The sequence below is a fragment of the Pseudonocardia sp. HH130629-09 genome (assembly GCF_001294645.1).
Lineage (GTDB): Bacteria > Actinomycetota > Actinomycetes > Mycobacteriales > Pseudonocardiaceae > Pseudonocardia.
This window is the reverse complement of record NZ_CP011868.1, coordinates 282,505-339,545: the sequence shown is the minus strand read 5'-3', so window position 1 is coordinate 339,545 and position 57,041 is coordinate 282,505. Positions and strand designations below refer to the sequence as shown.

Sequence of the window (57,041 nt, the reverse complement as noted above, 5' to 3'; positions counted from 1 at the left end):
GGCCGGGCCGATCCCGCGCCCCTCCGCCCGGACCTCGACCCGCCGGGACCGCAGCCGCCCCGTCCCGCGGCCGACGCCCTCCCAGCGCGGACGGGTGCAGTGCAGCCGCAGGTCGGCCCCCGGCCACCCGCCGAGCGCCAGCGGCACCGCGCCCCGCTGCCGGGTCCGCGCGGCGAGCCGCTGCCGGTCCCCGGCCCGCAGCCCGGCCCGCTCCGGCCCGGCCACGACCACGAGGTCCAGCCCGTCCAGCAGCGCCGCGGTCACCCCGACCAGGTCCGCGCCGGGGTCGGGGACCAGCGCCAGCCGGTCCAGCCGCACGCCCGCCTCCGCCGCGGCCGTCGCGCCGAGTCCGGGGCGGCCGACCACACCCGCCCACGCGCCCTCCGCGGACGCGGCGGCCAGCAGCGCGAACAGCAGCGACCCCGCACCGGATCCCCCGCCCACCGCCACGGTGGATCCCCGCCGCAGGCCCCCACCGGGCAGCAGACCGGCCAGCGGCCCCGGCACCGGCAGCAGGTCCGCCTCGCTCACCGGACGCGGCTCGACCGTCCCGACCCTGCGGGCCGGGGCCTCCGGCTCCGGGCAGGGCCCCGCGGGCACCGGCCGGGACCGCTCCAGGCCCGCCCGGGTCTCCGTCCGGTGCAGGACGTGCCGGGCCCGGGCGAGCCGCTCGGCGGCGGAACCTGCCGAGGACCCCGGCCCCCCGGCCGGGCCCCGCGCCCCGGGCAGCGGCTCCCGCCCGCCCCCGGGAGCACGGGACCCGGTTCCGACCACCGGCCCGGACCCCTCCGGACCGGTGTCGGCCCCGACGTCGGCGCCGGCTCCCCCACCGGCACCGCCGATCACCCGGCCGACCGCCGCCGCTCCCCCGACGACGACCGGCCCCTCGCCCGCACCGACGCGCACCGCAGTACCTCCCCGCCACACACCGCGCCACGGCCGAACGGCCGCGACCTCGCCCGGCGCGCCGCGGGGAAGGCGAAGCGTGCTCGAACTGACGTTCGAAGCATAGGGCCCGTGCCGCCGCTCCGCATCCCCCGGGTGGGGGTGGTGACGACGACGGGAGGACCGTCGCACGCACCCCTGACATTCTCGGCCGGAAGACCCTCCGAGCTGCTCCGAACGCCGACGGCCCGGGACCGCGCGAGGCGGTCCCGGGCCGTCGGGTGGGGCAGTGGGTCAGCAGTGGGTCAGTGGGCGAAGTGCCGTGTCCCGGTCAGGTACATCGGCACGCCCGCCTTGGCGCAGGCCGCGACGACCTCCTCGTCCCGGACCGAGCCGCCGGGCTGCACGACGGCGGCGACACCGGCGTCGAGCAGCACCTCCAGCCCGTCGGGGAAGGGGAAGAACGCGTCGGAGGCGGCAACCGCGCCGCGGGCCCGGTCCCCGGCCCGGGTCACGGCGAGCTTCGCCGCGTCGACCCGGTTGACCTGGCCCATGCCGACGCCGACCGCGGCGCCGTCGTGGGCGAGCAGGATGGCGTTGGACTTCACCGCGCGGCAGGCGCGCCAGGCGAACGCGAGGTCGTCGAGCACCTCGGGGGCCACGGCGTCGCCGGTGACGAGCTTCCAGGCGGCCGGGTCGTCGCCGTCGGCGTCGACGAGGTCGCGCTGCTGCACCAGCAGCCCGCCGGAGATCGGGCGCAGCTCGGTGCCGGTGCGGGCGGCGCCGTCGGGGATGCGGAGCACGCGGACGTTCTTCTTGCGCGCCAGCACCTCCAGCGCGCCGTCGGCGTAGCCGGGGGCCACGACGACCTCGGTGAAGATCTCGGCGACCTGTTCGGCCATCGCGACCGAGACCTCGCCGTTGACCGCGATGACCCCACCGAACGCCGACACCGGGTCGGTGGCGTGCGCCTTGCGGTGGGCCTCGGCGACGTCGGCGCCGACCGCGATCCCGCACGGGTTGGCGTGCTTGATCACCGCGACCGTCGGACGGTCGCCGTGGTCGTGCGCGGCGCGCCAGGCGGCGTCGGCGTCGACGTAGTTGTTGTAGGACATCTCCTTGCCGTGCAGCTGCTCGGCGCCGGCGAGGCCGGAGCCGGTGCCGTCGGTGTAGAGCGCGGCCGACTGGTGCGGGTTCTCGCCGTAACGCAGCGGGCGCTCGCGGGTCCAGGTGGCGCCGACCCACTCGGCTGAGGCCTCGTCGTCGCCGGTGGGGAACTGCTCGCCCATCCAGGTCGCGACCGAGACGTCGTAGGCGGCGGTGTGCCGGTAGGCGTCGGCGGCGAGCCTGCGGCGGTCCTCCACGACGAAACCGCCCGCGCCGACCTGCTCGAGCACCCAGGCGTAGCGCGACGGGTCGACGACGACCGCGACGCTCTCGTGGTTCTTCGCCGAGGCCCGCACCATCGCCGGGCCGCCGATGTCGATCTGCTCGACGGCCTCGTCGCGGCTCGCGCCGGACGCGACGGTCTCGCGGAACGGGTAGAGGTTCGACACCAGCAGGTCGAACGGCGCGATGTTCAGCTGCTCGAGCTGGGCGAGGTGCTCGGGCTTGCGGGTGTCGGCGAGCAGCCCGGCGTGCACCCGCGGGTGCAGGGTCTTGACCCGGCCGTCGAGGCACTCGGGGAACCCGGTGATCTCCTCGACGGGGGTGACCGGGACGCCGGCGTCGGCGATCCGCTGGGCGGTGGAGCCGGTCGAGACGATCTCCACCCCGGCGGCGTGCAGCCCGGTGGCCAGGTCGAGGAGACCGGCCTTGTCGTAGACGCTGATCAGGGCCCGGCGTACCGGCCTGCGCTCACTCACTGTTCACCTCGTGGGGTTGGGCGGCGGTGGCGAACCGTCGCACGGTCGCGACCAGCAGCCGTCGTTCCTCGGTCTTGATGCGCTCGTGCAGGGAGGTCTCGTCGTCGCCCGGGAGCACGGGGACCTCCGCCTGTGCGAGCACCGGTCCGGTGTCGAGCCCGGCGTCGACCTCGTGCACGGTCGCGCCGGTGACGGGCACCCCGGCGGCCAGCGCGTCCCGGACGGCGTGCGCGCCCGGGAACGCCGGCAGCAGAGCCGGGTGCGTGTTCAGCATCGGGCATCCGAGCGCGTCCAGGAAGGCCGGGGAGACGAGCTTCATGAACCCCGCCCCGACGACGAGGCCCGGCCAGTGCGCGCGGACGGCCGCGGCGAGCGCGGTGTTCCAGGCGTCGCGGCCGGCGTGGTCGGCGACCCGTTCGACGAAGGTGGGGACGCCGGCGGCACGGGCCCGGTCGAGCCCGGCGGCACCCGGGCGGTCGGCCCCGACGGCGACGACGGCGAACCCGGCGTCCGCGGTGTCGAGCAGTGCCTGCAGCAGGGTCCCGCTCCCGGAGACGAGGACGACGACCCGCAGCGCCTCGTGCCGCTCCTGCGCGCCCACCGTGTCCCTTCCTCGCCGGTCCAGGCCGCTCCACGGCCCCTGGCCAGGGTAGACGCGCCCTCCGACGGCGACGGTGCCCGGTGCGGTGGCCCGGGTCACCCGGCCCCGGTCGTGGGTCGAGTCGGGTCAGTCGGCCCTGTCGGCCCTGTGGTCCCTGTCGGCCACGTGGTCGCCGCGGTCGCGGTCCCGTTCGCTGGCGCCCTCGTCCGCGGCGCCGCGGCGGGAGGCCGTGCGCCCGGCTCCGTCGGGCTCCTCGTCGGAGACGGCGTGGCGGTGGGGGTGGACGTCGCCGTGCTCTCCGTCGTCGTCCCACGTGGCGTCGGCCCGGCGGACGGGTGCCCCGGCGGTGCGACGGCGCTCGACCAGCTCCGCCACCGTCGGGGTGCGACGGCGGTCCCGGGCGGCCCGGGCCCGGTCGACCGCGGTACGCGGCCGGTCGGTGCCGCCCATCGGGACGTGCCGGGCGAGCTCGGTCCCCGCGCAGGTCAGCACGGCCGGGATCCCGACCAGCAGCAACGCGCAGCCGAGGACCGCCCACGGGTGGAACGACACCGGGTCGTAGGGCCCGCCCGCGAGCGCTCCCCCGGCGAGCGCCGCCGGGACCGCCGCCCCGACCGCGACGACCACCGCCGCCGTCGCCGGGGCCGCGACCCGCTCCACGACCGGCGCGTCCTCCCCCAGCGCCCGGCGGCAGGCGATCCCGCCGAGCACCCCCGCGACGACGGGCAGCAGCACGACCAGCACCGCGGCCGTCGGGACGGTGGTGACGGGCAGGACCGCCACGGGCGGGAACGGCGGCAGCGGCCCCGGCTCGGCGTCGAACGGACCCGACCGGGCGATGCCGACCGACACCCCCGCGCCCAGCGCCCAGGACAGCGCCCCGACCAGGGCGTTCGGCAGGTACCCCACGCTCAGCACCAGCACCCCGAAGCCCGCCCAGGCCCCGGGGGCGATGCGCTCGGCGGTGTCGGCGACGTCCGAGGCGCTCGCGAGCAGCGCCACGGTCAGGACGAGGGCGGCGACCAGCAGCAGCCCGGCGGCCGCGACCCGGGCCCCGGCGAGCGCCGCGCCGGGCCATCCCGACAGCACCCGCTGCCACGCGGCCGGGGCCCCGCACGCGTGGACGACGCCGATCCCGGCGGCCGTCCCGGCCACCAGCCCGGCCCCCATCATCGAGGCCCAGGGCGCGGTCACGGCCATGTCCCGCGGCAGCAACGCCCCGGCCAGCACGGCGACCGCGGCGGCGGCCCCGACCTGGGAGGCGACGACGGCGCCGGCGTCGTGCCGGACCCGCCCGCCCAGCCGGAGCACCGCCCACCGCGAGCAGAAGGCGACCAGCGCGACGACCACCAGCGTCGGCAGCAGCGGCAACACCCCGAACGGGCGCCCGTCCACGGCGACCGGGATGAGGTGCGCGGCCAGCCACAGCGGGACGGCGGTGGCGAGTGCCCCGTCCGCGGTGACCTCGACGCCGCCGGTGCCGGTCAGCAGCGCCGCCACCGGTACGAGCATCGTGTACCCGGCGAGGACGGCACCCATCGTGGCCACGAGGAGGATCCGCAGCCGGTCCAGCCCGGTGCCGGTCCCGGTGCCGCGCGTCGGGGTCCGGACGGGGCGGCGGTGCCCCCGCTCCCGCTCCGCGACGGCGGTCGCGCGCCCACCGCGGGACCGCTCGGGTGCGGGCCCGGTGGACCGGGCCCGGGAGGCCGGGCGACCGCGGGCGGGACGGGGCGGGGTGGTGCTCACCGGGTCAGCGTCGCAGCGAACCCGGTTCGGGAGGGGCAGGCACGCCGTGACGTGCCGGGGCCCACGGTCCCGGCAGGTCAGGCGGAGCCGTCACCGCCGGGCCGGAAGGTGCGGGTGGCCTCGGCGTCACCGGTGGCCGGGGCCCAGGGATTCTCGGTCTGCTCGCCGGCGGCCGGGGTGGAGCCGGGGATCGCGGAAGGGCGGGTGACGCCCGTGTCCTCGCCCACCTGGTCCGCGCCCGCCGTGTGGGGGGTGGTCGCGGGCGGGGCCTGCTCGGATCCCGGTGTGCCGGTCACCGCGGCGGCGCGATCGCCGTAGGACACACCGGAGAAGGCGCCGCCCCCGCCGGACGGCGTGTACGGTGCCGCGTCGGCCTGCGGGCTGCGTCCGCCGCCGACCGCGTGCCGGTCCGCGTCGTCGCCGGTCCGGTCCTGCACCCCGGGCGCCTCGGGCGCTCCGTGGGCACCGGGCTGGCCCGGGTATTGCCCGACGGCGGGCTGCGACACCGCGGGCACCGCGCCGGAGGCGCCGTAGGGGGCGGCGCCGTACTGACCCGATCCGTACTGACCGGCGCCGTACTGGCCGGCCCCCTGCTGCGCGGCGCCGTGCTGTTCTGTGCCGTGCTGGCCCCCACCGTGCTGCCCTGTGCCGTGCTGCCCTGTGCCGTGCTGGCCCCCACCGGGCTGCCCTGCGCCGTACTGCACCCCACCGGGCTGCCCTGCGCCGTACTGCACCCCACCGGGCTGCCCCGAGGCGTACGGAGCGGCACCGGACGGGGCCCCGTAGGGACTCGCGCCGTACTGGCCCGGGGCGTAGGGGGCCGCCGCGTAGCGCGCAGCACCGGAGGCCGCGCCGTACGGCGCCGCGGCTCCCGGCTGGCCCACGCCGTAGGACTGCTGCGGCATCCAGGGCGCCTGCTGGCCCGGCGGGACCTGGCCGGGGCCCCAGCCGGGCTGCCCGACGTGCGACGGGCGCTGTACCCGGGGGGCGGGAGCGGCGACCACGCCGGACAGGAGCAGCTGAGCGTAGAGCAGTGCGGCGGCGGCGAGCAGGGCGACCACGAACACGACCCAGCCCAGCGTGCCGCCGATCGCCGCGGTGCCGGTACCGGCCAGGACCAGCAGCATCGTCAGCGCACCCGTCGTCGACAGGACCACGCCCGCGACCAGGGTGCGGCCAGTGCCGGGCAGCAGGGTGAGCGCACCCGCGACACCACCGGCGACGACCATCGCGACCGGGAACAGCCCGGTGGTGACGTCGAAGAAGGTCAGGACCAGCGCCAGCAGGGCCAGCACGGCCCCCGCCAGCACGGCGATCCGCACCGTCGGAGCAGGCGGGGCCTGCTCGGGAGCCGGGGCGGCCCCTGGCTCGTTGCTCGACATGACGACCACTCCCGTGTGACGGACGGACTCGCTGCACCGCACGCTAGCCGATGCCCCCGACACGATCGGGTGAGGCGCACGGGTGCACACAGCACGACGCGCGGGCACCGGGAGGAGTTCCCGGGGCCCGCGCGTCGGACGTGCACGGAGAGCGCTCCGATCAGGCGGAGAGGATCTCCTTCATCAGGGCGGCGGTCTCGGACGGCGTCTTGCCGACCTTCACGCCGGCGGCCTCGAGGGCCTCCTTCTTCGCCTGCGCGGTGCCGGCCGAGCCGGACACGATCGCGCCGGCGTGGCCCATCGTCTTGCCCTCGGGGGCGGTGAAGCCCGCGACGTAGCCGACGACCGGCTTGGTGACGTTGGCCTTGATGAAGTCCGCGGCGCGCTCCTCGGCGTCGCCACCGATCTCACCGATCATCACGATGGCCTCGGTCTCGGGGTCCGCCTCGAACGCCTCGAGGGCGTCGATGTGGGTGGTGCCGATGACCGGGTCGCCGCCGATGCCGATGGCGGTGGAGAAGCCGAACTCACGCAGCTCGTACATCATCTGGTAGGTCAGCGTGCCGGACTTCGACACCAGGCCGATCTTGCCGGGGCCGGCGATGTTCGCCGGGATGATGCCCGCGTTGGACTTGCCGGGCGAGATGATGCCGGGGCAGTTCGGGCCGATGATCCGGGTCTTGTTGCCCGTGGCGACCGCGTGCGCCCAGAAGTACGCCGAGTCGTGCACCGGGATGCCCTCGGTGATGACGACCGCGAGCGGGATCTCGGCGTCGATGGCCTCGATGACCGCGTCCTTGGCGAACTTCGGCGGGACGAAGATGACCGACACGTCGGCGCCGGTCTCCTTGATCGCCTCCTCGACCGTGCCGTACACGGTGACGTCCTTGCCGCCGACCGTGTGCGTGGTGCCGGCCTTGCGCGCGTTCACGCCGCCGACGATGTTCGTCCCGGCGGCCAGCATCTTGGTGGCGTGCTTGGTGCCCTCGCCACCGGTGATGCCCTGGACGATGACCTTGCTGTTCTCGTTGAGGAAGATCGACATGTCTCAGGCTCCAGCGTTCGCGAGCTCGGCGGCCTTGGCGGCCGCGTCGTCCATCGTGCCCACCACGGTGACGAGCGGGTGGTTCGCGTCGGCGAGGATCTGACGACCCTCCTCGACGTTGTTGCCGTCCAGGCGGACGACCAGCGGCTTGGTGGCCTCGTCGCCCAGGATCTTGAGGGCCTCGACGATGCCGTTGGCCACCGCGTCGCACGCGGTGATGCCGCCGAAGACGTTGACGAAGACGCTCTTGACCTCGTCGTCGCCCAGGATGACGTCCAGCCCGTCGGCCATGACCTGCGCCGAGGCGCCGCCGCCGATGTCGAGGAAGTTGGCGGGCTTGACCCCGCCGTGCGCCTCGCCGGCGTAGGCGACGACGTCGAGGGTGCTCATGACGAGCCCCGCGCCGTTGCCGATGATGCCGACCTGGCCGCCGTCGAGCTTGACGTAGTTGAGGCCCTTGGCCTTGGCCTTCGCCTCGAGCGGGTTCTCGGTGCGCTCGTCGACCAGCTCGGCGTGCGCCGGGTGCCGGAAGTCGGCGTTGGCGTCGAGGGTGACCTTGCCGTCGAGGGCGATCACCTTGTCCTGCGGGTCGCGGACCAGCGGGTTGACCTCGACCAGCGTCGCGTCCTCGGAGACGAAGGTCTCCCAGAGCTTCACGATGACGTTCGCGGCCTCGTCGGCGACGGCGGCCGGGATCTTGCCCGCGGCGACGATCTCGTCGGCCTTGGCCTTGTCGACGCCGGCGATCGGGTCGATCGCGATCCGGGCCAGCGCGTCCGGCCGCTCGACGGCCAGCTGCTCGATCTCCATGCCGCCCTCGGCCGAGCACATGGCCAGGAAGGTGCGGTTGGACCGGTCCAGCAGGAAGGAGAAGTAGTACTCCTCGGCGATGTCACTGGCCTCGGTGACCAGGACCTGGTGCACGGTGTGGCCCTTGATGTCGAGGCCCAGGATGGCCTCGGCCTTCTCCTTGGCCTCGTCGGCGTTCTGCGCCAGCTTCACACCGCCGGCCTTGCCCCGACCACCGGTCTTGACCTGCGCCTTGACCACGACGGCGGTGCCCAGCTCGGCCGCCGCGGCCGCCGCGTCGGCGACGTTGTCCACGGTCCGGCCCGGCAGCACCGGGACTCCGTGCGCGGCGAAGAGGTCCTTCGCCTGGTACTCGTAGAGGTCCACTCGGCTCTCCCGCTCCACTTCGCTCTCGCCGCGACCGGCGCGTCCCCGGCTCGTTCTCCGGGCGCGCCCCGCACAGGTGGCGGGCGGCAGCGGTCGCGGACGTCGGTGATGCTGCGTCGGGGAGCCTAGCCACGCCGCGCGCACCGGTCCTGACCTGGGCCGGTGACCGCTGTCACCCTGTCGGCGCAGTGCTCGATTCAGATGGACCGTCCGAGTGATCGGGACCACGGATCGTTCCGCGAGACAGCGGAATCCTGTGACCTGCCTTACCTTTCGAGTATGGCGACGTCGCTACCCGGAGGCGCTCGCCTGCACGCGATCGCCGACGGGGCGCTGTCGACAGTGACGGCCGCGACGTCCGATCTCGCGCAGGCGGCGGGCTACGCCGCGCGGACCTTCACCTCGCGTACGGGCTGGCGCTGGAGGGCGCCTGGCTGGCCGCCCACCTCGCGTTGTACCCGATCGGGCTGGCCGAGGAGACCGTCCGCCCGCAGGGCCACTGGCGAACCGACAGCCTGCCGCCGGTCAAGCGGAGCCTGGTCGTCGCCGACCCCGCCGCGGCCGGGACGCCGATCCTGCTGGTGCACGGGATCATGGACAACCGCTCGGTGTTCACCGTGATCGCCCACGAGCTGCGCCGGCGCGGCTTCGGCGTCGTGCACGCCATCAACTACAGCCTGCTCACCGACGATGTCCGCACCGCGGCGCACGAGCTGCGCGGCCACGTCGAACGACTGCGCGAGGCCACCGGGTCGGACCGGGTGCACGTCGTCGGGCACTCCCTCGGCGGCGTGATCGCCCGCTACTACGTGCAGCGGATGGGGGGGCGACGCCGTCGTCGACACCCTGGCGACGCTCGGCAGCCCGCACGCGGGCAGCAACCTGGCCCGGCTCGCGCCGCTCCCGCTGTGCCGCCAGCTCCGCCCCGGCTCGCCGATCCTGCGTGAGCTGGACGAACCGGCCCCCGGCTGCCGGACCCGGTTCCTGGTGGTCTGGTCACGGATGGACGAGATCATCGTCCCGCAGCGGAACTCCCGGCTGCGCCACCCCGACCTCGACGTCACCGAGCTGGAGCTCGACGACGTCGGCCACCTCGCCCTGCCGGTGGACCGGCGCACCGTGCACTTCGTGGCGAGCACGCTGGCCCGCGGCGAGGCGGAGCGCCGCGAGCACGACCGGGTGCGCGACCGGAGGCTGCGCGGGTCGCTGCGGCTGGTCGGACGGCACGCGGCGCAAGGCGCCTGAGGGACCGGTCCGCGCGGGGGAACGGGGCTCCTCCGTTCGCCGTCGCGTCGATGACCGCCCGACCGGTCGCCGATGATCCACGACCGTCCGCAACCGCGCGATGGCCCGCCGTTGCCGCTCGGCGAGGCCCGGGTTACCGTCGCGTTGTCCACGTCACGGACCGGTCACGGTGATCGGTGTCGCCCCGAACGACACCATCCCCCCGACGGAGCCCCCACTCCGACGATCACCGCCGAACGGCCCGCGGCGCCCTTGACCACCAGAAGGGCAGTCTTGTCGCGCCACCGCTCCCCCAGCGGCGCCACGCGACCGGAGGCCCGGCCCGGCACGCTCCCCCCCGTGCCGCCGGCCGGTCACCGGCTCCCGGCGCTCTCGGCTCCCCCGCCGGTGGTCTCGCGCACCCGGGCGACCGTCGCCGCGGCGGCCGGTGGTGCGCTGGTCGCGGCCGGTCAGACGGTCGCCGGGGCCCTCGGGGTGCCCGGCTGGGGCGGTGAGGCCTCGGTCGAGGAGTCCTACGCCCGGCTCGCCGCGTCGGCGATGCTGCCGGTGTCCGGCGACACCCGCCCGGCCGACACGACCGCCCCGCTGGACACCTCCGCGATCGGCGGGGAGCAGCTCAGCGCGCAGGCCGCGTCGCTGCCCGACCTGGACGCCACCTCGAAGGTCGACGTCGCCAACCTGACGAAGGCCGCCCGGATGGGCCGCGAGGCCGCCAAGCTGGAGCGGGCCGTGACGACCGCGATGTCGCACGGCGCCCCGAAAGCCGTGTTGTACGACGGCGAGGCCTTCGTCCTGCCGACGGCGGGCCGGTTCACCTCCGGCTTCGGCGCCCGCTGGGGCGTGCAGCACAAGGGCATCGACCTCGCCGCCCCGATCGGCACCCCGATCTTCGCCCTCACCGACGGCGTCGTGGAGAAGTCCGGCCCCGCCAGCGGCTTCGGGATGTGGGTGGTGCTCAAGCACCCCGACGGCACCGGCACCGTCTACGGCCACATCAACCGGTCGTTCGTGCAGGAGGGCCAGCAGGTCAAGGCCGGCGACGAGATCGCCGAGGTCGGCAACCGCGGCCAGTCCACCGGCCCGCACCTGCACCTCGAGGTGTGGGAGCCGGACGGCACCAAGATCGACCCACTGCCGTGGCTGGCCGCGCGCGGCCTCGACGTCACCGCCGCGACGGGCTCGCGCGACGCCTGATCGCCGGGCCCCCTCCCCCCGACCCGCCCGGACGGGTCAGAATGGCCGGGTGGGGGACGAGGCGGGGTACCGGGTGGGGGACGACGAGCGGCGGGCGGTGGACGCCCGGCTGCAGCGCGCGCACAGCGAGGGACGGCTGTCCCTGCCCGAGTACGAGGAGCGCTCGGCCACGGCCTGGGCGGCCCGCACCCGCGCCGACCTGGAGCCGTTGACCCGCGACCTCCCGGCCGACACCGCCGGGACGCCCACCGCCGCCGTCGAACGGGCGCCGACCGGGGCCCTCCGGGCACCGGCCGGGGAGTTCGCCGCGGCCGCCGGGCGACGCGCCGGCGGGATCCTCGCCGCGGTCGCGGTGGCCGTCGCCGCGGTCTGGGGGCTGGCGCAGGTCGCGCCGATCACCGAGGGACTGACCGTGTTCGGGTCCCGCACCGTCGGGGCCGAGGCCGGCGACCGGGTGGGCGGGGTGACGCTGTTCGGCTCGACGACGGTCCTCGTGCCCGAGGGGACGCGGGCGGACGTCTCCGGGTTCACCGTGTTCGGCTCGACCGAGTGCCCGACGGCGTGCGCCGCGCCCGGCGACCGGACGGTGGACGTGCACGTCGTCGGGGCGTTCGGGTCGGTGAAGGTGCTGACCCCGGCCGAGGCCGCGGTGCAGGACCGCGACGACGACTGAGGTCTACAGCTTCTGCATCGGGACGCCACCGATCAGCATCAGCCGGACCGTCCCGCCCGAGCCGAAGTCGATCGTCACCGTCGCGCGCGGGCCGATGCCGTCGGCCGCGACGACCGTGCCCAGGCCGTACTTGTCGTGGTTGACCCGATCCCCGACGTCGAGGTTCAGCGTCTGGTTGTTCAGTGACCGCTCCGGGACCCTCCAGCTCCCGCGGTCGGTCGCCTGCGGACGCTTCCCGAACCCGAACCGCCCGACCGGCGCCGACGGGCGCTGCGCGGCGAGCTGCTCCTCGCTGCGCCGCCAGTCGAGCAGCGACGGGGGCACCTCGTCGAGGAAGCGCGATGCCGGGTTGGTGCTGGGCTGCCCGAACGCGGACCGCACGATCGCCCGGGACAGGTAGAGCCGCTTCTCCGCGCGGGTGATCCCGACGTAGGCCAGCCGGCGCTCCTCGGCGAGTTCCTTGGGATCACCGAGGGTGCGCAGGTGCGGGAAGATCCCGTCCTCCCAGCCGGTCAGGAAGACCACCGGGAACTCCAGTCCCTTCGCCGTGTGCAGGGTCATCATCGTGACCACGCCGGAGTCGTCGTCGGGGATGGAGTCCGCGTCCGCGACGAGTGCGACCCGCTCCAGGAACGCGGCCAGCGAGCCGGGCTCCGGGACACCGTCGGGGGTGTCGTCGTAGGTGCCGGCCTCGCCCTCGGGTGCCGCGCCGTCGGGTGCCGCGCCGTCGGGTGCCGCGCCGGACCCGATCGCGCCCCCTCTGTCCGACGCGAGGTCGGCGACCGCGGCGTCCCCCGCGAACTCCCGCGCCACCGTGACGAGCTCGGCCAGGTTGTCCATCCGGGTGCCGTCCTGGGGGTCCTCCGAAGCCTGCAGCTCCTCCAGGTAACCGGTCCGCGCGTAGACGGCCTCGAGCACCTCGGCGGTGTCGTCGCCGCGGTCGACGAGCTCGCGCAGCTCGTCGAGCATGCGCACGAACCCGGCGATGTTCTTCTGCGAGCGGGTCGCCAGCGCGGGGAGCCGCTGCGGCTCCTCGGCGGCGGTGCGCAGCGCGCGGGCGAACGAGGTGCGCTCGCGCTCGGCGTACTCGGCGACGACCGCCTCGGCCCGGTCCCCGATGCCGCGCTTGGGCACGTTGAGGATCCGGCGCAGGCTGACCGTGTCCTCTGGGTTGGACAGCACCCGCAGGTAGGCCAGCGCGTCGCGGATCTCGCGGCGCTCGTAGAACCGCACCCCGCCGACGACCTTGTAGGGCAGCCCGACCCGCAGGAACACGTCCTCGAAGACACGGGACTGGTTGTTGGTCCTATAGAACACCGCGATGTCGGAGTTGCGGTACTCGCCGGTGTCGACGAGCCGGTCGATCTCCCGGGCGACGAACGACGCCTCGTCGTGCTCGTTGTCCGCGACGTAGCCGACGACGCGCTCACCGTCGCCCGAGTCCGACCACAGCCGCTTGTCCCGGCGCTCCGGGTTGCGGGCGATCACCGCGTTCGCCGCGGACAGGATGGTCTGGGTGGAGCGGTAGTTCTGCTCCAGCAGGATGGTCCGCGCGTCCGGGAAGTCCTGCTCGAACTCGATGATGTTGCGGATGTTCGCGCCGCGGAAGGCGTAGATCGACTGGTCGGAGTCCCCGACGACGCACAGCTCGCCGGGCCGCCCGTTCGCCGTCGCCGGGGCGACGAGCTGGCGGACCAGCTCGTACTGCGCGTGGTTGGTGTCCTGGTACTCGTCGACCATCACGTGCCGGAAGCGGCGCCGGTAGTACTCGGCGACGGCCGGCAGGCGGTCCAGCAGCGAGACCGTCTCCATGATCAGGTCGTCGAAGTCGAAGGCGTTCGCCTGGCGCAGCCGCGACTGGTAGACGCCGTAGACCTCGGCGATGCGCCGCTCGTGGTCGGTGGCGGCGCGCTCGGCGGCCTCGTCCGGCGAGACCAGCTCGTTCTTCAGGTTGGAGATCTGGGCAGCCAGGGCCCGCGGGGCGAACTTCTTCGGGTCCAGCTCCAGGTCACGCCCGACGATGCCGACGAGGCGACGGGTGTCGTCGGCGTCGTAGACGGAGAAGGCGCTGCGCACGCCGAGGTGCTTGGCCTCGCGGCGCAGGATCCGCACGCACATGGAGTGGAAGGTGGACACCCACATCGGCCCGGACCGGCGCCCGACGAGGGCATCGACGCGCTCCTTCATCTCGGCCGCGGCCTTGTTGGTGAAGGTGATCGCCATGATCTCGCCGGGATGCACGCCGCGCTCGGCGAGCAGCCAGCCGATCCGGTGGGTGAGCACCCGGGTCTTGCCCGACCCCGCGCCGGCGACGATCAGCAGCGGCGAACCCGCATGGGTCACGGCCTCCCGCTGGCGGTCGTTGAGGCCTTCCAGCAGGCGACGGCCCTGGGCCGTCGTCGGCTCGGCAGCGGCGGAAGGGCCCGTCCCGGGGAGTTCGAACAGCGCACTCATCGTGTCGAACACGGTACGCCGGGGGTCCGACACACCCCGCTCCGGCGTCGCCGGTCCCCAGGAAGCACGGCGCCCCGGTGCGCCGGGTGGTCTACACTCGCCGCGTGGCACACGACGGGCGATTTCGCTACGGGTACCGGACCCCGGTTCCCGCTGCGCCGCCCGTCTGAGCCCAGACGCCACCCGCACGCCCCGGAGTCCGACGGACCCGGGGCGTCCGTACGTCCTCGGTCCCGACGACCCGTGACCGAGACGAGGAGACCACGACCGTGACCGATCCCGCAGCCCCGCAGCCCCGCTCCGGCACGAGCACCGAGGTGCGCACCGGAGCCGACCCCGAGATCGAGCAGCTGCGCCGGGAGATCGACCGGCTCGACGCCGAGATCCTCGACGCGATCCTGCGCCGCACCGAGGTCTCGAAGCGCATCGGCGCCGCCCGCATGGCCGCGGGCGGACCGCGGATCGTCTACAGCCGGGAGATGGCGGTGCTCGACCGGTTCGCCGACCTCGGACCCGAGGGGCGCGAGCTGGCGATGATGCTGCTGTGGCTGGGCCGTGGACGCCTCGGCGGCCGCTGACCTCCTGGTGCGACACCCGGTCGCGTCCGGCGACCGGGTAGAGGTGACGACCGCTCGGCGATTCACGCACAGTGCACAGCGCGACACGCCGGCGAGCGCCCCACCTGGGGTTCAGGTCAGGTGACCCTTGCGCAGGGGTTGCCTTGCGAGGCAACGAGCAGGCCGAGCGGTCGGATACGGCCGATGAACGGGAACCACTCGAAAGGGTTACTTGCGACGAGCGGAGGGTGATCACTTGGGAATCAAGGGCTCCTTCCGGTACATCTTCCCAGGTCGAAATGACCCGAAGGAGGACGTGCGGCCGTGACCGACACACCTGCCGGAGCCCCGCTCCCCGGCGCCACCGGCGCCACCGGGCCCCGCGACGTGGTGAGCGTCGCCGAGCTACTGGCGCGCCACTCGCGCGCTTCCCACGCCTCTTCCGACGGAGCGGGCCCGCTCACCGGGCCCGTCCTGTCCGTCGGCGACCTGCTGCGCCGCGAAGGGCGTCCCCCGGTGGCCGAGGGTGCCTCCGCCGACGCCGCCTCGGCTGGTGACATCGCCGCCGCGGGCACCCCGGGCGGCTGGCCGGACATCGACCTCCCGCAGCCCCGCGCCGCGGCCGTCGCCGACGGCTGGACCGGCCGTCAGGTGTCCGGGCGCCGGCGCGCCGGTGTGGTCGCCGGAGCGCTGCTCGCCGCGGGCTCCGTGCTCGGCGCCGCCCTTTACAACGGCGTCGGCACCGAGAACTCCGACGCGCGCGCCGCCGCCGACGGCCTGTTCCCCGGCTTCGGCCTGCCCACCGCGGGCACCCCGGACACGCTGCCCGCCCAGTACCTCCCGGCGAACGTGGCGCTGAGCTCGCCGCTGCCGGACGCCCCCGCCCCCGGTGCCACCGACTGGATGGCCGTCGCCTTCGGCCGGCAGCAGCCGGTGCAGGCGGCCGCGGCCGGCCGTACCCCGGGCACCGCAGCCGGTCCCGCCGCCGCGGTCCCCGCGCCCCGCACACCCTCGACCGGCAACCCGGGCACCGGGTCCCCGGCGTCGCCGACGGTGCCGGGGCCGCGCGGTGCCGGCGGCACGAGCTCGCCGCTCGCGCCGATCGTCGCGCCGATCAACAACCCCGACCGGGCCCCCGCCGGCAACCTGCTCGGGCCCGTGACGGGCACCCCGCCGTCGCGCGGCGGGACCAGCACCGGCCCGCTCCAGGACGTCACCGAGAACGTCCGCCCGGTCGGCAACACCGTCGGCGGCGTCGTCGCCCCGGTCGCGCAGGCCGCGGCACCGGTCGGCAGGGCCGTCGGCGGTGCCGTGTCCCCGGTCACCGAGGCCGTCCGCCCGGTGACGGACGCGGTCAAGCCGGTCACCCGGCCCCTCACCGACACCCTCGAACCGGTGACGACGCCGGTGCTCGGCGCGCTGTCGCCGGTCACCGAGCCCGTGCTCGACAGCACCAAGCCGCTCACCGGGCCGATCCTGAAGGCCGCCGAGCCGGTCACCGGGCTCCTCGACACCTCGGCCAAGAAGCCCGACACCGGTTCCTCGTCCGAGGGGGCCACCCAGCCGCTGCAGGCCGTCACGAAGCCCGTGGGGCAGGCGGTCAGCACTGTGACCGAGCCGGTCGGGAGCGCCCTGTCCGGCGTGACCGAGCCGGTCGGCGGGGTGCTCGGCGGTGTCACGAAGGGCGCCGGCGGGCTGCTGGGCGGCTGACGCCCTCCCACCACGACGGCCCCGGCCCCGGCCCCCGCACACGCGGGGGCCGGGGCCGGGGCCGTACGCCGTTCCGGTGCCGATGCTCCTTCCGGCTCGCTCCGGTCGCTGCGCGACCTATACGAGCCTCCTGTCGGAAGCCCAGCGGGACAGCTCGTGCCGGTTCGACGTCTGGGTCTTGCGCAGCACGCTCGACACGTGGGTCTCCACCGTCTTCACGGAGATGAACAGCTCCTTCGCGATCTCCTTGTAGGCGTAGCCGCGGGCCAGCAGCCGCAGCACGTCCCGCTCCCGCTTGGTCAGCTGGTCGACCTCCGGGTCCACCGGCGGTGCCGCGCCCGGGCGGTCGGAGAACGCGTCCAGCACGAACCCGGCCAGACGTGGCGAGAACACCGCGTCGCCGGCCCGCACGCGCCGCACGGCGTCGGCGAGGTCCCGGCCCGAGATCGTCTTGGTCACGTAGCCACGGGCTCCGGACCGGATCACCGAGATCACGTCCTCGGCGGCGTCGGACACCGACAGCGCCAGGAACACCGACTCAGTGCCCGCCGCGCGCGCCCGACGCAGGATCTCCGCACCCCCGCCGCCCGGCATGTGCACGTCGAGCAGCACCACGTCCGGCGCGAGGTGCCCGACGCCGGCCACCGCCTCGTCGACGGAGCCCGCCTCGCCGACCACCTCCAGCACCGGACTGCGCCCGTCGCCGCGGTCCAGCTCGGCGCGCACGCCGGAGCGGAACAACGCGTGGTCGTCGACCAGGTAGACCCGGATACCGGAGTCGTCCGGACCGGCCGGGGTGTCCTGCAGGTCGTCGGCGGTGGTCATGCCGTCTCCTTCTCCCTCAGCGGCATCGACAGCCGCACCTCCGTGCCCTCGCCGGCCCCGGTGCGGATCCGGACCGTACCGCCGTGGCGGCGCATCCGGGCGTGCACCGAGTCCGCGAGGCCGTGCCGGTCGTCGGAGACCTCGTCCGGATCGAAACCGGTGCCGCGGTCGCGCACGAACACCTCCGCGGCGCCCGGGCCCTCGGCCGAGGCGGGCTCGACCTCCACGTAGACGTCGACCTCGGACGTCCCCGAGTGCTTCGCCGCGTTCACCATCGCCTCACGCGCCGCCAGCACCAGGGCACGCAGGTCGTCGTCGAGCTCGGAGTCGCCGACCAGCACCGGGCCGACGGTCACCGCGTAGGTGTCCTCGACCTCCCCCGCGACGCGCGTGATCGCCACCGACAGCAGCGTCTCCGCCGCGTCCGGGCTGCCGCTGCCGCCGCGGGCGCGCCCACCGGGCCCGTAGAGCCAGGCACGCAGCTCCCGTTCCTGGCCACGGGCCAGCCGCTGCACATCGCGCGGGTCGCCGGACTGCCGCTGGATCAGCGCCAGGGTCTGCAGCACCGAGTCGTGCAGGTGCGCGGCGATCTCGGCGCGCTCGGCGGCGACCGCGCGAGCCCGCCGCTCCTCACCGAGGTCGCGCACCAGCCGCACCCACCAGGGGACGGTGAGGACCGCGACGCCGAGCAGTGTCGCCAGCGCCGCGAGGATCCCGAACCGCACCTGGCCCAGGTCCAGGTTCCCGAGCAGGAACACCGCCAGCCCGGTCAGGACCAGCGCGGCGCCGAGCAGGGTGCGGGCCAGCGCCGCACGGCCGGCCCCGACACGGCTGCGGGCGTCGCGCGCCCACTGCCGTCGCTGCGCCTCGTCGGCCTCCCGCCACACGACGGCCGCGCCGACCGTCGCCAGTCCCAACGGGCCGGCGATCCAGCCGAGCACCGCCGAGCCCGAGGTCACCGCGACCAGCGACAACCCCAGACCCAGCGTCAGCAACCCGGCGGCCTGCAGCCGTTCGGACCGGGTCAGGGTCCGCTCGACGACGTCGGCCTCCTGCCGTAGGAACACCCACAGCAGGCCGTAGGCCAGCACGCCCGCCCAGCCCAGCAGGCTCAGTGCGACGAAGGCCGCCCGGATCCACCGGACGTCGACGCCGAGGTGGTCGGCCACCCCGCCCGCGACGCCGCCGACCATCCGCCCGGAGCGGCGCCGGGCCAGCGGGACGCGCGCTCCGGGGCTCGGCGGCACCGGGCCGCCCGGCCGCGGGGACGCGGGCGCCGCGCCCTCGGAGACCAGCACCGTCGGCGCATCCGCCGACGACCGTGCATCCACAGAGGGCTCCACAGAGGGCCGTACGTCCGCCGACGACGCTGCGGCGCCGGTCGAGGGATCCGAGCTGTTCACGGCACCATCGTCACACGGCCCCCGCCGGATCACCTCCGGATCTCAGACCGGGGTCGTCTCGGGGTTGTCCCCGAGACGCCGGGGCCCGCCCGGACGGCAGGCTCGACGCCATGAACGAGACGCAGCTGCCCGGGAGCGACCGACCACCCTCGGCCGCAACGACGGCCCGGAACACCCTGCGCGACATGTGGGACTCCCGGCCCCTGCGTCCGCGCGACGACCGCAAGCTCGCCGGGGTCTCCGCCGCGATCGCGCGCCGCTACGAGATCGACCCGACGCTGGTCCGGGTGGGGTTCGTCGTCGCGGCGATCGTCGGCCCCGGGATCCCGCTCTACCTGGCGGGCTGCGCGGTCCTGCCGGACGCCGGGCCGCCCGGCAGCCCCGTCCCGCCGCGCAACGGACCGTCCTCCGCGCTGTCGGTGGCGCTGCTGGTCATGGCCGCGCTGCTGGCCGTCCCGCTGGTGCTGTCCAGCGACCGGGTGATCCCCGCCGCCGTCACCATCGCACTGCTCGTCACGCTGCACGTGACCCGGGGGAACCGGCCCGGGGCCCGGGAGGCCGCCGCGGCGCCCACACCCGTGGTGCCGTGGGTCGCGGACCCGCACGCCCCCACCGTCGCGCAGGCTGCACCACCGGCCTGGGATCCGCTCGGCGTTGCCCCGTTCGCCTGGGACCTGCCCGAACCGGGCCCGGAGCCGGGTCCGCCGCCGGCCCCCCGGTCGTCGCTGACGCCGATCACGCTGGCCGTGTCGCTGGTCGTCGCCGGGATGGTCGGCGGGCTCGCCCTGGCCGCACCGGGGGCGGTGCCGGCCTCGGCCGTCCCGGGGGCCGCGCTCGCCGTCGTCGGGATCGGGCTGGTCGTCGGTGCGCTGCGACGCGCCGGACGCTGGCTGGTGCCCTTCTCGGTGCTGCTCGCGCTCGTCACCGCGGCCACCATCCCGCTCAACGACGCCGTCGGCCCCGACGGATGGGCCGTGCGCGGTGGCATCGGGGAGACCGTCGAGGCCCCGACGACCGCGGCCGCGCTCGCCCCGGAGTACCGGCGGGGCACCGGCGCCGTCGAGCTCGACCTGACCCGCCTCGACCTCACCGCGACGCCCGGCGCGACCGGGCCCGTCCGCACCCGGGCGGAGGTCGGCGCGGGTGCGGTGCAGGTCCGGGTCCCGCGTGACGCCGACCTGCTCGTCCGCAGCTCGGTCGGCACCGGCGACCTGACCGTCGACGGACAGACGCGCACCGGGCAGAACGTGGACCTGACCGTGAACGACCCCGGCCCGGACGGACCCGGTGGCCGGGTGCTGGAGCTCGACCTGCGGGCCGAGCTGGGAACCGTGGAGGTCACCCGTGGATAGCCCGCTCGTCCGTCCCACCGACCCGTTCGCCCTCGTCGCCGGGATCCTGTCGCTGCTGGTCGCCGTGTGCGGGGTCCTCGGGATCGCCCCCTGGGAGGTCGTCGACCTGCGCTGGATGCTCGCCGGGACCGCGGTTGTGGTGGGGATCGCATTCCTGATGGCGAGCGTGCGTAACTCCCGGGCCACATCGGACGACTAAAGGGTCATCACGGGAGCCGGCGGGCTGGGGAGCGCCGCCGGACCCGTTGCCGCCCGCGTGGCAGCGGCGTCCGACGGGGTCGGACACCGCACAGGCCCGGGCTGGCCGGGGCGGGGCCGAGACATCGGCCCCGCCCCTGTTACGTCGGGCCCCGGCTCACTCCCACTCGATGGTGCCCGGGGGCTTGCTCGTCACGTCGACGACCACCCGGTTGACCTCGGACACCTCGTTCGTGATCCGGGTCGAGATCCGCTCGACGACGTCGTAGGGCAGCCGGGTCCAGTCCGCGGTCATCGCGTCCTCGCTGGACACCGGGCGCAGGACGATCGGGTGGCCGTACGTGCGGCCGTCGCCCTGCACGCCGACGCTGCGGACGTCGGCCAGCAGCACCACCGGGCACTGCCAGATCTCGCGGTCCAGCCCGGCGGCGGTCAGCTCCTCGCGGGCGATCGCGTCCGCGGCGCGCAGGGTCTCCAGCCGGTCGCGGGTGACCTCGCCGATGATGCGGATGCCCAGGCCGGGGCCGGGGAACGGCTGGCGTCCGACGATGACCTCGGGCAGCCCCAGCTCGGCGCCGACCATCCGGACCTCGTCCTTGAACAGCGCGCGGAGCGGCTCGACGAGCTCGAACTCGATGTCATCGGGCAGCCCGCCGACGTTGTGGTGGCTCTTGATGACCGCGGTGCCGTCACCGCCGCCGGACTCCACGACGTCCGGGTACAGCGTCCCCTGCACGAGGAACCCGACGTGGTGGTCGGCGACGACCTCCGCCGTGGCCGCCTCGAAGACCCGGATGAACTCCCGGCCGATGATCTTGCGCTTCTGCTCGGGCTCGGTGACCCCGGCGAGCGCGTCGAGGAACCGGTCGGCGGCGTCGGCGACGTGCAGGGTCGCGCCGGTGGCGGCGACGAAGTCCTTCTCGACCTGCTCGCGCTCGCCCGACCGCATCAGTCCGTGGTCGACGAACACGCAGGTCAGCCGGTCACCGATGGCGCGCTGGACGAGAGCGGCGGCGACCGCGGAGTCGACCCCGCCGGACAGCCCGCAGATCGCGCGACCGTCGCCGACCTGGGCGCGGATCGCCTCCACGGTGTCGTCGATGATCGACGCCGTCGTCCAGGACGAGCGGATGCCCGCGACGTCGTGCAGGAACCGGCGGAGCACCTCCTGGCCGTGCGGGGAGTGGCCGACCTCCGGGTGGTACTGCACGCCGGCGAGGCGCCGCTCGGCGTCCTCGAACGCGGCGACCGCGACCCGGTCGGTGGAGGCGGTGACGGTGAAGCCCGCCGGCGCCGCGGTCACCGAGTCCCCGTGGCTCATCCACACCGGGTGCGTGCGCGGCAGGCCGTCGTGCAGCGTGCCGGGGGTGCCGGTGAGCGCGACCTCGGTGCGGCCGTACTCGCGGGTGCCGTCGTGAGCGACCTCGCCGCCCAGCGCGCGGGCCATCGCCTGGAAGCCGTAGCACATGCCGAACACCGGGATGCCCGCCTCGAACAGCGCCGGGTCGACCGCGGGGGCGCCCTCGGCGTACACGCTCGCGGGTCCCCCGGAGAGGATCACCGCGGCGGGCTCGCGGGCCACGATCTCGGCGACGGGCAGGGAGGCGGGCACGATCTCGGAGTAGACGTCCGCCTCGCGGACACGACGGGCGATGAGCTGCGCGTACTGGGCGCCGTAGTCCACGACGAGGACGGTCGGGGTCTGCACACGACCAGGGTAAACGGGCGACGCAGGTCACCCGCCGTCCGTACCGCCCCGGCACCGTCTCGTCGATCCTGATGATCCCCGCCCGGCCGCAGGCGTGCGGCGTAACGACGAGGCCCGGTTGCTCCGATGGGGGGATGACGGCACCGTACGACCTGGAGGCACGCCCCGATGGCCACCACCCCGACCGGCCACACCACCGGCACCGGCGATACCCCCGCCGACCCGGCCGTCGACGGCACCACCACCGTCGTGCCGCTCGTCCCCGCCCAGCGCTCCGCGCCGGAGCAGGAGGCCCGTCCGGCCGCAGCGCCCACCGCGGCCTCCATCACGGCCCCCACGCTGGCCCCCGTCGACGAACCCGTGGCCGCGGAGCCGGCCCGGGAGACCGCGGTACCGGTCGTCCCCCGGGCCCGCGCGTTCCGGGCCCGGGTCCTGCCGGTATTCCTCTGCGCCGCCGCCACCGGCACCGCGGCGATCGCCGCCGCAGGGCTGATCATGACCCCGTCGGCGACCTCGCCGCTGCCCACCCCGCAGACCGTGACCGCGTCCGGCGCGACGGTGCCGCAGGGCCCACCGCTGCCGCAGACCGTCGCCGCGTCGCTGGTCGGGTCCGCAGCCGGGACCGGCCTGTGGGCCGGGGACCCGGTCGTCGCGATGACGGCGTGGCGCGACAACGGCGGCCTCACCCACCTCACCGCGATCGGCGACGGCTTCACCCGGGTCGCCGACGCCGCGGGCCGTCAGGACGCGATGGCGCTCGCCGTCGCCTGCGGACGGCTGCGGACCGCCGTCGACGCCGCGCGGGCCTACGACGCCGTGCCCGACGCCGCCGCCCAGACGTCCTGGGCCGCGCTGCTCGACCACGGCGCCGCCGCCGCCACCGCGGGGACCTCCGGGGCGCTCGCGCTGGACCCGTCCCAGCTGTCGGTGTTCACCACGCAGGCGAACCTGGTGCGCGACGACCTGACCGCCGTCACCGACCGGGTCCGCTCCGTCCTGGCGGGCTGACCCTCACTCCTCGTGCCGCCCGCGCGACCGCAGCGGCGGCGGCACCGACCCGAGCAGCGCCCGCAGGTCCGCCGCGCTGGCCGCGCGTCGCGCGAGGTCGACCGCGACCGTCGGCGCGATGTCGCGCAGCCGGCCGAGCAGGGCCGGGTCGGGTCGGGTCGGTCGTACCGGCCCCCGGCGGTCCCGGTGACGATCGCGTCCGGGCGCAGCGCCCGCACCGCCTCCGGATCCGGGCTGCGGTCCTCGCCGACCGGGTCGACGCCGTCGAGCGTCCCCGCGCAGCCGACCAGCTGCGCGCCCAGCTCCAGCAGCAGCTCCCCCACCCGGGGATCGGTCGCGACCACCCGCACAACCGGCCCGCGCAGCGGCACCGGGGTCCCGGGGTCCCGGTCGCGTCGACGAAGGCACGTCCGCCGCCCATGGCGGCTCCGGCGGTGGGGCGGCTCATCGGCGGGCCCCTCCCGGGATGACGACGGCGTCACCGCCGAACCTACCGCGGCGAAACCCGTTCGACCGCCGTCACCAGAGGCGCCTAGCCTCGTCCGCCGTGACCAGCCCGACCGAGACCCGGATCCGCCGCGCCCTCACCAACTGTTCCAAGGGGGAGGCGACGCGGCTGGTCCTGCCCGCGTGGGTCCGCGACCTGGACCCGGACCGGCTCGACGACGTCCGCGGCTGGCGTGATCCGAAGGCCCCCGACCGCGGGGTACTGCTCGTCCCGACCGACGACGGCCCGGCCGGTGTCGTCCTGCGCGCCGCGACCGGCGGCGCCCGGTCCGCCGCGATGTGCGCGCTGTGCCGGACCACGCACTCCGTCGGCGGGGTCGCGCTGTTCGCCGCGCCGCGCACCGGCGCGAAGGGCCGCCAGGGCGACACCGTCGGCACCTACATCTGCACCGACCTGGCCTGCGCCGAGCACGTCCGCGTCGAGACGGCGACGGCCGTACTCAAGCCCGCCCCCGGCACGACCGTCGACGAGCGGCGGGCCGGGCTGCGGGAACGGGCCGCGGAGTTCGTCGCCGCCGTCACCGCCGCGGGATGAGATCCGGTCAGGCGACAACCCAGCTCGTGGGCCAGGGTCACGGCCTGGACCGCTCAGGTCCGCAGGTTCAGCCCGACCCGCTGGAACTCCTTGAGGTCGGAGTAGCCGGTCTTCGCCATCGCCCGCCGCAGCGCGCCGAACAGGTTCGTGGTCCCGTACGGGCTGTCGGTCGGGCCGAACAGCACCTGCTCCAGCGTCCGCCCGGAGCGGGCGAGCCCGGTGACCTCCGAACGCGGCAGCGACGGGTGCGCCGCCGACGAGGTCCAGTACAGCCCGTCGGCCGGGGCCTCGGCGGCCTCGGCGAGCTGCTCGCCGAGCATGACCGCGTCGGCACCGCAGGCCACCGCGCGGGCGATGTCACCGGAGGTGCCGATGCCGCCGTCGGCGATCACGTGGACGTACCGGCCGCCGGTCTCGTCGAGGTAGTCGCGGCGCGCGGCCGCCGCGTCGACGATCGCGGTCGCCATCGGGACGCCCACGCCCAGCACCTCGTCGGTGGTGGTGGAGGTGGACTGCCCGTAGCCGACGATCACGCCGGCCGCGCCGGTGCGCATCAGGTGCAGTGCTGTGCGGTAGTCCCCCACCCCGCCGGCGACGACCGGGACGTCCAGGTCGGCGATGAAGTCCTTCAGGTTGAGCGGCTCACCGTCGGAGACGTGCTCGGCGGAGACGATCGTGCCCTGCACGATCAGGACCTCGACGCCGGCGGCGAGCAGTGCCGGGGTGAGCTCGCGGGCCCGCTGCGGGCTGACCCGCGCGGCCACCGTGTGCGATCCCTCGCGCAGCGGGCGCAGCGCCTCAGTGATGAGGTCCTGCTGGATGGGGGCCTGGTGCAGCTCCTGCAGCAGGGCGACCGCGGAGTCCGGCTCGTCGCCGGTGGCCGCCGCGACGATGCGCTCCAGGGCGCCCTTCGGGTCGGCGTGCCGGGCCCACAGACCCTCCGCGTTCAGCACCCCCAGACCGCCGAGCTCACTGATCCGCACCGCCGAGTCCGGCGACACCACCGCGTCGGTGGGGTGGGTCAGCAGCGGGATGTCGAAGCGGTAGGCGTCGAGCTGCCAGGCCGTCGAGACGGCCTTCGAGCTGCGGGTCCGCCGCGACGGGACGATCTCGATCTGGTCGAGGTCGTAGGCACGACGGGCCTCCCGGCCCATCCCGATCTCCACGAGGTCACGCACGGGCACCACCCTAAGCGGCGCTGCTCAGAGCGGTGCTGGGGCCCCCGTGACTACCGGGCGGCGTAGTTCGGGGCCTCGACGGTCATCGTGATGTCGTGCGGGTGGCTCTCCTTGAGACCGGCCGCGGTGATCCGCACCAGGCGCGCCTGCTGCAGGTCCGGGATGGTCTGCGCTCCGACGTAGCCCATGCCCGAGCGCAGCCCGCCGCCGAGCTGGTGCACGACCGAGGACAGCGGCCCGCGGAACGGGATCCGGCCCTCGATGCCCTCGGGAACGAGCTTGTCCTCGCTGAGCACGTCGTCCTGGGCGTAGCGGTCCTTGGAGTACGACCGGCCCGCCGCGCCGGCGCGGCCCTGCATGGCTCCCAGCGAGCCCATGCCGCGGTAGGTCTTGAACTGCTTGCCGCCGACGAGCACGACCTCGCCGGGCGACTCCGCGGTGCCGGCCAGCAGCGAGCCCAGCATGACCGTCGACGCGCCCGCCGCGATCGCCTTGGCGACGTCGCCGGAGTACTGGATGCCGCCGTCGCCGATCACCGGGACGCCGGCCGGGGCGCACGCCCGGGTGGCCTCGTAGATCGCGGTGATCTGCGGGGCCCCGACCCCGGCGACGACCCGGGTGGTGCAGATCGAGCCCGGCCCGACGCCGACCTTCACCGCGTCCGCGCCCGCCTCGACGAGCGCCTTGGCGCCGTCGAAGGTGGCGACGTTGCCGCCGACGACGTCGACGTGGTCGCCGACCTCGGCGCGCAGCTTCGCGACGGTCTCCAGCACCCGACGGGAGTGACCGTGCGCGGTGTCGACCATCAGGACGTCCACACCGGCCCCGACGAGCTGCATCGAGCGGGCGTAGGCGTCGTCGCCGACCCCGACCGCGGCGGCGACGACGAGCCGCCCGTCCGGGTCCTTGGTCGCCAGCGGGTACTGCTCGGTCTTGTTGAAGTCCTTGATCGTGATGAGGCCGCGCAGCATGTCGTCGCCGTCGACGATCGGCAGCTTCTCCAGCTTGTGCCGGCGCAGCAGGCCCAGTGCCGCCTCCGCGGTCACGCCGACCTTGGCCGTCACCAGGGGCGCGCGGGTCATGACCTCCGACACGGGCCGATCGGTGTCGACCTCGTAGCGCATGTCGCGGTTGGTGATGATGCCGACCAGGTGGCCGGTCTCGTCGGTCACCGGAACGCCGGAGATCCGGAACTTGGCGCACAGCGCGTCGACGTCGGCCAGGGTCGCGTCCGGGCTGCAGGTCACCGGATCGGTGACCATGCCGGCCTCGGACCGCTTCACCACCTCGACCTGCGCCGCCTGCGCGTCCGGGGAGAGGTTGCGGTGCAACACCCCGAGACCACCGGCGCGGGCCATCGCGATCGCCATCCGGGACTCGGTGACCGTGTCCATCGGGGACGACACCAGCGGCACCTGGACCCGCACCCGGCGGGTCACCTGGCTGGAGGTGTCGGCCGAGCTGGGGATCACGTCCGACTCGGCGGGCAGCAGCAGTACGTCGTCGAAGGTCAGCCCGAGCATCGCGAACTTGTCCGGCAGGCCGCCCATCTCGCTCGTCATCTCTCCGGGGCTCCTCTTGCGGTCGAAGCAGTGTTGTCGAGGCGGTGCGGTCGACGCTGACGGCGGGCTCCCGCCGCAGGCCGCCATCGTACGTCCACCACCCCGGGGTGGGCCGGGCCCCGACCCCCCGCACCGGTACCGTGTACACCGTGTCACCAGAGGCGCTGCCACCGGACCCGTTCGCCGGAGACCCGGATGATCCTGCGCTGTCGATGCAGGCCTACGACGACCGTGGTGACGGCGCGTGGCCGGGTTCCGGCGACCCGGAGGTACCCCCGTTGAACGAGACCGACCGCGGCGAGATCCTCGCCGACCTGGCGGACCTGGCCGTCTACCAGGCACTGCTGGCGGGCCGCGGCGTCCGCGGGATCGTCGTCGACTGCGCCGACTGCGGCGAGCAGCACTTCCACGAGTGGAACCTGCTGCGCGCGAGCCTGCAGCAGCTCCTCGACGAGGGCCGGATGCGGCCGCACGAGCCGGCCTACGACCCGGACCCGGCGCACTACGTCACGTGGGAGTACTGCCGCGGGTACGCCGACGCGACCCTCGCCGACTGAGCCCGGCGCGACCCCCACCAGACACGAAGGGCCCCGGAGGAGATCCTCCGGGGCCCTTCGCCGTGCTCCGTGCCGTACCGCGTCGGTTCGGCGTCAGTTCGGCCTGCTGCTCACCGCGCCGGTCGTCGTCGACGACGGCGGGGTGGTGTCGTCCGCCGGGTCGCTCTGTCCCTCCCCGGCCGCGGTGGGCCGGGTCGTGGGCGAGGTCGTCGGGGTCGTCGGGTCCGCCTGGCCCTCCGTCGTCGGCGAGGTCTCCGACGGCGACGGCGCCGGGGTGGGTGCCGTCTCCCCCGGCCCGCTCAGCACCGACGGGTCGGTGGTGCCCTCCGGCGAGGTCGGACCACCCGGGGTGGTCGTCCCCTCCGACGGCGGCGGGGACGGCGTCGGGGTGTCCTCGTCGCCCTCGGTGACCGGAGGCGGCGGGGCAGGGGTCCCGTCGCGCAGCGGCGACCGTGGGTCGGTCGGTGTGCCCGGCGGGGTCTCGGCGACCTTCTGCCTCAGGAAGCGGTTCTGCTGCTCGAAGTCGTCACGCACGTCCGGTGCGGTGCGGTCGACCAGCGGGCCGAGCGCGGCGAGCTCCTGCTGCGCACCGACGGTGTCCCCGGCGGCGAGCTTGGCGTTGACCCGCTCGATGCCCTCGCGCAGCGTGGCCGCCGCCTGCACCTGCTCGGCGCGCTCGCTGTAGAGCACCCGGGAGACCCCCCACAGGGCGTCGCCCGGCTGGGCCTCGTGCGCGCTGATCGACACGACGGCCAGCGCACACGCCGCGACCGCCGCGGCGGCGGCGAGCGGGCGCAGGAAGGAGACCTTCCGCGACGGCTTCGCCGGCTGCAGGATCTGCACGGCCTCGTCGGTGTCGACGAGCTGCGGGATCGGGTCCCGGTCGACCCCGTCCTTCCACGACGAGAGCATCGCGGCCAGGTGGTCGTCGACGTCGTAGCCGCGCCGGCCGGGCCCGGACACGCCGAGCCCGGAGGACAGGGCGTTGATCAGCTCGTCGTCGGCCTGGAGCTCGACGAGGTCGACCGGGCCCTCGTCCTCGATGTCGTCGAAGGCGTCCCAGTCGTCGCCGCCGGCGGCGTGCCGCCGCACGACCGGCTGCGGGACGGTGTGCGCGTCGAACCGCAGCGGGTGACCCCGGTGACCGAGCGGGTGGGAGTGGCCGTTGGTACGGGGCGGGCGCGGCTCGCCGAAGCGGCCACGCGTCACCGGCGCGGGCGGACGCTCCCAGCCCTCACCGGGCGGGGGGGAGCCCGGACCGTGCGGACCCTGGTCACGCATCCCGGACCACCTGCTCACTCATCATCTTCCTCAGCCGGGCCAGCGCCCGGTGCTGGGCGACGCGGACGGCGCCCGGAGTGGAGCCGACAGCCGCCGCGGTCTCCTCCGCGGACAGTCCCACGACCACGCGCAACACGATGATCTCCCGATGCTTCTCCGGAAGGATCTCCAGGAGCTTGGACATCTCCTGCGACAGTTCCACCTGCAGGGCCCGGGACTCGGGGCCGTCGGAGGACTCCATGCGGTCCGGCACGTCGGCCATCGGTTCGGAGCGGTTCCGGGACGCAGCCCGGTGCGCGTCGATGACCTTGTGGGACGCGATGCCGTAGACGAAGGCGAGGAACGGGCGCCCTTGCACCCGGTACCCCGGCAACGCCGTGAGCACGGCCACGCAGACCTCCTGGGCGACGTCGTCCGCCGAGACGGACCCTCGGTCGGTCCCGAGGCGGGCGCGGCAGTAGCGCACGACGAGGGGCCGAATCATGGCGAGAACGCGCTCGACCGCGGACCGGTCGCCGGCCATGGCGGCTTCGATCCACTCGTCGGGAACGTCTCTTGATTCACTCATCGTGGGGAACCGCCCAGGCGTTACGAGCATCCAGCAGTGTCATCCGATCGTGGAAGCAACCCGCGTTCGCGCAGCTGAGATCGGCTCGGATCCACCGTATCCGAGCGGGACTCGCCGACGGGAGTCGCTCCATGCCAGATCAGACGATCGTGCACAGTTCCGGGTTGCGCGGGACCCCTCCGCAACACGTCCACGGGGCGACCACGGTCGGCAAGCGGTTCGTCACCCACCGCAGGATGCGGTCACCGGAAGAAGTGAAGATCGTCCGCGCCCGATCACCGGCGGTGGACCGCCCGGCGCTGGTCGCGTCCGGTTCGGCGCGGGATCCGGACGGTCGTCGTCGAGGTCGCGGGCCTGCGGTGACGCGTGTTATCCCAGGGACGTGGGGGACACCGGGTGACAGTTCCCGGCGTCCCGTCGACTGCTCGCCGAGCGAGGGCCGATCGGAGGACGCCGCTACGACGTCCGGCGGATCCATCGTCGACCTCGGCCGGGGCCGACCGCGTGCCCGGCGGGGACCGGCACGCGCCGGCGTGGGTCGGTCAGGTGCCCGGCGGGCGTCCCGGTCGTGCGCCCCGGCGGGGTCCGGTCGCGGGGAGCACGACCGGCGTCCCGTCGGCGGGGCGGCGGACCGGCCGAGGCCGGTCGGTGCGGACGAACCGGGCGCGATGTCCGGGTGCGGGCCGCGAGGTCGGCAGCGGCTCGTGTGCGTGGGGTCCGGACACGGGTGGTCCGGGGCGTGGAGCCGGACCGCGGGGGTCGGTCCGGCTCACGATGCCCACCCGCGCGCGGGTGGGGTGGAGCGGCCGGTTCGGGGTCGGTCGCTCGGCGGTGCGGGGTCGTGCCGTTCCGGGTGGGGACCCGGTCAGGACACCAGGCCGCGTCGGAAGCCGTGGGCCACGGCCTGCGCGCGGTCACGGACGCCGAGCTTGCGGAACAGCCGGCGTGCGTGGGTCTTCACGGTGTCCTCGGACAGGTAGAGCTCGCGGCCGATCTGGCCGTTGCTCTTGCCCTGGCTCATCCCGCGCAGCACCTGGAGCTCGCGCTCGGTGAGCTGGACCCCCGGGTCGGTGGGGACGCGCGGGGTCGGCACCGAGGTGCTGGCCAGGGTGTGTGCCAGCGCGGCGACCAGCTCGGGACGCGAGGCGTCCCAGCGCAGGTAACCGCGCGCCCCACCGGCGATGGCGGCGGCGATGCTGCCGGCGTCGTCCGGGGCTCCGAAGACGATGACGTTGGCCTGCGGGTGGGCGGCCACCAGTCGGCGGGTGGCCTCCACCCCGGTGGGCACAGCACGCTGCGTCCCGACCAGGACGACGTCGACGGACTGGCGGGCGTAGCGGGCGAGGAGTTCGTCCCCGTGGGCGACGCAGTCGATGCGTTGGACCCCCGGGACCGCGGACATGACGCGAGTCAGTCCCTCGCGGACGCTGCGACGATCGTCGCAGATGAGTACCGTCGTCACGACGATTCCTTCCTGCAGCTTCCTGCAGCCGGGTGATTCTTCACCCTCCGAATCGGCGGGTGACACTCTCACCTTGACACGGTCGGGGCGATTCTGTGCCCTCCGTTCGGCGCGCTGATCCACGTGCCTCAGCGTCATGTGGGTGAAGCGTCGCCGAATGGAGTAGTCCATACGGTACATCGTCCGGGCCGGAGTTCGGGCACTACTCCCGCAGCAGGTCCCGCCCGCTACGGTCACTTCGCGTATAGAGGACGCTCACCGTGTGCAACACCGCATGTCGGCGACCCTCCGCATCCGCTCGGCGACTGCGCGTATCGACTGGTGACGCTCCGGCGTGTCGCGCTGCGGCGACCGGTCCGGAACCGGCGTCCGGCGTCGCCCAATCGGCCCCCGCCCGCCCGCGGTGCGGCCCGACGGGTACGGCATCCGGGCCAACCCCGGCCGGCTCCGATGCCCCGTCCGGCCCTGGCCCCGCGAGGTCGGCCCGGGCGAGCAGCGCGGGGCGGTGCAGCGGGAGCAACCCGTGTGCGAGCGCGTCCGCGGCCACCGCGTCCAGCGCCGCGACGACGCCCGCCCTGTCCCGCCCCGCCACCCCGGCGGCGACCGCCCGGACCAGACGGCTCTTGAGCACGTGCCGTGCGGACCCGAGCGCCAGCGCCCCGGCCAGTGCCTCGTCGGCGGCGGCGAGCGCCGCGGTCGGGTCCCCCGCGACCAGCGCGGTCTCCGCCCGCACCCATCCGTACCGGGCCCGGGTGCGGTGCCCCTGCGGGCCGCACCACGGTCCGGCCCGGCGCAGCAGCGCGGCGGCGGTCGCGACGTCGAGACGACCGAGCGCGTCGGCGGCGAGACCGGTCAGCGCGTCGGCGACGGCAGCGGCGCGGTCGAGGCCCCACGGCCCGGGGTCGCGCGGAGCCCCCGCGTCCGGCAGCACCAGTCGCAGCGCGGCGCCGTCGAGCGCGGCCGCGGCTCGGTGCCCGCCGAGCTGCCGCAGGTGGGAGGCCCGGGTGACGGTCGCGTGTGCCCGCGGCACCACCCCGGCCACCGGGTCACGGCGCACCCCGTCGAGCAGCGCGGCCGCGGCCGCGTAGTGCCCGGAGCCGCCCCGGGCGACCGCGGCCGCCCACCGCAGCTCCGGTGCCCCGTCCGGGAGCGCCGCCCCGGCCACCTCCCGGCCCGTCGCCGCCCCGGTGAGCAGGGCCCGGATCCCGGCCGACGGCGCTCGGCCTGCACCACCCTGTCGGACGTGCACCATCGTTCACCTCGAATCAGGTTTGCGGCCGCCGTGGCCAGGGAATCTGAGCGTCGTCAGGTTCGATAGCGAAGGCAGGTGACGAACATGGCGGACATCCGGAGGCTTCCCGGCCCGGTCGCCGACATCTACGACTGGCAGATGGAGGGAGCCTGCCGGGGGATGGACAGCGCGTTCTTCTTCCATCCCGAGGGTGAGCGCGGTCCCGCCAGGGCCCGTCGCGAGACCCGAGCGAAGCAGGTCTGCTCCGAATGCCCCGTGGTGCAGCAGTGCCGCGAGCACGCACTCAAGGTGCACGAGCCCTACGGCATCTGGGGCGGCCTGTCGGAGTCCGAGCGGGACGCGATCATCCGCGGTCCGCGCCGCACGCTCAAGGTCGCCGCCGAGGCGGCCGTCCAGTCGGTGGACGTTCCCGTCCACACCGCCTGAGAGCCCCGACCGACGGGGGCTCCCATCTCCCGACGGACGGCACATCCACTTCCTGCCCCGCAACGCACAACGGCGGGCGACCCTCGGGTCGCCCGCCGTCGTCGTGCTCGGGGTGGCACTGAGCCAGGGCTCAGTGCCCGTGACCGTGCCCGTGGCCACCGGCCGGGGCCGGGTCGGCCTCCTCCGGCTTGTCCACCACGGCGCTCTCGGTGGTCAGCACCATGCGCGCGATGGACGCGGCGTTCTCCACGGCCGACCGGGCCACCTTGACCGGGTCGATGACGCCGTCGGCGAGCAGGTCCCCGAAGGTGCGGGACGCCGAGTTGTACCCGGTCCCCCAGCCGCCCTCGGCCACCTTCGAGACCACGATCGCGCCCTCGTCGCCACCGTTCTCGGCGATCCAGAACAGCGGGGCCGACAGGGCCTTGCGGACGATCGCGACACCGGTCGCGGCGTCCCCGGTCAGGCCCAGGCCGCCGTCGAGCTCGGCCGCGGCGTGCACCAGCGCCGAACCGCCGCCGGGCACGATGCCCTCCTCGACCGCCGCACGGGTCGCCGCGACGGCGTCCTCGATGCGGTGCTTGCGCTCCTTGAGCGCGGTCTCGGTGGCGGCACCGGCCTTGATGACCGCGACGCCGCCGGAGAGCTTGGCCAGGCGCTCCTGGAGCTTCTCCTTGTCCCAGTCGGAGTCGGACTCCTCGATCTCGCGCTTGAGCTGCGCGACACGGCCCTCGACGTCGGCCTTGGCGCCGGCGCCCTCGACGATCGTGGTGGCGTCCTTGGTGACGACGACGCGGCGGGCGCGACCCAGCAGCTCGAGCCCGGCCTCGTTCAGCTTCAGGCCGACCTCGGGGTTGATGACCTGACCGCCGGTGGCGACCGCGAGGTCGTCCATGAACGCCTTGCGGCGGTCACCGAAGAACGGCGACTTGACCGCGGCGACCTTGACGGTCTTGCGGATCGAGTTGACGACCAGCGTGGACAGGGCCTCGCCCTCGACGTCCTCGGCGATGATCAGCAGCGGCTTGCCCTCGCCGAGCACCTTCTCCAGCAGCGGGAGCAGGTCCTGGATGGAGCTGATCTTGTCGCGGTGCAGCAGGATGTACGGGTCGTCGAGCGCCGCCTCCATGGACTCGGAGTCGGTGACGAAGTACGGCGACAGGTAGCCCTTGTCGAACTGCAGGCCCTCGGTGATCTCCAGCTCGGTGGAGAGCGTGGAGCCCTCCTCGACGGTGATCACGCCGTCCTTGCCGACGGTGTTGATCGCCTGGGCGATCAGGTCGCCGATCTCCTGCTCGCGCGAGGCGATGGCGCCGACCTGCGCGATGTGGCTCTTGGCGTCGACCGGGGTGGCCTTGGACAGCAGCACCTCGGAGACCTTCGCCGACGCGGCGGCGATGCCCTGGCCGAGGGCGAACGGCGCGGCACCGGCGGCCACGTTGCGCAGGCCCTCCTTCACCAGGGCCTGGGCCAGCACGGTGGCGGTGGTGGTGCCGTCACCGGCGACGTCGTTGGTCTTGGTCGCGACGGTCTTCGCCAGCTGGGCGCCGAGGTTCTCGAACGGGTCCTCGAGGTCGACCTCACGGGCGATGGTCACACCGTCGTTGGTGACGGTCGGACCGCCGAACTTCTTGTCGATGACGACGTGGCGGCCACGCGGGCCGAGCGTCACCTTGACGGCATCGGCGAGCTGGTTCACGCCACGCTCGAGCGCGCGACGGGTGTCCTCGTCGAAGCTGATCTGCTTCGCCATGTCTTGTTCTCGCTACCTCTCGGAGTTTCGCTCTGGTTCTCGGGGGAGAAACGCGACCGCCCCGGTGCGGACCACCGTGGGGTGGACCACCCGGGGCGGTACGTCAGGCGATGGCTCGCGTCAGTTGACGACGGCCAGCACGTCGCGCGCGGAGAGGATCAGGTACTCCTCGCCGTTGTACTTGACCTCGGTGCCGCCGTACTTCGAGTAGATGACGACGTCGCCGACGGCCACGTCGAGCGGGACGCGGTTGCCGTTGTCGTCCACGCGGCCCGGGCCGACGGCCAGGACCTTGCCCTCCTGGGGCTTCTCCTTGGCGGTGTCCGGGATGACGATGCCGGAGGCGGTGGTGGTCTCCGCCTCGCTGGCCTGGACGACGAGCTTGTCCTCGAGCGGCTTGATGTTCGCCACGACGATGACCTCCCCTTCCTGGGGTGAATCCGGTGTCACGGGCTCTCTAGCGGTGTCAGCAGCGCGCACGTGACGACTCCCGCCCCGCCGTCGCGGGTGTCGGGGCGGAGGTCGTCCGCCGCGCGCATTGGCACTCTATCCATGAGAGTGCCAGAAGCCGAGCGGGGGCTCAACCGCACCGTTCGGGAGTGTCCGGAGCTCCCGGTCGTCGCCCGTTGTTCACGTCCTCGTCGCCGGGCCGCCGGGTGTCACTCGATCGGGAACGTTGCACTGCACATCGTGGTCACCTCCCGCCGTTCGCTGCTGCGCGCCGGACTCACCGCCGCCGCCGTCACCGCCGCCGCACCCCTGCTGCCCGGTCCCGCAGCCGCGGCGCCCGGGCCCGCCCCGGCCCGGCCGCCCGGCGACCCGTTCGGTCTCGGCGTCGCCTCCGGGGAACCCGACGCGACCTCGGTCGTGCTGTGGACCCGGCTCGCCACCGACCCCCTCGCCGACGACGGCCTGGGCGGTGTCGGGAACCGCGCCACCGACGTCGAGTGGGAGATCGCCGACGACGAGCGCTTCACCCGCGTCGTGCGTCGCGGCCGGGTCCGCACCGGGCCGGAGGCGGGCCACAGCCTGCACGTCGAGGTGCCGGGCCTGCGCCCGGGCCGCGACTACCACTACCGCTTCCGCGTGGGCCGCACCGTCTCCGACGCGGGCCGCACCCGCACCGCACCCCCGCCGGCGTCGATGACGCCGGTGCACATGGCCTTCACCTCCTGCTCCCAGTTCGAGCACGGCTGGTTCACCGCGTACCGGCGGATGGCCGAGGAGCGCCCGGACGTCCTGCTGCACCTGGGCGACTACATCTACGAGTACCCGGCGAAGGACTACGTCGCGCCCGGCGGGAACGTGCGCGACCACGCCGGCCCGGAGACGACGACGCTGGCCGGCTACCGGCAGCGCCTGGCCCAGTACCACGCCGACGCCGACCTGCAGGCCGCCCACGCGGCCGCGCCCTGGCTGGTCGTGTTCGACGACCACGAGGTCGAGAACAACTGGGCCGGCGACGTCCGGGAGCTGCCGATCGACCCGCCCGGCGACTTCACCGCCCGCAAGGCCGCCGCGTTCCGCGCGTACTGGGAGAACATGCCGCTGCGCGCCGCCCAGCGCCCCCGCGGCGCGGCCATGCGGCTGTACCGGCGCGTCGGCTACGGCGGGCTGGTCACCTTCCACATGCTCGACACCCGTCAGTACCGCGGCGACCAGCCCTGCGGCGACACCTTCCGCAGTGACTGCGCGGAGCGGACCGAGCCGGCCCGCTCGCTGCCCGGCTCGGCGCAGGAGCACTGGATCGCCGACGGCTTCACCCGCTCCCGCGCCCGCTGGGACGTGCTCGGCCAGCAGGTGTTCTTCTCCCAGGTCGACTACACCCCGGGCGCCGGGCGCGGCTTCAACCCGGACGCGTGGGACGGCTACCCCGGCTCGCGCGACCGCGTCGTCGACTCCTGGGTCGCGGCCACACAGCGCGGCCGGGCCCGCAACCTCGTGGTGCTCACCGGTGACGTGCACGCGCACTGGGGCGCCGACGTCAAGCGTCGCTTCGACGACCCCGCCTCGCCGGTGGTCGGCACCGAGCTGGTGTCCAGCTCGATCACCTCGGGCGGTGACGGCTCGGAGAAGCAGAACGGTTCCGACACCGTCCTCGCCGAGAACCCGCACATCCGGTTCCACAACAACCGCCGCGGCTACGTCAGCACCCGGTTCACCGCGGACCGGATGGAGGCCGAGTTCAAGGTGGTGCCGTTCGTGAAGCAGCCGGGCGCCCCGGTGCAGACGCGCGGACGGTTCGTGACCGAGGACCGGCGGCCCGGCCTGCGGCCCGCCTGAGGAGTAGGTTCGGCGACGTGGCTGACCTGGTTCTCGGCGCGAACGTGTTCGGCTGGACGGCGGACAGGGAGACCTCCTTCGCCGTCCTCGACGCCTTCGTCGCCGCCGGCGGACGGATGATCGACACCGCGGACTCCTACACGTGGCGCGCACCGGGGAACTCCGGCGGCGAGTCCGAGACGATCCTCGGCGAGTGGATGGCGGCCCGCGGCAACCGCGACGCGCTGCACCTCGCGACGAAGGTCGGCGCGCTGCCCGGCCGCGAGGGTCTGTCGGCGGAGAACATCGCGGTGGCGGCGCGGGAATCGCTGCGCCGCCTGGGCACCGACCGGATCGACCTGTACTACGCCCACCGCGACGACGAGGCGACCGCGCAGGAGGAGACCTTCGACGCGTTCGACGCGCTGGTCCGCGAGGGGCTGGTCCGCGAGATCGGTGCGTCGAACTTCAGCCCGGAGCGGCTGCGGTCGGCGCTGGAGATCGCCGCGCGCGACGGGCTGACCGCGTTCAGCGCCATCCAGCCGCACTACAACCTCATGGAGCGCAACGACTTCGAGGCGGGCCTGGCCCCGCTCGCCGAGTCGGAGAAGCTGGCCGTCCACCCCTACTTCGGGCTGGCCAAGGGCTTTCTCACCGGCAAGTACCGGCCGGACTCCCCCGCGCCGGAGGGCCCGCGGGCCGAGGGCGCGGCGGCGTACCTGGACTCCCGCGGCCGCGCCGTGCTGGCCGGGCTCGACGAGATCTCCGCCGGCTACGGCGTGCCGGTCCCGGCGATCGCGCTGACCTGGCTGGCCGCACAGCCCGCGGTGACCGCGCCGATCGCGAGCGCGCGGAATCCCGAGCAGCTGGAGCAGCTGCTGCCGATGCTCACCCTGGAGCTGACCGAGGACGAGCTGCGCCTGCTGTCCTACCTGTCCGCGACGTCCTGAGCGGGCGTGCGCACGCGGTCGCGGCGCATCGTGTAGGCGTCGGCCATCGACGGCCGGTAGTAGCGCTTGCGCACCCCGACGACGGTGAACCCGGCGCTCTCGTAGAGGGCCCGGGCCGGCTCGTTGTCGGTGCGGACCTCCAGGAACACCGTGGCCGCCAGCTCGTCGGCGACGACGAGCAGCCCGTTCAGCAGGGCGCGGCCGATCCCGTGGCCCTGCCAGGCCGGCTCGACACCGATGGTGTGCACCTCCGCCTCGGCCATCGGCGGCCCGGCGACGACGGCGAGCCCGGCGTAGCCGACCAGCTCGTCCCCGGCCCGGGCCGCGAGGTAGAGCTGCCCGGAGGTCACGGCGTCGCGGAAGGCCTGCGCGCTCCACGGGTCGTCCCCGGGGAACAGGATCTGCTCCAGCTCCGCGCAGCGCCGGGCATCGGACCGGTACAGCGGGCCCAGCGCGACGGTGGCGTTCATGCGGTGACGCGCTTGCGCCCGGTCGGTTCGACGGCGTCCGGGCGGCGCAGGTAGAGGGGCTCGACCGGGGCGGGGGCCCGGCCGGCGAGCAGGTCCGCCGCGGCGACGCCGACCAGCCCCTCGACGGTCGGGGCGCCGGGGCCGCCGATGTCGCGGCCGAGCCGGTCGGCGAACGCCGGATCGCCGACCACGGTGCCGATCGCCAGCTCGTCCAGGCGCGCGGCCAGCGCCTCCGGGGCCTCGACGCCCGGTCCGGTCAGCCTGCGGACCGAGTGGGCGTCGGCGGGGTCGGCGGCGTCGTAGGCCGCCCAGTAGACCTCCCTGCGCCGGGCGTCGGTGACGACCAGGAGGTTCCCGCCGGTGTGCACCCCCCACGCGAGCGCGTCGTGGGTGACGACACCGTGCACCGGCACGTCGAGGGCGTGGCCGAGCGCGGCGGCCGAGGCGATCCCGACCCGCAGCCCGGTGAACGGGCCCGGGCCGGCGCCGACGACCACGGCCCCGACCTCGGCGAGCGCGTGGCCCGCCTCGGCGCACAGCGCGCGGACCGCGGGCATCAGCAGCTCGCCGTGCCGGCGGCCGTCGTGCGCGCGGGCGGCGACGGTCACGGGCGCGCCGTCGGGGCGGAGGTCGACGAGACCGGCGGTGACGACGGTCGTCGCGGTGTCGAGGGCCAGTACCAGCACGCCCGCGAGCCTACGGACGCGCGGTGCGGCACAGCGTCGCGACCCGGGTGTCGTCGTCGCGGCGCTCCAGGGCGATCGTCACCGCGGACCCGGCGAGCCGCTCCGCCACCCCGACCCCCCACTCGACGGCCACGACCGCCCGGTCCAGCTCGGTGTCGAGGTCGAGGTCGTCCAGCTCGGCCGCCACGTCCACATCCCCGTCGGGACCGCCCAGCCGGTAGGCGTCGACGTGCACCAGCGCCGGGCCGTCGCCCGCGGAGGGGTGCTCACGGGCGATCACGAACGTCGGCGAGGCCACCGTGCCGGTCACCCCGAGCCCGCGGGCCAGGCCGCGGACCAGGGCGGTCTTGCCCGCACCGAGCGGACCGGCCAGGAGCACCACGTCACCGGCGACCAGCTCGCGGCCGACCGTCTCGCCGAAGGACTCGGTGTCGGCGACGGTCGGCAGCTCCGCGACGACGGCGTCCCCGCCGGGAGCGGGGATCACGGCCGCTCCTTCTTCCGGGACCGCCCGGCCCTGGCCGGGACGTGGCTGCCCCGGCGGACCCGGCCCGCGCTGCGCAGCAGCCCCTGCAGGGCGCCGCCGCCCGCCGCGGCCTGGTCGTCCTCGGTCGCGCCGGTGACCTGCGGCGGCCGCTTGGCCCGCAGTTCGCCGCCCGCGGTGCGCTCGGTGGTGCGGGCGATCAGCCCGTCCAGCTCGGCGTCGACGACCTCGGGCTGCTCCAGCATCGGCATGTGCCCGACCCCGGGCAGTCGCACCAGCCGTGCGGTCGGGAGCGCCTCGGCGATGACCTCACTGTGCCGCCACGGGATGATCCGGTCGCCGTCGCCCGCCAGGACGAGCACCTCGCAGCCGGACAGGCCGGGCAGCGCCGCGAGCCGGTCGTGGGTGCCGAGGGTGTCGACGAAGTCGGTGAGCGCGCCGACGGCGTTCGAGTCGATCATCGTGTCGACGAGGTCGACCATCCGCGGGTCGACCTGGCGGTCGCCGTAGGCGAAGCGCTTGGTGAACATCCAGATGATGTCGCCCAGCGCGCGCCGGCCCGTCTCGACCAGGCCGGGCTGCCATGCGGCGAGCCCACCGAGGGTCCGGATGATCGGGTTGCGCCGGGACAGGAACGTCCCCGGCAGCCCCGAGGACGCCATCTCACCCGCCGAGGTCGACACCAGCGCCACCCCGGCGACGCGCTCGTGGAACAGCTCCGGGTGCTGCTCGGCCAGCGCCATCACGGTCATGCCGCCCATCGAGTGCGACACCAGCACCAGCGGCCCCTCGGGGGCCAGCGAGCGGATCACCGCGTCGACGTCGCGGCCGAGCTGGTCGATCGTGCAGGAGTCCGCGGGCGCCCGCTCGGAGCGGCCGTGGCTGCGCTGGTCGTAGAGCACCATCCGCACCGACGGGCCGGTCAGCCCGGCCAGGTGCGGCCGCTGCTCCTGCCAGGTGCGCCGGTCGAGGGCGAACCCGTGCACGAGCACGACGGTCAGCGCGGGCTCCGAGCCGTCGGCCGGCGCGACCACCTCGCAGGCGATGCGGATGCCGTCGTCGGCCATCACCGACATCTCCTCGCCGACGGTGCCCGGCGGCGTCTCGGCGTGCGCGGACATCTCGGTGGCCAGGCTGCGGCGGGTGGCGGCGATCTTGCGTCGCTGCGCGGCGACGCCGACCCCGGCCGCGGCCCCCGCCGCGCCGACCACACCGCCGGCGATCCCGGCGACGGTCCATCCCCTGCGGCTCATGCGACTCCCCCGCGCCCGTCGGTCACCGTGCGGCGGACCCGCCCCCGGACGCCCGTGACGATCTCGTAGTGGATGGTGCCCAGCTCGTCGGCCCACTCGCGGGCGGTCGGGCCGCCCTCGGTGCCGGTGCCGAACAGCTCCACCGGGTCGCCGATCGCGACCGGCAGCGTCCCCGGCCGGCCGCAGTCGACGACGAACTGGTCCATGCAGACCCGCCCGGCGACCGGCCGGACGGTGCCGCCGATGCGCACGCGCATCCGGCCGTCATCGTTGAGGCGGCGCGGGACGCCGTCGGCGTAGCCCAGCGGCACCAGCGCCAGCGTGCGGGGCTCGCGGGCGACCCACTCGTGGCCGTAGGACACGCCCTCGCCCGGCTCGACGGTCTTGGTGAGCGCGACCCGGCCGCGCAGCGTCATCGCCGGGCGCAGCGGGCTGTCGGCGGGGTCGGCGATCGGGTCGAGGCCGTAGACGGCTACCCCCGGCCGGACGACGTCGAGGTGCAGGTCGGGGCGGGTCATCAGGCCTGCGGAGTTGCACAGGTGCATCTGCGGTGCGAACCCGCGGTCCCGGGCGAGCGCGGCGGCGGCGTGCAGCCGCGCGGCCTGGCTGTCGACGGCGGGCTGGCCCGGCTCGTCGGCGGCGGCGAGGTGCGACCAGACGGCCGCGACCTCGCAGGTGCCGTCGGCGACCCCGTCCGCGACGGCGTCGAGCAGGGCGGGCCACTCGCCGGGCGGGCAGCCGCCCCGCGACAGCCCGGTGTCGGCCTTGAGGTGCAGCCGGACCCTGCGGCCGGCGGCGCGGGCACCGGCCAGCACCGCGGCGAGGTGCTCGCGGCCGGACACCGACAGCTCCACCCCGGCGGCGACGGCGGCGGCGAAGTTCTCGTCGGGCAGGTGCAGCCAGGACAGCAGCGGCGCGTCGACGCCCTCGGCACGCAGCGCGAGCGCCTCGTCCAGGGTGGCGACGCCGAGCCGGGTCGCCCCTGCCGAGAGCGCCGCCCGGGCGACGGCGGCGGCGCCGTGACCGTAGCCGTCGGCCTTGACCACGACCATCGTCTCGGCGCCCGAGGCGAGACCGGACAGGTACCGGGTGTTGTGCCGGACGGCGTCGAGGTCGACCACCGCCTCGGCCGCCGGTGCGCCGGGGACGCGACCGTGGCCGGGCCCGTACGTGCGTCCGGGTCCCGGGCCGGGAGCGTGGTCGGTCGTGGGTGACACGGCCCCGATCATCGCATCCCGGCCCGCCGGGGCCCGGTCCTGCGCCCGGCTCAGTCGTTCCCGGCCTCCATCGCGGCCCGGTCGAGGGACTCCTCTGCCTGCTCGGCGTCGGGGTCCGACGGCGTCGCGGTTATCTCCGCCGCACGCCCGGCCTCGACCTCGCCGACGAAGGTGCCGAACTCGCCGCCGAGCATCCCGGTGGCCGAGTACTGCTCCAGCTTGGCGCGGGAGTCGGCCAGGTCCAGGTTGCGCAGGGTGAGCTGGCCGATGCGGTCGCCCGGAGTGAACGGGGCGTCCTCGACGCGCTCCATCGACAGCCGGTCCTCGGCGTAGGCCAGGGCGGGGCCGCGGGTGTCGAGCACCGACCAGTCGTTGCCGCGGCGCAGCCGCAGGGTGACCGAGCCGGTGACCGCGTTGCCGACCCATCGGGTCAGGGACTCGCGCAGCATCAGCGACTGCGGCTCCAGCCAGCGGCCCTCGTAGAGCAGCCGGCCCAGGCGACGGCCCTGCTCCTCGTAGGCCGACAGCGAGTCGTGGTTGTGGATCGCGGAGACCAGGCGCTCGTAGGTGACGAACAGCAGCGCCATCGCCGGGGCCTCGTAGATGCCCCGGCTCTTGGCCTCGATGATCCGGTTCTCGATCTGGTCGGTCATGCCCAGGCCGTGCCGGCCACCGATCCGGTTGGCCTCGGTGACCAGCGCGACCGGGTCGTCGTAGCGGACACCGTTGATCGCGACGGGGCGACCGGACTCCCACTCGACGGTGACGTCCTCGGTCTCGACCGTGACGGCCCGGTCCCAGAACCGCACGCCCATGATCGGCTCGACGATCTCGATCGAGGTGTCGAGGTGCTCGAGCTTCTTGGCCTCGTGGGTGGCGCCCCAGATGTTGGCGTCGGTCGAGTACGCCTTCTCCGCGGAGTCCCGGTAGGGCAGCTCGCGCTCGCCCAGCCAGGCGCTCATCTCCGCGCGGCCACCGAGCTGGTCGACGAACGCCTCGTCCAGCCACGGCTTGTAGATCCGCAGGGCCGGGTTGGCGAGCAGGCCGTAGCGGTAGAACCGCTCGATGTCGTTGCCCTTGAAGGTCGAGCCGTCGCCCCAGATGGAGACGCCGTCGTCGGCCATGGCGCGGACCAGCAGCGTGCCGGTGACGGCGCGGCCGATCGGGGTGGTGTTGAAGTAGGGCATCCCGCCGGCGCGGATGTGGAAGGCACCGCAGGCGATCGCGGCGATGCCCTCGTCGACCAGCGCGCGGCGGCAGTCGACGACGCGGGCGGCCTCGGCGCCGTACTCCAGCGCGCGCTCACGGACGGCGACGAGGTCGGGCTCGTCGGGCTGTCCGAGGTCGGCGGTGTAGGCGTAGGGGACCGCGCCGTTCTCGCGCATCCAGGCGACCGCGACGGAGGTGTCGAGGCCACCGGAGAAGGCGATGCCGACGCGATCGCCGACGGGGAGGCTGGTCAGGATCTTCGGCACGCGCGGAACGCTAACAACCCGCTCCCGGCGCAGGTCCGCCGGTGTGCCGCTTCAGTACGGGGCTGCGGCTGCCCGCACCGCCCGCAGCGCGACCGGGATCGCCGCCTGCATCGCCGACGCCGGAGCCGGGACCGGCGGCAGGCCGTGCTCGCGGGCGGCCGCCGTCGCGGCGCGGGCGTGCACCAGCGTCGCGCAGCCCGCCGCCCACCACGGGTCGAGCCCGGCGGCGAGCAGCGCGCCGATCATGCCGGTGAGCACGTCGCCGGAGCCCGCGGTCGCGGCCCAGGAGTCCGCGGCGGGGTCGACCAGCACCCGTCCGTCCGGTGCGGCGACGACGGTCGCGTTCCCCTTCAGCAGCACCGTCACCCCGAGGTCGGCGGCGGCGCGGCGGGCGGCGCCGATCCGGTCCGGCCCGACCTCGCCCGCGATCCGGGCGAACTCCCCCGCGTGCGGGGTGAGCACGACGGGCTCGCCGTGGATCCGGTCCCGCAGGTGCGCGTGCTGTGTGAGCAGGGTGATCGCGTCGGCGTCGAGGCAGAGCGGCACCTCCCGGCCGAGTGCCTCCTCCAGCACGGCCAGACCCTGCCCGCCGGTGCCCAGCCCCGGTCCGACCGCCCAGGCCTGGGTGCGTCCGGCGTCGGTGATGTCCCCGGTGGCGACGATCTCCGGCCAGTGCCTGCGGACCTCGTCGGCGGCGGACCCGGCGAAGCGCACCATCCCGGAGGTGGCCAGGGCCGCGGCGCCCGCGGCGAGGACGGCGGCGCCGGGGTAGGTGGCCGAGCCGGCGGCGATCCCGACGACGCCCTGGCTGTACTTGTCGTCGTCGGGGCCGGGCACCGGCCAGCGGGCGCCGACGTCGCCGTCGGACAGCACCCACGCGTGCGGCTCGGTCCCCTCCAGGAACGGCCCGAGCCCGAAGTCCACCAGCCGCACCGGCCCGCACAGCGGGGCGGCGAGGGCGTGCACCGGCTTGCGGCAGCCGAAGGTCACCGTCAGCGCGGCACGGACGTGCGGCCCGTCGGTCGCCCCGGTGTCGCAGTCGACCCCCGAGGGCAGGTCGCAGGCCGCGATCGGCACGCCGGCCCCGTCGGCGGCGGCGACCAGCTCCGGGGCCGGGTCGCGCAGCGCACCGCGCCCGGAGATCCCGACGATCCCGTCGACGACGACGTCCGCCCCCGCGATCAGCGCCCGGGCCGTGTCGAGGGCACCGGCCGCGGCGGGGCCGGGGCCGGAGACCGGCGGTGCGTGCAGGGCCAGCACCCGCCCGCGCGCGGCACGCAGCGCGGCGAGCCCGGCCGGGTGCGCGCGGTCCGGCGCCAGCAGCACTGCGGTGACGTGCGCGCCCCGGCGGCGCAGCTCGACGCCGGCCCACAGCGCGTCGCCGCCGTTGTCGCCCGCCCCGACCAGCAGCACCACCCGGCGGCCGTAGGTCGCGCCGAGGAACGCGCGCACGTGGTGCGCGAGCCCCGCCGCGGCCCGGCGCATCAGCACCCCGTCGCCGACGGTGCGCATCATGGCCGCCTCGGCCGCCCGTACCTGGTCCGCGGTGTGGAGCCCGTGCATGGCCGCGAGGCTAACCCCGGGCGGCCAGGTCCGGCGGTCGTGGAGCGGGAGGCCCGCTCACTCGACGGTGACCGACTTCGCCAGGTTGCGGGGCTTGTCGACGTCGTAGCCGCGGGCGCGCGCGATCTCGGCCGCGATGACCTGCAGCGGGATCGTCGCGACCAGCGGCTGCAGCAGCGTCGGCACCGCGGGGAGCTCGAAGAGGTGGTCGGCGAACGGGCGCACCGTCTCGTCGCCGGTCTCGGCGAGGACGACGGTGCGCGCCCCACGCGCCTTGATCTCCTGGATGTTGGACAGCAGCTTGGAGTGCAGCACCGCGCGCCCCTTCGGCGACGGCATCACCACGACGACCGGCAGCCCGTCCTCGATCAGCGCGATCGGACCGTGCTTGAGCTCGCCGGCGGCGAACGCCTCGGCGTGCATGTAGGCGAGCTCCTTGAGCTTGAGCGCGCCCTCCAGCGCCACCGGGTAGCCGACGTGCCGACCCAGGAACAGCACCGCCTTCGACGGCGCCAGCTCCTGTCCGAGCGCGCGGGCCTCGCCGAGGGACTCCAGCACCTGGGCGACGGCCGCCGGGATGGCCTCCAGCTCCTCGAACTCGCGGACCACCTCGTCCGGGTACTTGGTGCCGCGCGCCTGCGCCAGGGCCAGGCCGACCAGGTAGTTCGCCGCGACCTGGGCGGTGAACGTCTTCGTCGCGGCGACACCGATCTCCGGGCCCGCGTGGGTGTAGATCACCGCGTCGGACTCGCGCGGGATCTGTGCCCCGTTGGTGTTGCAGATGGCCAGCACCCTGGCCTTCTGCTCCTTGGCGTGGCGCAGCGCCTCCAGGGTGTCCGCGGTCTCGCCGGACTGGGAGATCGCGACGACCAGCGTCGAGCGGTCCAGCACCGGGTCGCGGTAGCGGAACTCACTGGCCAGCTCGATCTCGACCGGGATCCGGGTCCAGTGCTCGATCGCGTACTTCGCGAGCAGACCGGAGTGGTAGGCGGTGCCGCAGGCGACGACGAAGACCTTGTCGACGTCGCGCAGCTCCTGGTCGGTGAGCCGCTGCTCGTCGAGCACGATGCGCCCGTCGACCAGGTGGCCGCGCAGGGTGTCGGCGATCGCGGTCGGCTGCTCCTCGATCTCCTTGAGCATGAAGTAGTCGTGGCCGCCCTTCTCGGCGGCCGCGAGGTCCCAGGTCACCTCGAACGGGTTGACCGCCACGGGCTCCCCGACGAAGTCGGTGACCTCGTAGCCGTCCCGGGTGATCGTGACGACCTGGTCCTGGCCGAGCTCGACCGCGGAGCGGGTGAACTCGATGAACGCCGCGACGTCGGAGGCCAGGAACGTCTCGCCGTCGCCGATGCCGAGCACCAGCGGGGAGTTGCGGCGGGCGGCGACGATCCGGTCCGGCTCGTCGGCGTGGGTCACGACGAGGGTGAACGCACCCTCCAGCCGCCGCGCGACGGCGCGCACCGAGGCCGGGAGGTCCCCGGCGGTGTCACCGTGGGCGTAGGCGAGCGCGACCAGGTGCGCGGCGGTCTCGGTGTCGGTGTCGGACTCCGCCCAGATGTCCTGCGCCTCCAGCTCGGCCCGCAGCTCCAGGAAGTTCTCGATGATGCCGTTGTGGACGACCGCGAGCCGGCCGTCGCCGCTGCGGTGCGGGTGGGCGTTGCGGTCGGTGGGCGGGCCGTGCGTCGCCCACCGCGTGTGCCCGATGCCCGAGGTCCCGGTGAACCGGTCCCGCCCGATCTCGTCGAGGCGTGCCTCCAGGTTGGCCAGGGCGCCCGCCTTGCGCTCGACCAGCAGCTCACCGCCGTCCGGCAGCGCGACGCCGGCGGAGTCGTAACCGCGGTACTCCAGTCGTCGCAGGCCGCCGAGGACGACGCCGAGTGCGGACCGATGACCGACGTAACCGACGATGCCACACATAAGGCTGAGCGTATCGACGCCCGGTTGCCGATCTTCGGGCGACGGGTGCGACCGGCGCCACGCCGGGCGCCCGTGCGAGGCGGGCACGCGGTGACCTGCACCGGTACGGTGCCGTCCGTGGCCCGGACCAGCGTGACCCGCCCCCCGTCGACGAAGGGGGCCAAGGACGCCCTCGGTGTGCTGTCACGTCCGGGGCCGAACCCGGTGAAGTACGGCGACCTGGGGCTGATCGGCCTGCCGGGCATCGTCTACACCCCCGCGGAGGGCTACCAGCTGCCCGCCGTGGTCGTCGGGCACGCGTGGCTGCAGCCCGCGCACCGCTACCACGAGCTGCTGCGACACCTCGCGACCTGGGGCTTCGTCGCCGCCGCGCCGAACACCCAGCGGGGACCGGTCCCGAGCATCGCCCAGTTCGCCTCGGACCTGAACACCGTCCTGGACGTGTGCGTCGGTGTCCGGCTCGGCGACGGCCACGTCAGCGTCGACGCCCGCAAGACCGCCCTGGTCGGGCACGGCACCGGGGGCGGCGCGGCCGTCCTCGCCGCGGCCCGGCGCGAGCGCCTCGGCGCGCTGGTGACCCTCGCCGCGTCGGAGGTGAAGCCGTCCGCGATCGAGGCGGCCGCCACGGTGACCGTCCCGACGCTGCACCTCGCCGCCGCGGTCGACTCGCTGGCCCCGATGGAGGGACACGCGCAGCGGATCGCCACCGCCCAGCACGAGGCCGGCACCGACGTGACGCTGCGCGAGATCGAGAAGGCCGGGCACCTCGGGTTCTGCGAGGGCAGGCACTGGACGAGCTTCCTGCTGCAGAACCGCCCGCAGCACCGGACCCGGAAGATCACCCGGGCACTGGTGACCGCGTTCCTCATGCAGGAGCTGCAGAACGAGAAGCGCGCGTCCTCCCTGACCTCGGGGAACGTGCCCGGGGCCCCGCTGGTGGACCTCACCCCGCAGCCCGACGACGAGCAGGACCAGCAGCCGTCCGGGCTCCTCGGCATCGGCCGCTGACCCCTCCGGCCCCGCGCCCGCACAGATCCGCCGACACAGGGATCCGCCGCCCGCGCGGTGATCCGCACCTCGCGCGGTGATCCGTCGCCCGCGCGCGTCCGGTCGCGCGCGGGGTGCGGATCAGCGCGCGGACACGTCCCGGCGGCGGCTCAGGGCGCCAGCCAGACCTTCCGGTCGGCGGTGGCGACGGCGTCGAACGCGGCGGCGGCCCGGTCCTGCGCGAACGGCTCGGGCTCCATGAGCCCCACCAGGGCGTCGGCGACGGCGGGCAGGTCCGCGAGCGCACCGGCGAAGTCGCCGGGGTGGTCGTAGATCAGCGACCCGGTGACGGTCACCTGCCGCTGCACCAGGTCGTGGGTGTTCACCGGTGACTCGCCGTCGTGCTGCCCGATGAGCAGCAACGTCCCGGCCCGGTCGACCGCGGCGACGGCCGTCGGCCAGGCGGCGGGGGCACCGGAGGTCTCGAACACCGTCCCGAACACCTCGCCGGGGACGAGCTCCTCGGCGCCGAGATCCACCGCACGCCGCCGGCGCCCGTCGTGGGGCTCGGCGACGACCGGGACGTGCCCGGCCGCGAGCAGGGTCAGGCACAGCAGGGTGCCCTGGCTGCCCGCCCCGACGACCAGGCAGCGCGATCCCGGTTCCGGGGCGGCCCGGCGGAGCGCGGCCCGGGTCACCACCCACGGCTCCACGCAGGCGACGACCCGTTCGGCCGTCGCCGGGTCGAGCCCGGCCGGCAGGGCGTGGGCGTACCCGGCCGGGACGGCAACGAGTCCGGCGAGCAGGCCCGGCGCGTTCACCCCGAGGCTGCGCCGGTCCGGGCAGGCCGACGTGCGGCCCGCGACGCAGAACCGGCAGCGTCCGCAGGCGAGGTTCGGCTCGACCACGACGACCTCGCCGACCCGGCCCGGGTCGACGCCCGCGCCGACGGCGACCACCCGTCCGCCGCCCTCGTGCCCGACCGTCCACGGCAGCTCCGGGACCGGCCGGGCGCCGCTGCGGACGGCCAGGTCGGTGCCGCACAGCCCGACCGCCGTGACCCGCACGAGGACCTCGCCCGGCCCGGGCTCCGGCGCCGCGACCGGAACGACGTCGAGACGGCCGGGAGCGGTGTCGAGGCCACCGGAGCCGGTGTCGGTGCGGCCGGTGCCCACGCGACCGGCGCCCACGGAGCCGGTGTCGGCGCGGCCGGTGTCGGCGCGGGCGAGGCCGGTGAGCCGCACGGCCACGGTGGTGGCGGGGGCGGCGGAGGTGGTCGACATGAGGGGTCTCCCGGGTCGTCGGGTGCGGTCAGGAACGCGAGGCCACCGGGGTGGCCGGTGCCTCCTCGCTCTCGGCGTGCGGTGCGTAGCTCATGAAGGACGCGACGAGCAGCGAGATCAGGCAGCCGCCGCAGAGGTAGGCCGCGACCAGGTACCAGCTGCCGCCGCCGACCGCGACCAGCGCCGTCGCGATGAACGGGGTGAACCCGCCGCCGACCACGCTGGCGAGCTGGTAGCCCAGGCCCGCGCCGCTGTTGCGGTGCCGGGCGCCGAACATCTCGGTGAACAGCGGCTGCTGCACGCTGACGATCGCGTCGTGGCCGATGTTGACCAGCAGCACGGCACACAGCACCAGCAGCACCGCCGAGCCCTGCTCCATCGCGACGAAGAACGGCACCGACGCGAGTACCGCGACGACGGCGCCGACCAGGTAGACGGGGCGGCGGCCGTAGCGGTCGGACAGCCAGCCGAACAGCGGGATGGTGATGATCCCGAGCCCGCCGACGAGCAGCCCGACGCCGAGCATGAAGCCACGGGTGAAGCCGTACTGCTCGGTGGCGTAGGCCAGCGCGAACGTCACGACGATGTACATGGTCAGCAGCTCGGCCAGACGCAGCGCGACGTCTTGACGAAGGCGCCGGGGTGGCGGCGCAGGGCCTCCAGCACCGGCAGCTTCTGCTTCTCGACGGGCTCCGCGGCCTGCGCGGCGGCAGCCTTCTTGAACGTCTCGGACTCGTCGACGCCGGACCGGATCCACAGCCCGACCAGCGTCAGCAGCAGGCCGAAGAAGAACGGGATGCGCCACCCCCAGGTCTCGAACGCGGTCTCGCTCATGACCGCGACCAGGATCGCGACGAAGCCGTTCACCATCAGCAGCGCGACCGAGTAGCCGACCTGCACACCGCTGGAGTACAGCGCCTTCCACCGCTTCGGGGCGTGCTCGACGGCGAGCAGCGCGGCGCTGGCCCACTCCCCGCCGACGGCGAGGCCCTGCACGCAGCGCAGCGCGACGAGCAGGACCGGGGCCAGGTAGCCCACCTGGTCGAAGGTCGGCAGCAGGCCGATCGCCGCCGTCGTCATGCCCATGATCGCGATCGTCCAGACCAGGGTGCGCTTGCGGCCGATCCGGTCGCCGAGGTGGCCGAACACGATCCCGCCGAGCGGGCGGAACAGGAACCCGATGCCGAAGGTCGCGAACGCGGCCAGCGCGCCGGCGGTGGGGCTCTCGCTCGGGAAGAACAGCGGGCCGAAGACGAGTGCGGCGACGACCCCGTAGAGGAGGAAGTCGTACCACTCGACGACGGCGCCGACGAACGAGCCGGCAGCGGCACGCCGTGCTCCGGCCGGTGCGCCCGGCGGCTGGGCTGATGACACCTGTGTCATGACCTTCTCCTGTACGCGTCCCTGCGTTGTGCGCTATGCGCACATTCGTGTGCTGTGCGCACAACCGTACGGCGCGCCGAGCGCTCGCCGCAAGACCGGGGCGCCTCCGGCCCGCCGGTAGGGTCGGGCGTCCGACGGGAGAGGGGTCCGATGACGGCGGAGCCGGCCGGCCAGGAACGCCACTTCGTGCGGGCGGTGGAGCGGGCGTTCCGGGTGGTCCGCGCGTTCGGGCCGGACACGCCGTCGATGACGCTGAGCGAGGTCGCGTCCCGCACCGACCTGGACCGGGCGACGGCCCGGCGGCTGCTGCTGACGCTCGTCGACCTCGGCTACGCGCGCCGCTCGGGGCGGGACCGCTTCGAGCTGACGCCGCGGGTGCTGGAGCTCGGCTACGCCTACCTGTCCGGACTGTCGCTGGTCGACGTCGCGCTGCCACACCTGCAGGCGATGTCCTACGAGCTGCGGGAGACCGCGTCGCTCACCGAGCTCGACGGGCCGGACGTCGTGTACCTGGCCCTGGCGCAGAGCTCCCGGCTGAGCGGGCTGCGCATCACCGTCGGCACCCGGTACGAGGCGTGGGCGACGTCGATGGGCCGGGTGTTGCTGGCCGGCCTGCCCGACGACGAGCTCGACGCGCACCTGGCGTCGGTGACGGTGCAGCGGCGCACCGACCACACGGTGCGCGACGTGGCGGCCCTGCGCGAGGCGGTCGTCGCCGCGCGGGGGCAGGGCTGGGCGCTGGTGGAACGGGAGATCGAGGACGGCCTGCGGGGGATCGCCGCGCCGGTGCGGAGCCGGTCGGGCCGGGTGATCGCCGCGGTCAACGTGTCCACCCACGTCGGCGTGGCCTCGCGGGAGGAGCTGACCGGGCGGCACCTCCCGCGCCTGCTGGAGGCCGCCGCCGGGATCGAGGCGGACCTGGTGGCCTCGGACCTCTGAGGCCGTTCCGCCTGCTCAGCGCTCGTACGGGCCGGCGAGCGAGGGGGCCACGGGACCGCGGCGGTCGGTGACGCGCGTCCCGGTGAGACCGGGCAGCCGCATGCCGGGGACGGCGTCCTCCGCCCGGGTCGCGTCGCGCGCGGCCTCGTCGGCCAGCCGGCCCACCTCACGGCCGACGAGGTCGAGCCGGGCCGTCACCGCCTCCCCGGCCGGGTCGTCCCACGCGGCGGCGACGGTGGCGCGGATCCCGGCGAGCAGACCGGCGGTGTCGTCGAGCCGGTCCACCAGCGCCCGCAGGGCCATGGCCTGGTCCGCGGCGCCGGCGTCCCGGCCGCCGGTCAGCACGGTCCCGCCCCGCCGGGGCCGGGCCGGAGATCGGGGGCGTCCCGGAACGCCGTGGCCGCGGCGGTGTCCGCCACCCGGGCGGTGACCGCGGCGCGCCGGGCCGCGTCGGCCAGCGACGCCAGCTCGTCCGCGACCCGCCGCAGCCGGACCGCGCGGTCCCCGTCACCGGGTCCGGTCACGGGGGCCTCGGCCAGCCCGGCAGCCAGGTCCGCCAGCCCGCGGGCCGCGCGGTCCAGCGCATCGGGGTCCCGCCGCACTTCCGGTCGCATCGCCCCAGCATGGCGACGGGCCCGCGCCGGCGGGCCCGGACGCGCGGATCCGGTTCGCCATCGCGAACCGGTGTCGCGGCAGGCCACCCGGACGACGTCGGGGCCGCCACCCGGTGTGGGTGACGGCCCCGATCGGCTGCGTCGGTCAGCGCGCGGCGGCGACGATCCCGGCCAGCCGGCCCGCGACGGCGTCGGCCTCGTCCTCGCTGGGCGCCTCGACCATCACGCGGACGAGCTGCTCGGTGCCCGACGGGCGCAGCAGCACCCGGCCGGTGTCGCCCAGCTCCGCCTCGGCCTTCGCGACGGCCTCGGCCACGTCCGCCGACGCGGCGACCGCGTCCTTGTCCGCGACGGGCACGTTGCGCAGCACCTGCGGCAGCACCGTGACCACCGAGGCCAGCTCGGCCAGCGGGGTGCCGGTCTGCGCGACCCGCGACATCAGCCGCAGGGCGGTGAGCAGACCGTCGCCGGTCGTGGCGTGGCCCGGCAGCACCACGTGCCCGGACTGCTCGCCGCCGAGGGTGAACCCGCCCTCGCGCAGCCGTTCCAGCACGTAGCGGTCGCCGACCTTGGTGGTGTCCAGGGTGATCCCGGCCTCGCGCATGGCGATGTGCAGGCCCAGGTTGCTCATCACCGTCGCGACGAGCGTGTCGTGCGCGAGCTCGCCGGCCTCGCGCATGGAGAGTGCCAGCACCGCCATGATCCGATCACCGTCGACGACCGCACCGGTCGCGTCGACGGCCAGGCAGCGGTCGGCGTCACCGTCGTGGGCGATGCCGAGGTCGGCGCCGTGCTCGAGGACCGCGGACCGCAGCAGGTCCAGGTGGGTGGACCCGACGCCGTGGTTGATGTTGAGACCGTCCGGCTCGGCGTGCAGCGCGATCACGTCGGCGCCCGCCTGCCGGTAGGCCTCCGGCGCGGCCAGCGCGGCGGCGCCGTGCGCGCAGTCGACGACCACGCGCAGCCCGGACAGCGAGCCCGGTGCGGCGGAGAGCAGGTGCGCGACGTAGACGTCGGTGGCGTCGGGCGCGTCCCAGACCCTGCCGATGCCGTCACCGGTCGGTCGAGCACCGAGACCCTCGGCGAGCTGCTGCTCGATCGCGTCCTCGACGTCGTCGGGCAGCTTGTGGCCGCCCGCGGCGAAGAGCTTGATGCCGTTGTCGGGCATCGGGTTGTGCGACGCGGAGATCATCACGCCGAGGTCGGCGCCGGTCTCGGCGACCAGGTGCGCGACGCCCGGGGTCGGCAGCACGCCGACCCGGATCGCGTCCGCACCGGCCGAGGTGAGCCCGGCGACGACCGCGGCCTCGAGCATCTCGCCGCTCGCGCGGGGGTCGCGCCCGACGACCGCGAGGGGCCGGCGGCCGGAGCCGTTCGAGAGCGTGCGGGCGGCCGAGGCACAGACGCCAACGGCGAACTCCGGAGTGAGGAGTTCGCCGTTGGCCAGGCCCCGGACGCCGTCGGTTCCGAAGAGACGAGGCATCCGGTGTGCGATCAGCGCTTGGAGTACTGGGGCGCCTTACGGGCCTTCTTGAGGCCGTACTTCTTGCGCTCGACGGCGCGGGCGTCACGGGTCAGCCAGCCGGCCTTCTTCAGCGGCGGGCGGTCCTCGGAGTCCAGCTCGACCAGCGCACGGGCGATCGCCAGACGCAGAGCGCCGGCCTGGCCCGCGGTGCCGCCACCCTTGAGGTTGGCGAAGATGTCGAAGCGCTCGGTCTTCTCGACGAGGACCAGCGGCTCCTTCACGATCTGCTGGTGCAGCTTGTTCGGGAAGTACACCTCGAGCGGCTTGCCGTTCAGGGTGAACCCGCCGGTGCCCGGCAGCAGCCGGACGCGGACGACAGCCTCCTTGCGGCGGCCGACGGTCTGGACCGGGCGGTCGCCCAGCACGGGGGCCTCGGCGGCGAACTCGTCGGCGTCGAAGTCGGCGGCGTCACCGATGGTGTAGTCGACGTCGGCGGCCTCGGTCTCGGCGGCCTCGGTCTCGGTCGCCTCGGCGGCCGCACCCTCGGTCTCGACCGCGTCGACGACCTCGTCGGGTCCGTTCTCGGGGCTGGTCACGGGCTGTCCCTCTTCGTTGCTCGGGGTGGTCACTGGCTGACCTGCTTGATCTCGAACGGCTGCGGCTTCTGGGCCTCGTGCGGGTGCGCCGGGCCGGCGTAGACCTTCAGCTTCTTGGCCATGGCGCGGCCGAGGCGGTTCTTCGGCAGCATGCCCTTGATCGCCTTCTCGACGAGGCGGTCGGGCTGGCTGTCGATCATCTCGCCGACGGAGCGCTGGCGGAGGCCACCCGGGAAGCCGGAGTGGCGGTAGACGAACTTGTCGGCCCGCTTGTTGCCGGACACCGAGATCTTCTCCGCGTTCACGATGACCACGAAGTCGCCGTTGTCGACGTGCGGGGCGTAGGTCGGCTTGTGCTTCCCGCGCAGCAGCGTGGCAGCGTGGGTGGCGAGCCGACCGAGGCGCACGTCCTCGGCGTCGATCACGTGCCAGGCGTGCTGGATGTCGCCGGGCTTGGGGCTGTACGTGGGCACGGATCTACCTCGTCGTCGTTCTCGGCTGGTGGGCCGTCCGCACGGGTTCCGGCCCACTCTCTAGTCTCTGGTTCCTCAGCGTGCTGCTGGTGGACGCCGGAGGGACGCTCGATCCCGCCGCTGTCGCCGGAGGACGGCGCCCGCGGGTCTCCACCGCTGCACAACGAGAGCCAAGCGTACCCGCCGGTTCCGGGGGCGGACGCAAGGGGGTCGTCCGGCCCCCGGACCCGGGGGTCAGGCGAACCGGGCCCGGTTCGCCTGCTCGGTGTCGCGGTAGTTCTGACCGGCCTGGCCGACCAGCTTCCCGATGGTGCCCAGGGTGGTGGTCAGCTCGGCCGCCGAGGTGTCCCACTTCTGCTGCGACGCCTGGTAGGTGGTGGCCGCGTCGCCGGTCCAGGCCCCGACCATCGGCGCCAGGTAGCGCCGCAGGTCCTCGAGCTGGGAGTTGATGCGCGCGGTCGTCGCGACGGTGTCGGCCGACGCCCGCTCGAGCGCGCTGAAGGTGACCTTGATCTCGGATCCCACGGTGTAGCTCCCCCTCACCCGAGCACCGACGTGATGGCGGTGCGGTTCTGGTCCTCCTGCTGCCGGTACGTCGTCGCCGTGCCTCCGAGCTGCTCACCGATCGCGCCGAGCGCCTCGTTCAGCCGCCGCGCCTCGGTGTCCCACTTGGCCATCAGCTGGGCGAACGCCGTCGCCGCGCTGCCGGACCACTGGCCCTGCAGCGGCCCCAGCTGGCTGCGCAGGCGGGCGAGCTCGCCGTTGACGGCGTCGCTCACCGCCCGCACCTGGCCCGCCGCGCGCACCATCTCCTCGGTCGTCGTACCGAACCCGTCGGCCATGGACCCCACCTCGTCCCCGTCCCGTCGCCCGGCCGGTCGGGTGTCCGGCCGACCGGGCCCGGGGACGCGGTGTCCCCGGCCCGCGCACAGTGGCAGGGCGGCCCGGCCGCCGTGGCCGAACGGCGCGGACCGTTCGCGACCGGGAACGCCGCCCGGGTCACCGCACCCGGTGCAGCGAGGCGACGACCTCGACGCAGGCGGGCGCGACCGGTGCGGCCGCGGGCCTGCGGCACCCGGCGACGAGCTGGTCGGAGCCGTCGAACACGACGTGCCAGTCGACGACGGTCCCGTCGCCGGGGTCCTCGCTCCACCGCAGGACCGGCCGCCCGCCGACCAGTGCGGTCGCCGGGCCCTTCCCGCCGACCAGTGCGGCGAGCTCGCGACGGGCACGGTCGGGCTCACGTCCGGCGTCGTAGCCGAGCGGGCTGCGCTCCAGCACGAGCAGGTCGGCGCCGTCCGGGCCGCCGACCGGGGTGAGCAGTACCCGTCGACGCTGCGGGTCGCCGCCGGTGTGCTCCCAGCCGGTGGGCAGGGTGGCGGCGTAGCCGTACTGGACGACCGTCGCCCCGGCCGGTGGCGCCGGGCGCGGGCCCGCCAGGAGCAGCCCGGCGCCGAGCAGGACCGCGCCCAGCACCCCGGCGACGACGATCGCCGCACGGGCCCGGTCCGGGCCGTCCGCGGGTGGGGTGGCGGGGACGGGTGCCCCGGCCGGTCCCGGCTCCGCCGGGCCCGCTCCCGCACCGGGGTCACCGGGCCAGGGGGCGGCGCGGCCGGCGCCCTGGCCGGGACCGGGGTCGACACCGGGGGCCGGACCGAGCTGGGCGCCCGGCCCGAGGCCCGCCTCGGTGCCCGGGCCCGAGCCCGGCCAGGTGTCGGTGGACACACCGGCCCCGAGCACGGCCGCACCGACCACCGCCGCCGCCTCCGGCCCCCAGGGCTCGCCGCCGGCGGGGCGTAGCCCGGCGACACGCACCGGGCACGGCAGCACCGGGCAGGCACCGGACCCGGCGCGCCGGTCCGGGGCGTCCGCCACGAGGAGCGGGCCGACCGTCCCCGCGACCACGACCAGCTCCGCACCGGTCGCCCGCACGAGCGCCGCGAGACCCGCGGGGTCCGAGAGGTCGGAGAGGTCGGTGCCCGGCTCCCCCACCGGCTCCGGCACCCCGTCGCGCACGAGGGTCGCGCCGTCGTCGTCGACGACCAGGACCGGCCCGTCCGGCAGCTCCGGTTCGGCCGCGAGCACCGCGACCGCGGCGGGGACCACCAGCACCCGCGGACCTCCGGGGAAGGCGCCACCCGCCGTCGTCCCGACCCGGACGACGACGCCGGGCGGATCGTCGCCGAAGAAGTCCGCGACGGCCGTCGCCGGGGGTGTGCCGGCCTGGGCCGCGGCGACCAGGCGCAGCCCGCCGGCGTCGGCGGCGGCGAGCAGCACCGCGTCGCGGCGGTCGTGCACGGCGACCGCGACGCCGCTCACCCCGGCTCGGTCCAGGCCAGCTGCACCCGTCGCGCCCCGGCACGCCGGTCGACGAGCACGCAGCGCCCGGGCGGCATCGGCCCGGGGCGGACCTTCTCCAGCAGCGCACCCTCGTCGGGGCTGCCGGAGCCGACCAGGCCGGGGGCGCCGAGCTCGCGCAGCCGCCCGAGGACCGGGTCGAACAGCGCCCGCCCGGCGCCGCCGGTGCGCCGCGCGAGGACGACGTGCAGCCCGACGTCGCGGGCCTGCGGCAGGTACTCGGCGAGTGTGAGCAGCGGGTGCGTCCCGGTCGACCCGGCCGCGGGGACGACGAGGTCGTAGTCGTCGACGAGCAGCCACACGTCCGGTCCGCTCCACCAGGACCGTTCCCGCAGCTGGGCCGGGGTGACGTCCGGACCGGGCAGCCGCCGTCCGAGGGAGCCCGCGATCTCGGCGCAGGCGTCGGTGGTGGCCAGCGCGGTCGAGGTGTGCGCGAGCAGGTGGCTCGGCGGGATCCCGCCGAGCAGCGTCCGCCGGTGGTCGACGACGACGATCCGCGCCCGGTCGGGCGTCCACCGCGCGGCGATGCCGTGGGCGAGGGTCCGCAGCAGCGTCGTC

At 75.0% G+C, this 57,041-nt stretch carries 55 protein-coding genes (2 of these 55 only partly in view); 16 read left to right on the top strand and 39 right to left on the bottom strand.

The window, feature by feature from the left end:
* The 7 genes from XF36_RS33575 to sucC all read right to left on the bottom strand — a co-directional run.
* A protein-coding gene (locus XF36_RS33575) for a hypothetical protein (RefSeq protein WP_064485357.1) crosses the window boundary here: on the bottom strand, positions 1–906 show its 5' portion. The gene continues 186 nt to the left of window position 1, outside the view; only the first 906 of its 1,092 coding nucleotides appear in the window; its start codon is at positions 904–906; its stop codon lies beyond the left edge, outside the window.
* A gap of 284 nt (positions 907–1,190) precedes the next feature.
* Positions 1,191–2,750, bottom strand: a complete 1,560-nt coding sequence (purH, locus tag XF36_RS01635) for a bifunctional phosphoribosylaminoimidazolecarboxamide formyltransferase/IMP cyclohydrolase (protein WP_060710601.1) — start codon at positions 2,748–2,750, stop codon at positions 1,191–1,193.
* Positions 2,743–3,351, bottom strand: a complete 609-nt coding sequence (purN, locus tag XF36_RS01630; protein ID WP_060714337.1) for a phosphoribosylglycinamide formyltransferase — start codon at positions 3,349–3,351, stop codon at positions 2,743–2,745. Before purN ends, purH begins: the two co-directional genes overlap by 8 nt.
* 126 nt (positions 3,352–3,477) lie before the next feature.
* Positions 3,478–5,097: a DUF6350 family protein gene (locus tag XF36_RS01625; protein ID WP_060710600.1), complete on the bottom strand. Its 1,620-nt coding sequence runs from the start codon at positions 5,095–5,097 to the stop codon at positions 3,478–3,480.
* 77 nt (positions 5,098–5,174) lie between these two features.
* Positions 5,175–6,479: a DUF5336 domain-containing protein gene (locus XF36_RS31135; protein WP_145981227.1), complete on the bottom strand. Its 1,305-nt coding sequence runs from the start codon at positions 6,477–6,479 to the stop codon at positions 5,175–5,177.
* A gap of 160 nt (positions 6,480–6,639) precedes the next feature.
* Positions 6,640–7,524, bottom strand: a complete 885-nt coding sequence (gene sucD / locus XF36_RS01615) for a succinate--CoA ligase subunit alpha (RefSeq protein ID WP_020623374.1) — start codon at positions 7,522–7,524, stop codon at positions 6,640–6,642.
* A 3-nt stretch (positions 7,525–7,527) separates the two neighbouring features.
* A complete protein-coding gene (gene sucC, locus XF36_RS01610; RefSeq protein ID WP_060710598.1) occupies positions 7,528–8,700 on the bottom strand; it encodes an ADP-forming succinate--CoA ligase subunit beta in 1,173 nt (390 codons plus the stop codon).
* 452 nt (positions 8,701–9,152) lie between these two features.
* Between sucC and XF36_RS33570 the strand changes: the two genes are divergently transcribed.
* From XF36_RS33570 to XF36_RS01590, 4 genes are all read left to right on the top strand, one after another.
* Positions 9,153–9,647, top strand: coding sequence for an esterase/lipase family protein (locus XF36_RS33570; RefSeq protein ID WP_060710597.1), 495 nt, complete (start codon positions 9,153–9,155; stop codon positions 9,645–9,647).
* A 55-nt stretch (positions 9,648–9,702) separates the two neighbouring features.
* Complete coding sequence (locus XF36_RS33565) at positions 9,703–9,945, top strand: hypothetical protein (RefSeq protein ID WP_060710596.1); 243 nt, start codon at positions 9,703–9,705, stop codon at positions 9,943–9,945.
* 339 nt (positions 9,946–10,284) lie between these two features.
* The gene (locus tag XF36_RS33115; RefSeq protein ID WP_238589064.1) at positions 10,285–11,139 is read left to right on the top strand and encodes a M23 family metallopeptidase; all 855 of its coding nucleotides are present in this window, start codon (positions 10,285–10,287) and stop codon (positions 11,137–11,139) included.
* Positions 11,140–11,188: 49 nt separating this feature from the next.
* Positions 11,189–11,812, top strand: coding sequence for a DUF1707 SHOCT-like domain-containing protein (locus XF36_RS01590; protein WP_060710595.1), 624 nt, complete (start codon positions 11,189–11,191; stop codon positions 11,810–11,812).
* Positions 11,813–11,815: 3 nt separating this feature from the next.
* On the opposite strand, the gene XF36_RS01585 is transcribed toward XF36_RS01590, so the two are convergent.
* Positions 11,816–14,266: a UvrD-helicase domain-containing protein gene (locus XF36_RS01585; protein ID WP_060714335.1), complete on the bottom strand. Its 2,451-nt coding sequence runs from the start codon at positions 14,264–14,266 to the stop codon at positions 11,816–11,818.
* Positions 14,267–14,583: 317 nt separating this feature from the next.
* On the opposite strand from XF36_RS01585, the gene XF36_RS01580 reads away from it, so the two are divergent.
* Positions 14,584–14,844 carry a chorismate mutase gene (locus XF36_RS01580; RefSeq protein WP_060714334.1) on the top strand — a complete coding sequence of 87 codons (261 nt, stop codon included), beginning with the start codon at positions 14,584–14,586 and terminating at the stop codon, positions 14,842–14,844.
* Positions 14,845–15,147: 303 nt separating this feature from the next.
* The gene (locus XF36_RS01575) at positions 15,148–16,533 is read left to right on the top strand and encodes a hypothetical protein (protein WP_060710594.1); all 1,386 of its coding nucleotides are present in this window, start codon (positions 15,148–15,150) and stop codon (positions 16,531–16,533) included.
* Positions 16,534–16,650: 117 nt separating this feature from the next.
* Here the strand turns inward: XF36_RS01575 and XF36_RS01570 are convergent, their stop codons facing one another.
* Positions 16,651–17,358: a LuxR C-terminal-related transcriptional regulator gene (locus XF36_RS01570; RefSeq protein WP_060710593.1), complete on the bottom strand. Its 708-nt coding sequence runs from the start codon at positions 17,356–17,358 to the stop codon at positions 16,651–16,653.
* On the bottom strand, positions 17,355–18,689 hold the full coding sequence (locus tag XF36_RS01565; RefSeq protein WP_414706213.1) for a PspC domain-containing protein: 1,335 nt from the start codon (positions 18,687–18,689) through the stop codon (positions 17,355–17,357). Before XF36_RS01565 ends, XF36_RS01570 begins: the two co-directional genes overlap by 4 nt.
* 182 nt (positions 18,690–18,871) lie before the next feature.
* On the opposite strand from XF36_RS01565, the gene XF36_RS01560 reads away from it, so the two are divergent.
* Both XF36_RS01560 and XF36_RS01555 read left to right on the top strand, forming a co-directional pair.
* Positions 18,872–20,113 carry a PspC domain-containing protein gene (locus XF36_RS01560; protein ID WP_060710592.1) on the top strand — a complete coding sequence of 414 codons (1,242 nt, stop codon included), beginning with the start codon at positions 18,872–18,874 and terminating at the stop codon, positions 20,111–20,113.
* The gene (locus XF36_RS01555) at positions 20,106–20,312 is read left to right on the top strand and encodes a hypothetical protein (protein ID WP_060710591.1); all 207 of its coding nucleotides are present in this window, start codon (positions 20,106–20,108) and stop codon (positions 20,310–20,312) included. The genes XF36_RS01560 and XF36_RS01555 overlap by 8 nt, the downstream gene beginning before the upstream one ends.
* A gap of 156 nt (positions 20,313–20,468) precedes the next feature.
* On the opposite strand, the gene guaA is transcribed toward XF36_RS01555, so the two are convergent.
* Positions 20,469–22,019: a glutamine-hydrolyzing GMP synthase gene (gene guaA, locus XF36_RS01550; protein WP_060710590.1), complete on the bottom strand. Its 1,551-nt coding sequence runs from the start codon at positions 22,017–22,019 to the stop codon at positions 20,469–20,471.
* Between the two features lie 168 nt (positions 22,020–22,187).
* Here guaA and XF36_RS01545 point away from each other — a divergent pair, with 168 nt between their 5' ends.
* Positions 22,188–23,027 carry a hypothetical protein gene (locus XF36_RS01545; RefSeq protein WP_060710589.1) on the top strand — a complete coding sequence of 280 codons (840 nt, stop codon included), beginning with the start codon at positions 22,188–22,190 and terminating at the stop codon, positions 23,025–23,027.
* A gap of 547 nt (positions 23,028–23,574) precedes the next feature.
* A complete protein-coding gene (locus tag XF36_RS01540; protein WP_060710588.1) occupies positions 23,575–24,069 on the top strand; it encodes an FBP domain-containing protein in 495 nt (164 codons plus the stop codon).
* 53 nt (positions 24,070–24,122) lie between these two features.
* On the opposite strand, the gene XF36_RS01535 is transcribed toward XF36_RS01540, so the two are convergent.
* Together XF36_RS01535 and guaB are read right to left on the bottom strand one after the other, a co-directional pair.
* Complete coding sequence (locus XF36_RS01535; RefSeq protein WP_082375092.1) at positions 24,123–25,247, bottom strand: GuaB3 family IMP dehydrogenase-related protein; 1,125 nt, start codon at positions 25,245–25,247, stop codon at positions 24,123–24,125.
* 50 nt (positions 25,248–25,297) lie between these two features.
* A complete protein-coding gene (guaB, locus tag XF36_RS01530; RefSeq protein WP_060710587.1) occupies positions 25,298–26,809 on the bottom strand; it encodes an IMP dehydrogenase in 1,512 nt (503 codons plus the stop codon).
* Between the two features lie 149 nt (positions 26,810–26,958).
* Here guaB and XF36_RS01525 point away from each other — a divergent pair, with 149 nt between their 5' ends.
* The gene (locus XF36_RS01525; protein ID WP_043276535.1) at positions 26,959–27,366 is read left to right on the top strand and encodes a DUF5319 domain-containing protein; all 408 of its coding nucleotides are present in this window, start codon (positions 26,959–26,961) and stop codon (positions 27,364–27,366) included.
* A gap of 93 nt (positions 27,367–27,459) precedes the next feature.
* Here XF36_RS01525 and XF36_RS01520 read toward each other — a convergent pair whose 3' ends face one another.
* The 4 genes from XF36_RS01520 to XF36_RS01500 all read right to left on the bottom strand — a co-directional run bounded on the left by XF36_RS01520 (position 27,460) and on the right by XF36_RS01500 (position 31,929).
* A complete protein-coding gene (locus XF36_RS01520) occupies positions 27,460–28,647 on the bottom strand; it encodes an anti-sigma-D factor RsdA (RefSeq protein WP_060710585.1) in 1,188 nt (395 codons plus the stop codon).
* Positions 28,640–29,215, bottom strand: coding sequence for a sigma-70 family RNA polymerase sigma factor (locus tag XF36_RS01515; RefSeq protein ID WP_060714331.1), 576 nt, complete (start codon positions 29,213–29,215; stop codon positions 28,640–28,642). The genes XF36_RS01520 and XF36_RS01515 overlap by 8 nt, the downstream gene beginning before the upstream one ends.
* An 865-nt stretch (positions 29,216–30,080) precedes the next feature.
* Positions 30,081–30,677: a response regulator transcription factor gene (locus XF36_RS01505; RefSeq protein ID WP_010225624.1), complete on the bottom strand. Its 597-nt coding sequence runs from the start codon at positions 30,675–30,677 to the stop codon at positions 30,081–30,083.
* A 202-nt stretch (positions 30,678–30,879) separates the two neighbouring features.
* The gene (locus XF36_RS01500; protein ID WP_168169444.1) at positions 30,880–31,929 is read right to left on the bottom strand and encodes a hypothetical protein; all 1,050 of its coding nucleotides are present in this window, start codon (positions 31,927–31,929) and stop codon (positions 30,880–30,882) included.
* 84 nt (positions 31,930–32,013) lie between these two features.
* Between XF36_RS01500 and XF36_RS01495 the strand changes: the two genes are divergently transcribed.
* Complete coding sequence (locus tag XF36_RS01495; RefSeq protein ID WP_060714330.1) at positions 32,014–32,355, top strand: WhiB family transcriptional regulator; 342 nt, start codon at positions 32,014–32,016, stop codon at positions 32,353–32,355.
* Positions 32,356–32,485: 130 nt separating this feature from the next.
* Here the strand turns inward: XF36_RS01495 and groL are convergent, their stop codons facing one another.
* Together groL and groES are read right to left on the bottom strand one after the other, a co-directional pair.
* A complete protein-coding gene (groL, locus tag XF36_RS01490) occupies positions 32,486–34,108 on the bottom strand; it encodes a chaperonin GroEL (protein ID WP_060710582.1) in 1,623 nt (540 codons plus the stop codon).
* Between the two features lie 120 nt (positions 34,109–34,228).
* Entirely contained in the window at positions 34,229–34,519 is a 291-nt protein-coding gene (groES, locus tag XF36_RS01485; protein ID WP_020623960.1) for a co-chaperone GroES, read from the bottom strand.
* A 279-nt stretch (positions 34,520–34,798) separates the two neighbouring features.
* Here groES and XF36_RS01480 point away from each other — a divergent pair, with 279 nt between their 5' ends.
* Both XF36_RS01480 and XF36_RS01475 read left to right on the top strand, forming a co-directional pair.
* A complete protein-coding gene (locus XF36_RS01480; protein ID WP_238589063.1) occupies positions 34,799–36,391 on the top strand; it encodes an alkaline phosphatase D family protein in 1,593 nt (530 codons plus the stop codon).
* Positions 36,392–36,408: 17 nt separating this feature from the next.
* Positions 36,409–37,320: an aldo/keto reductase gene (locus XF36_RS01475; protein WP_082375090.1), complete on the top strand. Its 912-nt coding sequence runs from the start codon at positions 36,409–36,411 to the stop codon at positions 37,318–37,320.
* On the opposite strand, the gene rimI is transcribed toward XF36_RS01475, so the two are convergent.
* The 8 genes from rimI to glmS all read right to left on the bottom strand — a co-directional run bounded on the left by rimI (position 37,299) and on the right by glmS (position 46,385).
* Complete coding sequence (gene rimI, locus XF36_RS01470) at positions 37,299–37,790, bottom strand: ribosomal protein S18-alanine N-acetyltransferase (RefSeq protein ID WP_060710580.1); 492 nt, start codon at positions 37,788–37,790, stop codon at positions 37,299–37,301. The genes XF36_RS01475 and rimI overlap by 22 nt on opposite strands.
* A complete protein-coding gene (tsaB, locus tag XF36_RS01465) occupies positions 37,787–38,476 on the bottom strand; it encodes a tRNA (adenosine(37)-N6)-threonylcarbamoyltransferase complex dimerization subunit type 1 TsaB (protein WP_060710579.1) in 690 nt (229 codons plus the stop codon). The genes rimI and tsaB overlap by 4 nt, the downstream gene beginning before the upstream one ends.
* Before the next feature lie 10 nt (positions 38,477–38,486).
* Positions 38,487–38,963, bottom strand: coding sequence for a tRNA (adenosine(37)-N6)-threonylcarbamoyltransferase complex ATPase subunit type 1 TsaE (tsaE, locus tag XF36_RS01460; protein ID WP_060710578.1), 477 nt, complete (start codon positions 38,961–38,963; stop codon positions 38,487–38,489).
* Positions 38,960–40,213: an alpha/beta fold hydrolase gene (locus XF36_RS01455; RefSeq protein ID WP_064485356.1), complete on the bottom strand. Its 1,254-nt coding sequence runs from the start codon at positions 40,211–40,213 to the stop codon at positions 38,960–38,962. Before XF36_RS01455 ends, tsaE begins: the two co-directional genes overlap by 4 nt.
* On the bottom strand, positions 40,210–41,334 hold the full coding sequence (gene alr, locus XF36_RS01450) for an alanine racemase (RefSeq protein WP_060714328.1): 1,125 nt from the start codon (positions 41,332–41,334) through the stop codon (positions 40,210–40,212). Before alr ends, XF36_RS01455 begins: the two co-directional genes overlap by 4 nt.
* Positions 41,335–41,480: 146 nt before the next feature.
* On the bottom strand, positions 41,481–42,905 hold the full coding sequence (gene argG, locus XF36_RS01445; protein WP_060710577.1) for an argininosuccinate synthase: 1,425 nt from the start codon (positions 42,903–42,905) through the stop codon (positions 41,481–41,483).
* Positions 42,906–42,956: 51 nt separating this feature from the next.
* Positions 42,957–44,468: an NAD(P)H-hydrate dehydratase gene (locus XF36_RS01440; RefSeq protein ID WP_060710576.1), complete on the bottom strand. Its 1,512-nt coding sequence runs from the start codon at positions 44,466–44,468 to the stop codon at positions 42,957–42,959.
* A 57-nt stretch (positions 44,469–44,525) separates the two neighbouring features.
* Positions 44,526–46,385: a glutamine--fructose-6-phosphate transaminase (isomerizing) gene (glmS, locus tag XF36_RS01435; protein WP_060710575.1), complete on the bottom strand. Its 1,860-nt coding sequence runs from the start codon at positions 46,383–46,385 to the stop codon at positions 44,526–44,528.
* Between the two features lie 117 nt (positions 46,386–46,502).
* Here glmS and XF36_RS01430 point away from each other — a divergent pair, with 117 nt between their 5' ends.
* On the top strand, positions 46,503–47,393 hold the full coding sequence (locus tag XF36_RS01430; RefSeq protein ID WP_060714327.1) for a dienelactone hydrolase family protein: 891 nt from the start codon (positions 46,503–46,505) through the stop codon (positions 47,391–47,393).
* Positions 47,394–47,542: 149 nt separating this feature from the next.
* On the opposite strand, the gene XF36_RS01425 is transcribed toward XF36_RS01430, so the two are convergent.
* Genes XF36_RS01425 through XF36_RS33105 form a run of 3 tightly spaced genes read right to left on the bottom strand, consistent with a single transcriptional unit; the run spans position 47,543 to position 50,038 of the window.
* Positions 47,543–48,655 carry a zinc-dependent alcohol dehydrogenase gene (locus XF36_RS01425; protein ID WP_060710574.1) on the bottom strand — a complete coding sequence of 371 codons (1,113 nt, stop codon included), beginning with the start codon at positions 48,653–48,655 and terminating at the stop codon, positions 47,543–47,545.
* A 28-nt stretch (positions 48,656–48,683) separates the two neighbouring features.
* Positions 48,684–49,247 (bottom strand): MFS transporter, encoded by a 564-nt coding sequence (locus XF36_RS33110; protein WP_202968466.1) that lies wholly within the window; start codon positions 49,245–49,247, stop codon positions 48,684–48,686.
* Between the two features lie 2 nt (positions 49,248–49,249).
* Entirely contained in the window at positions 49,250–50,038 is a 789-nt protein-coding gene (locus tag XF36_RS33105) for an MFS transporter (protein WP_202968465.1), read from the bottom strand.
* A gap of 150 nt (positions 50,039–50,188) precedes the next feature.
* On the opposite strand from XF36_RS33105, the gene XF36_RS01415 reads away from it, so the two are divergent.
* Complete coding sequence (locus XF36_RS01415; protein WP_060710573.1) at positions 50,189–50,977, top strand: IclR family transcriptional regulator domain-containing protein; 789 nt, start codon at positions 50,189–50,191, stop codon at positions 50,975–50,977.
* 15 nt (positions 50,978–50,992) lie between these two features.
* Here XF36_RS01415 and XF36_RS01410 read toward each other — a convergent pair whose 3' ends face one another.
* From XF36_RS01410 to eccCb, 9 genes are all read right to left on the bottom strand, one after another.
* Positions 50,993–51,322, bottom strand: a complete 330-nt coding sequence (locus XF36_RS01410; RefSeq protein ID WP_060710572.1) for a hypothetical protein — start codon at positions 51,320–51,322, stop codon at positions 50,993–50,995.
* Positions 51,316–51,591: a hypothetical protein gene (locus tag XF36_RS01405; RefSeq protein WP_145981226.1), complete on the bottom strand. Its 276-nt coding sequence runs from the start codon at positions 51,589–51,591 to the stop codon at positions 51,316–51,318. The genes XF36_RS01410 and XF36_RS01405 overlap by 7 nt, the downstream gene beginning before the upstream one ends.
* A 145-nt stretch (positions 51,592–51,736) precedes the next feature.
* Positions 51,737–53,074 carry a phosphoglucosamine mutase gene (glmM, locus tag XF36_RS01400; RefSeq protein WP_060710570.1) on the bottom strand — a complete coding sequence of 446 codons (1,338 nt, stop codon included), beginning with the start codon at positions 53,072–53,074 and terminating at the stop codon, positions 51,737–51,739.
* 11 nt (positions 53,075–53,085) lie between these two features.
* Entirely contained in the window at positions 53,086–53,652 is a 567-nt protein-coding gene (rpsI, locus tag XF36_RS01395) for a 30S ribosomal protein S9 (protein WP_060714326.1), read from the bottom strand.
* A 29-nt stretch (positions 53,653–53,681) separates the two neighbouring features.
* Positions 53,682–54,125, bottom strand: a complete 444-nt coding sequence (gene rplM / locus XF36_RS01390; protein ID WP_020622762.1) for a 50S ribosomal protein L13 — start codon at positions 54,123–54,125, stop codon at positions 53,682–53,684.
* Positions 54,126–54,359: 234 nt separating this feature from the next.
* A complete protein-coding gene (locus XF36_RS01385) occupies positions 54,360–54,650 on the bottom strand; it encodes a WXG100 family type VII secretion target (RefSeq protein WP_043277023.1) in 291 nt (96 codons plus the stop codon).
* A gap of 14 nt (positions 54,651–54,664) precedes the next feature.
* A complete protein-coding gene (locus XF36_RS01380; protein ID WP_060710569.1) occupies positions 54,665–54,967 on the bottom strand; it encodes a WXG100 family type VII secretion target in 303 nt (100 codons plus the stop codon).
* A gap of 157 nt (positions 54,968–55,124) precedes the next feature.
* On the bottom strand, positions 55,125–56,444 hold the full coding sequence (locus XF36_RS01375) for a type VII secretion-associated protein (protein WP_060710568.1): 1,320 nt from the start codon (positions 56,442–56,444) through the stop codon (positions 55,125–55,127).
* On the bottom strand, positions 56,441–57,041 hold the 3' portion of the coding sequence (gene eccCb / locus XF36_RS01370) for a type VII secretion protein EccCb (protein WP_349675559.1). 1,934 nt of this gene lie beyond the right edge of the window; the window shows 601 of its 2,535 coding nt (coding positions 1,935–2,535); its start codon lies beyond the right edge, outside the window; it ends in the stop codon at positions 56,441–56,443. The genes XF36_RS01375 and eccCb overlap by 4 nt, the downstream gene beginning before the upstream one ends.

Excerpts from the sequence above, each read along its gene's own strand:
- XF36_RS33565 (WP_060710596.1), top strand. The coding sequence starts at position 9,703 with ATGGACGAGATCATCGTCCCGCAGCGGAACTCCCGGCTGCGCCACCCC.
- sucD (WP_020623374.1), bottom strand. The coding sequence starts at position 7,524 with ATGTCGATCTTCCTCAACGAGAACAGCAAGGTCATCGTCCAGGGCATC.
- XF36_RS01495 (WP_060714330.1), top strand. The coding sequence starts at position 32,014 with ATGGCGGACATCCGGAGGCTTCCCGGCCCGGTCGCCGACATCTACGAC.
- XF36_RS01440 (WP_060710576.1), bottom strand. The coding sequence starts at position 44,468 with ATGCACGGGCTCCACACCGCGGACCAGGTACGGGCGGCCGAGGCGGCC.
- XF36_RS33105 (WP_202968465.1), bottom strand. The coding sequence starts at position 50,038 with ATGACACAGGTGTCATCAGCCCAGCCGCCGGGCGCACCGGCCGGAGCA.
- glmS (WP_060710575.1), bottom strand. The coding sequence starts at position 46,385 with ATGTGTGGCATCGTCGGTTACGTCGGTCATCGGTCCGCACTCGGCGTC.
- XF36_RS01515 (WP_060714331.1), bottom strand. The coding sequence starts at position 29,215 with ATGAGTGAATCAAGAGACGTTCCCGACGAGTGGATCGAAGCCGCCATG.
- XF36_RS01520 (WP_060710585.1), bottom strand. The coding sequence starts at position 28,647 with ATGCGTGACCAGGGTCCGCACGGTCCGGGCTCCCCCCCGCCCGGTGAG.
- XF36_RS01425 (WP_060710574.1), bottom strand. The coding sequence starts at position 48,655 with ATGTCGACCACCTCCGCCGCCCCCGCCACCACCGTGGCCGTGCGGCTC.
- XF36_RS01500 (WP_168169444.1), bottom strand. The coding sequence starts at position 31,929 with ATGGTGCACGTCCGACAGGGTGGTGCAGGCCGAGCGCCGTCGGCCGGG.
- guaB (WP_060710587.1), bottom strand. The coding sequence starts at position 26,809 with ATGACGAGCGAGATGGGCGGCCTGCCGGACAAGTTCGCGATGCTCGGG.
- groL (WP_060710582.1), bottom strand. The coding sequence starts at position 34,108 with ATGGCGAAGCAGATCAGCTTCGACGAGGACACCCGTCGCGCGCTCGAG.
- XF36_RS01570 (WP_060710593.1), bottom strand. The coding sequence starts at position 17,358 with ATGACCACCGCCGACGACCTGCAGGACACCCCGGCCGGTCCGGACGAC.
- XF36_RS01585 (WP_060714335.1), bottom strand. The coding sequence starts at position 14,266 with ATGAGTGCGCTGTTCGAACTCCCCGGGACGGGCCCTTCCGCCGCTGCC.
- XF36_RS33110 (WP_202968466.1), bottom strand. The coding sequence starts at position 49,247 with ATGTACATCGTCGTGACGTTCGCGCTGGCCTACGCCACCGAGCAGTAC.
- XF36_RS01405 (WP_145981226.1), bottom strand. The coding sequence starts at position 51,591 with ATGCGACCGGAAGTGCGGCGGGACCCCGATGCGCTGGACCGCGCGGCC.
- XF36_RS01545 (WP_060710589.1), top strand. The coding sequence starts at position 22,188 with ATGGCCACCACCCCGACCGGCCACACCACCGGCACCGGCGATACCCCC.
- XF36_RS01415 (WP_060710573.1), top strand. The coding sequence starts at position 50,189 with ATGACGGCGGAGCCGGCCGGCCAGGAACGCCACTTCGTGCGGGCGGTG.
- XF36_RS01455 (WP_064485356.1), bottom strand. The coding sequence starts at position 40,213 with ATGAGCCGCAGGGGATGGACCGTCGCCGGGATCGCCGGCGGTGTGGTC.
- XF36_RS31135 (WP_145981227.1), bottom strand. The coding sequence starts at position 6,479 with ATGTCGAGCAACGAGCCAGGGGCCGCCCCGGCTCCCGAGCAGGCCCCG.
- rimI (WP_060710580.1), bottom strand. The coding sequence starts at position 37,790 with ATGAACGCCACCGTCGCGCTGGGCCCGCTGTACCGGTCCGATGCCCGG.
- XF36_RS01560 (WP_060710592.1), top strand. The coding sequence starts at position 18,872 with ATGAACGAGACGCAGCTGCCCGGGAGCGACCGACCACCCTCGGCCGCA.
- XF36_RS01380 (WP_060710569.1), bottom strand. The coding sequence starts at position 54,967 with ATGGCCGACGGGTTCGGTACGACGACCGAGGAGATGGTGCGCGCGGCG.
- glmM (WP_060710570.1), bottom strand. The coding sequence starts at position 53,074 with ATGCCTCGTCTCTTCGGAACCGACGGCGTCCGGGGCCTGGCCAACGGC.